Genomic DNA, 57,671 nt, shown 5'->3' with positions numbered 1-57,671 from the left:
TGATCGCCAGTTCCGACTGGCGGCGACGGATCGGGACCGCGCGCTCCAGTCCATCCTCTATCAACCGGCCAGCAACACGGTCACGACGCCCGACCTGTCGACCAACAGCGCCGGGGGCCGCTTCATCAGCGGTCGCTGGTTTTACGACGACAGCGGTCTGAAGCCCAATTTCGTGACGGCGGTGGACGGCTATGAAAGCCGCCTGAGCGGCACCCTCATCACGCCCCGCGACAATCTGAACGGCGCCGCCAAGTTCGATTTCGCCGTGACCGACAACCTCAAGATCTGGGGACAGGCCCTCTATTCCAACGTCGTGACGGATTCGACGCGCGAACCCACGACGATCAGCAACACCACCACCTTCGGGGTCAATGACGAGTTCACCGTCGGGCGGTTGTCGCGCACCCTGAATCCCTTCGCTCCGACCCAGATCAAGTCGGCGGCCTCGAGTTCCGGCATCGACTTCCGCCGTCGCGTGGTCGAGGTGGGTCCCAACCTGATCCACAACGAACGCGAGACCATTCGCGGCTGGCTGGGCGTCGAGGGGTCCCTGCCCGGCGACTGGGACTGGAAGCTGACCTACGGCTACGGCAAGTTCGAAGGGGAACAGATCCGCGGCAACACCCTCAACCTGCAACGCGTTCAATGGGCCCTGGATTCCGAACGGGTCAACGGCGTGGTTCAGTGCCGAAGCGCGGCGGCGCGAGCCGACGGCTGCGTGCCCCTGAACATCTTCGGCGTGGGTTCGATCACGCCCGAAATGGCCGACTACATCCGCGCCAACACCTTCTATCGCCCGACCAATCGGCTGGACACGGTCGAAGGCTATGTCTCCGGCACCCTGTTCGAACTGCCCGCCGGTCCGATCGCGACCGCCTTCGGCTTCGAGGTTCGCCGTGAACATACCCAGACCCGCACCGACCCCCTGATCCAGAGCGGCGTGGCCAGTTCCTCCTTCCTTCCCGAATACGAGGGGACCATCAAGGCCAAGGAGGTCTTCGCCGAGGCGTCCATTCCCCTGCTGGCCGACCTGCCGTTCGCCCACCGCCTGGTGATCAACGGCGCGGTTCGCGTGGCCGACTATAATCTGGAATCCGTGGGCACGACCGTCAGCTATCGCGCTGGCGTGCAATGGTCGCCGATCCCGGACCTGCGTCTGCGCACGGAGTACGCCCGGGCCCAACGCGCGCCCGACACCAGCGAATTGTTCTCTCCGCCTCGCGACGACGCCGACACTGTCGTCGACGTCTGCAGCGGCGTGAAGGCGAACACGGCTGGAACCGTCGCCGCCAACTGCCGCGCCGACAGCCGCATCGCCGCCGCCATCGCCGCATCGCCCGACGGAACCTTCCGCCAGCTCAGCACCCAGATCAAGGCGCCCAACGCCGGCAACGCCGACCTGTTCGAGGAGACCGCCGACACCTGGACCGTCGGCCTGGTCTATCGCCCGTCCTATCTTCCCGGCTTCGAGGCCAGCGTCGACTACTACGACATCAAGATCAGCGACGTGATCTCCTCCCTCAGCAACTCCGCCCTGCTGCTGGGCTGCTATTCGGACCCGGCCGGCGCCGACAACGTCTTCTGCGACACCATCACACGTGACGAGAACGGTCAGTTGGTCCGCATCCTGAACCAGGAGCAGAACCTAAACGAGACCCGCGCTCGCGGCGTGGACGTGGCCGCCTCCTACCGCTTCGATCTGGAGCGCTGGAACGTGCCAGGAAAATTCCGCGCCAGCATGAACTACAGCCGCCGTCTGGAGCTGAGCACGGAATACGACAGCATCGACAAGATCGAACTGGTCGAGTCGGTCGGCGAAGTGGGGTCCGCCAAGGACGAGGCTCGCTTCGGACTGGCCTGGTATGACGACGTCTGGAGCGTGCGCTGGTCCTCGCGCTACATCGGCGATGTCGTCGACAGCCTAGAGCGCCAGCAACAGGCCGCCGCCGCAGGTTGGACCGATCCGCTGTTCCTCTACATCAACGACTACTGGCGCCATGACCTGAGCGTCAGCTTCAAGCCGGATCGCAGCAATCCGCAGTTGAAGGTCTTCGGGACCGTGAAGAACATCTTCAACGACTACGGCCCCTTCCTGCCGGACGGCACTGACAGCGGCAACCTGTACAACTACAGCTCGGCCTACGGCGTCACCGGACGCGCCTTCACCCTGGGCGTCCAGGTCGAGTTCTAATCCGACATGGATCCGGCGGCGCCATCCCAGGCGGCGCCGGACCTTTCGCGCGGGGCGTGGCCGTCGCGCCTTCCAACAAGGGAACGCCCCATGCGTCTAGGTTTCGTCGCCGCCTTCGCGGCGTTGGTCTGTGCTGTCGCCGATCCGGTCCAGGCCCAGGATACGGCGGACAGGGCTCCGCCCAGGCTGATCGTGACCATCGTGGTCGATCAGTTCAGCGCCAATCTGTTCAACCAGTATCGCAGTCGCTGGACCGGCGGCCTTCGTCGCCTCGCCGACGAAGGTCTGGTCTCGACCAACGGCTATCAGACCCACGGCCTGACCGAGACCTGCCCCGGGCATTCGACGGTGCTGACCGGGATGCACCCGGCGCAGACCGGGATTCCGTCCAACGACTGGATTGATCCCGCGACGGGCGAAGAAGTCTATTGTCTCGCCGCCCCGGCCAACACCCTGGCCCACGGGCGCAACAGCGACAACGGACCCGTCGGACCGGACAATGTCCGCGCGACAAGCCTGGGCGACTGGGTGAAGGATCAGAAACCGGGCGCTCGCGTCTTCGCCGTTTCAGGCAAGGACCGCGGCGCCATCAACCTGGCTGGACATCGACCGGACGGCGCCTACTGGTTCACGGACGGCTTCGGCCTGACCACCTATGTCGAACCGGGACAGAACGCGCAGCAACGACTGGCCGCCGTCGAGGCTTTCAACATCGACTTCCGACGTCGCCAGACCGCGACGCCGCATGCCTGGACCTACAGCCAGCCGCAATGCCGGACCCTGGAGGCCGACTGGGCGATCGGCGACGACGTGCTGCATTCGACCGTGCCTCCGGCCCAAGACGATTTCGACTCCTCTCCCTCGCTCGACGAGGAAACCCTGAAGGCGGCAGCCTATCTCCTCGACAGCCAGCGCCTGGGCCAGGGGCCGAACGTCGATCTGCTCGGCGTCAGCCTGTCGGCGACCGACCGCATCGGCCACGCCTATGGAACCCAGGGGCCTGAAATGTGCGAGCAGATGCACCGCCTGGATCAGGCGCTGGGCGCTTTTCTCGCGCGACTGGAGACGGTTCCCGGCGGCGTCATCGTCGTCCTGACGGCGGATCACGGCGGATCGGACTTTGTCGAACGACTGGCTCGGCACGGCGCGCCGCACGCCCATCGGATCGATTCCTCACCCTTGTCCGCCCTCAACACGACGCTGAAGGAACGCTTCAACCTGGACGCCTCGCCCCTGCAATCGGAATCCGGCGGCTGGGCTGTCGCCGACAAGTCCCACAAGGCCTTGCCGGAGCCCCTGCGGAGCCAGATCATCGAGGCCGCCCTGCCGCTCCTCCGCGAAATGCCGGACATCGTCTTCGTCGAAGCGCGCGACCGGCTCCTGGTCGAGCCCCTGCCTGTCGCCGATCAGCCGGAACTCTTGACCCTGCGAGAGCGGATGCGCCTGTCGGTCGTCGCCGACCGTTCGCCGGACATCATCATGGTCCGCGCGCCCAATGCGACGGGCAAGGGACGCGTCGGCGGCAATATCGCCGGCCACGGCACGCCTTGGGACTATGACCGCCGGGTTCCCATCATCTTCTGGCGACCGGGCGCGACGACCCAGGAACGTTTCCTGCCGATCCGCACCATCGACATCGCCCCGACCTTGGCGGCCGCCATCGGCGTCGAAACACCGGCCGTGTCAGGACATGCCCTCCCCCTCTGGGAGCCGTGATCATCCCAAAAACGGTGCGGAGCTTTTCACGTCTCGCAAAGTGATAATCATTCTCATATAAGGCGCAAACCTATCTTCATCGCCCGGTCCGCGTGCCTCCCCCTTCCTCTCGCTCACTGGAACTCTATCAAGCGCACAGACAGGCGTTGATCGACTACGCCTGCGGCATCGTCGGCGACCGTTCCAGCGCCGAGGATATTGTTCAAGAGGCCTGGATCCGCGTCGAAGCCGTGGAGCGTCTTCGCCCGCCGACGGAGCCGCTGGGATACCTGTATCGGACCGTCCGCAACCTGGCGCTGGACGTCTATCGCGCACGCAGGCGTACGGGGCGCAGATCCGCGGAAGAACTGATTGATCAGGGGCTTCAACCGGCCGACGACGCCCCCTCGCCCGAGGCCGCCGCCCTGGCTCGTTCGGATCTGGCGCGGCTGCTTGAAAGTCTGGACGAACTGCCTGACCGAACGCGGCAGGCGGTCATTCTCTACAAGGTCGAAGGCCTGAAGCTGCGGGAAGTGGCCGCGCGATTGAAGGTGTCGGTCGCCTTGGCCCAGACCCTAGTCGTCGACGGCGTCGAACACTGCGCCCTGCGGTTGTCCAGGGAGGGACGAACATGACCATCCCTGCCATTTCTGGAAAACGCGGTCGCCGGAACGTCGTGTTCGATAGGGCCGCATTCTTCAGCCCTGCTCGGGAAGGGAGACGGGCATGACGTCGCCATTCAAACCCGCCGCCGATCAGACCCAGGATACGCCTCTGCGTCAGGCCGCCCGTTGGTCGATCCTTCTGAACGAGGCGCCGGGCGACGACGAGACGCGCCTGGCCTTCGAGCAATGGCTGGATCAGTCGCCCGCGCACGCCGTCGCCTGGGCTGATGTCGGCCACGTCTCTCAATTGTTGCAACGGGCACCAGTCGCATCTCTGCCCGCCCGGCGCCGGCCACGACGCTGGATCGCGGCGGCGAGCGGAATGGCGGCGGCCCTCGTTCTGGTCGTCGCCATGGGGCCTTCAATGGCGACGCGTCTGAGCGCCGACCACGTGGCCGCTGTCGGACAGGAAGACGTCATCGCCCTCGCCGACGGCAGCATCGTCAGGCTGGCTCCCGGTAGCGCGATCAAGGTGGATCTGACGTCGCATCGCCGCGATGTCCGATTGCTGGCGGGCGAGGCCTATTTCGAAGCCGCCCCCGACCGGGCTCGTCCGTTTCATGTCCAGACCGGGGACGCCCGCGTCACGGTGTTGGGCACGGGCTTCAATGTCCGCCTCGGCGAAGTCGGAACTGACATCGCCGTGCGACACGGCCGGGTTCGCGTCGACAGAACCGATGACGCCTCCGTCCTGTTGACTGACGGGGAGTGGTCCCGCGCCGGATCCGGCACTGCAAAGCTCGGCCTGGGCTCGCCCCAAGTCGTCGGCGCTTGGAGCGGCGATCGCATGGTCGCGGTGGATCAGACCGTGGCGGACATGCTCGGCGACGCCCGCCGTCGTCACCATGGAGCCATCATCCTGACGAACGGTCGCCTGGCCCCCCGCACCGTCACCGGCGCCTACGACATGCGTGATCCCGCCGCCGGATTGGCCGTGATGATGCAGCCTCTGGGCGGAAAGGTGCGCCGCATCACGCCGTGGCTCATTATCGTATCCTAGATACAATTCATTGAAATATAATAGATAACTATATTTTTCGTCGATACGGCTCTCTTTTTCTGGAAAACGTCCCGCCCCGCTCGTTGAAATGGGAATAGGCATTGCGAATGATTTGCATATGCCGCTTATGATCTCGAGTGGAGTTTTCAGTGGGTATGGGGCGAAATGCGCGCAGTCAGGCGCGTCGGTCGGTGATGACCTCCATCTTGATGGCGACGGCGGCCCTTGCGCCCCTGGCGCTGGCCGCGCCGGCGCTCGCCCGACCTGCGGCGCAACAGGCGACGCGCTCCTATGACATCCCCGGCCAACCCCTGTCAGACGCCCTGGTGATCTTCTCCGCCCAGTCGGGCCTGCAGGTCGCCGCCGACGGCGCGACCGTTCGCGGCGTCGCCTCACCCGGCGTGCGCGGCCTTCTGACCACGCGCCAGGCTCTGGATCGACTGCTTCTCGGAACAGGCTTCACCTATCGGCTGAACGGCGCCGTCGTCACCCTGGAGCGCGGGCCGCAAGCCCAACCGGGCGTGGTGCAACTCGGCGCCGTAAGGGTCGAGGGCGCGGGCGACGCCCGTACAGGCGCGGTCGGCTCCAGCGCGACGGCCGGATGGGATGGGACGGCGGGTACCGTCTACGTCACGCCCGGCTCAGTCAGCGTGATCACGCGTGAAACCCTGGACGCCTATCCGGGAACCTCTCCCGCCGACATGCTCAAGAGCGAAAGCGGCGTCCTGTCGGGCGAATCCCGCAACAGCGGCGGCCTGGACGTCAATATTCGCGGCCTTCAGGGCCAGGGCCGCGTGGCCGTCACTGTCGATGGCGCGATCAACGGAACCACCGTCTATCGCGGCTATCAGGGAACCAGCAACCGCAGCTTCATCGACCCCGACTTCGTCGGCTCCGTCGCCATCCAGAAGGGACCGTCCAACGGCAACGCCATCGCGGGCGGCATCGGCGGTTCGGTCAGCATGACCACCCTGACCGTCGACGACGTCGTGCCCGAAGGCGAAACGAGCGGCCTGCGCTTCAAGCTGGGTCTGGGGACCAACACCACCGAACCAGGCTCCTCCATGCGCCGCTCGCTGATCGAGCCCGCGCTCTGGGGCGGATACGAACCCCTCCTGGCGACGCGCGGAACCCATCGTCCGGGCGCGCTGGAGCCGACCAACGGATCAGGCAGCCTGGTCTACGGTCGAAAAGGCGACCGTTTCGACCTGGTGGCCGGCTACGCCTTCCGGCGCAGCGGGAACTATCACGCGGGAACCCACGGCGACGGCGCCCCGCAGCGCACCGACACCCCTTCCGAATACTGCGTGTCCGCGCCCAAGGATCAGCAGATGACCGCCCTCTGCCGGCGCGCCATGGCTTTCTACGACGGCTACGGGACGACGCCCTTCGCGGCTGGGGAAGAGGTGCTGAACACCTCGACCGACACGGAATCCGTGCTGCTGAAAGCGACCATCCGCCCGGCGGAAGGCCATGCGGTCGAACTTGGCTACGGCGGCTATTGGAGCAGCTTCGGCGAAAACTACCCCGGCGCCATGACCAATCCGACCGCTTCGGTAAACCAGCGCCGCCCATTGTCGGAAACCAGCCTGGAACGGTTCACCAGCCGCTATCGCTGGAACCCGGAAAGCGACCTGATCGACCTGAAGATCAACGCCTGGCTGTCCCAGCTTGAGGAAAGCGCCCCCTCTCTGGGCCAGTCGGACCTGTCGCGCCGCTATATCGACACCTGGGGCGCGGATCTGAGCAACAGTTCGCGCGTCGCGACGCCTCTGGGCCTGTTCTCCGCCGACTACGGCGTCTCCTATCTGCGGGAAGAGGCCGGGCCGATCGGCAAGTGGGCCGGCGTCGGCAATCCCCCCGCCCGCGAAGGCGTGCGCGAGGAGACTAGTCTCTTCACCCAGATGCAGTTGGAGCCCACGGCCTGGCTCCAGCTGAACGGCGGCCTGCGCTATCAGGACTACAGCCTCGAAGACCGCCAGTCCGGCGTGACCTACGGCTCGAAAATCAACGACCGCAGCGAGGACGCCTTCGGTTTCTCGCTCGGCGCCACGGTCGTGCCGACGGACGGCCTGCAACTGTTCGCCAACTACAAGCAGGCGGCCCGCCTGCCGTCCTTGATGGAAGCCACATCCGGCTTCTTCATGTTGGCCAACCCCGACCTTCACAAGGAAGAAGCCCGGAACTGGGAGGTCGGGGTCAACTACGTCCGCTCGAACCTGTTCGCCGCTGATGACGATCTGGGTCTGAAGCTGGTCTGGTTCGACAACGACATCCACGACTATATCGCGCGCCGATACGTCCGCTCCCTGTTCCAGATGCAGATGTACAACATCGACCGCGCCCAGTTCCGCGGTCTGGAGGCCAGCGCCGACTACCGCATCAAGGGGTGGAGCGTCGCCGTCGGCGCCACCTGGTACGACAAGATCCTCTTCTGCCGACCGGGCGAAGCCTGCGTCGCCAGTTCCCTAGCTTCGGATTACGCCACCAACTACATCCCGCCCGAGTTCTCGGCCAACCTGTCGGTCAGCAAGACCTTCCTCAACGATCGGGCCATGATCGGCGGCCGCATCGCCTATCGCGGCGAACGCGCGGTCGATTTCGAACCGACCGACAGCGGCTTCGCCCCCCTGCTGAAGGCCGTTCCCTGGGACGCCTACGCCACGGTGGACCTGACCGGCCGATATCGCGTCAGCGACGCCGTCTCCCTGGACTGGAGCGTCGAGAACCTGACCGACGAATATTATCTGGAAGCGCTCAGCCTGGGCGTCGTCCCCGCGCCCGGCCGCACCTTCCGCATCGGCCTGACCGGCCAACTGGGCGCCGGATCGGGCGCCTGGCTGCCGAACTGGTTCCGCCGTTCGAACGACGACGCGACCGACTGGACCGGCCCCTATGTCGGCGCAAACTTCGGCTACGGCTTCGGCCGTTCGGACGGCGACGTCTCGGACGCCTCGGGCGCGCCGGCCGACGCCGAGAACGGCAGCCGTGTCGAACTGCGCCTGGACAACGTCGTCGGCGGCGTCCACGCGGGCTATAATCAGCAGTTCGCGAACAACCTGGTGCTGGGCCTGGAGGGCGACCTGCAGGCGGGCGCCCTCGCAACCTGGACCGGCGTTCTGGTGCGGGATCCCAGCAGCTATACGGCCTCCCTGCGCGCTGCGGGGATGCTGGAATCCGACACCGACTACAGTTGGGACCGCATAGCCGGCCTGCGCGCCCGGGTCGGCTACGCCATGGGCCGCACCCTGGTCTATGGCGCCGCCGGCCCCGCCTGGCTGCGCGAGACCGCATCCCGCCACCAGTACCGCTCCATCGGTTCGGGCGATCAGGGCATGTCCAACGCCCTGGAGCATCTCTTCACTGAAACCAGCCGCAAGACGCGTTCGGGCTGGAGCCTCGGCGCGGGCCTGGAGCGCGACCTGGGCGGGCGCTGGTCGGTCCGGACCGAGTATCTCTATTCCCGTTTCGGCGAGGCGACCCACAGCTTCGACGAGGCCCGCGCCGGCGCCGCCCTGGCCTGGTCGGTGACGCGGATCATGCGTGATCCCGTCACCAACGCCATCCTGCGCCACCCGGTGACGGGCGCGATCATGCGCGAGACCATTTCCAGTCCCGGCACGTCCAACATCACGAACGGCCGCAAGGTGCGCGCCGACGCCGACCTGCACGCCCTGCGGATCGGCTTCAGCTACCGCTTCTGAGGAGACAGAACATGACCGAGCAAAGCCGCGCCAAGCGCCTCAAGGCCGCCAGCCATGACGTCCACGACGGCCTCGACCGGGCCATCATGGCCGCCGAGCCCTTCGCCGACCGGGAACGCTACATCCGCTTGCTGCGGGTACAGCACCTGTTTCATCGCGATCTCGCGGCCCTGTACGATGCGCCCGAGCTGGCCGCCCTGATCCCGGATCTGGCTCGCCGTCGCCGCGAGGCCGATGTCCTGGCCGACCTGACAGACCTGAACGCAGAACCGGCGCCGGCTGACGGCCCGCCTCGTTTCACGACAGGAGAAGCCGTCGATGTTCCGACGACCTTGGGTTGGCTCTATGTCGCCGAGGGGTCGAACCTGGGCGCCGCCTTCCTGCTGAAGGCGGCGGCGGCGCTGGACTTGTCCGAGACCTTCGGCGCCCGCCACCTCGCGGCCGCGCCGGAAGGCCGCGCCAACGCCTGGCGCGCCTTCACCGCCGCCCTCGACGCCCCCTCCTTCACGCACGAGGAAGAAGAAAGGGTGAACCAGGGCGCCAAGGACGCCTTCCGCCGCGTGCGCAGCCTTGTCGACGCCGCCTTCTATCCGAACGACGCCGCGGCATGACCATGGCGTTCGCGCGATCGTCGGGAATGTCGCCTGTCCTGCGTCCGCGGGAACGGGCGGCGGCGCGCCGTCGCCGACGCAACATCCTGGCGACGGCGGCGGCCCTGGCTCTGCATGCGGCGCCGACGCTCCTGCTGCTGCGATCAGTCCCGACGGTTCCTTCGGTGATCGAGCCCCGGGCGATAACGGTTGAGTTGATCCGCCTCGACGCCGCGCCGCCCCGGCCGCCGTCGGACCGCGCGCCGGGCGAGGAAAAGGTCCGCAGCGCCCAGACCCGCCCCGCCGCGCAGACGCCTCCTCGGCGCGTGGTGGTCGCAGCCGCGCCCGAAGCCCTGCCGGTTCAGCCCGTCCAGCCCCGCGCGGCGGAAGCGCCGTCGCCGCAACCGCCCGCCCCCGCCACGACCGCGCCGCCCGCACGACCCGCGCCCCCGGCCGCACAGGCATCGAACGCGCCGCAGGAATGGCGCGCGCGGCTTCTGGCGCATCTGGACCGGCACAAGCGCTATCCCGCCGTCGCCGAACGCCAGCGACAGGAAGGCGTGGTCCATATCCGCTTCACCATGAACCGCGAGGGCCGCGTCTTGGCGTCGTCCGTCACGCGCGGGTCCGGCCGTCCGATGCTGGATCGCGAGGCCCTGGCCATGCTTCAGCGCGCGCAACCCCTGCCGACGCCGCCGGCGGACGAACCGGGAGACGTCATCGAGATCGCGACCCACGTGGACTTCTTCACGCGGCGCTGACCCGCCGACGCCCTACTCCGTCCGCTCGAACTGCATGATCCAGTTGACTTCCCAGGTCAGGCCCCCGTCCGCGGAGAAGGCCTGCTCCCATCGGGCGCTGTCATGGGTGATCTCCGACCAGATGAAGCGAACCCGGATCGGGCGCCCCTCCAGTTCGTCGTCGCACAAGAAGACGCCGACCCCGTTCTCGAAGCGACCGAGAACCGGCGGCTCCAAGCCTGATGACCGGCCGTCGAACCACCAGATCGACCAGACTCCGCTGACCGGGTCCCGGCGCCGAAAGGCGGCCGCCCGATAGGGACCGTCCGGATCGTCCAGGAACTGATCCTCGACCGAACCTTCGCCGCCCATCAGCGTCCAGGCCGTGCATCTTCCCTCGAAGACGGCCCAGTCGGTCGATCCCGACAACCGCCCCCTCAGCTTGCGGTGCTTCACCCGCCACACGCCGACCTGAAAATCAAAGTCCGCCATCATCGCCTCCCGTTCTGGTTCGACGAGGTCTAACCCGGTAAATGTGACATCTATTGTCATCTTTGAAACGAGCGACAGGATTTGCGCGCCTCCCGCCTTCTCACCATCCTGATGACCCTGCAGTTGCAGGGGCGAACGACGGCGCAGGCCCTCGCCGATCGGCTCGAAGTGTCCCGCCGCACCATCTATCGCGACCTCGACGAACTGAGCGCCGCAGGCGTGCCCATCTACGCCGACCGGGGCCGCGCCGGCGGCGTCGCCCTGCTGGACGGTTTCCGGACGGAGTTGACGGGACTGACGATAGGCGAGACCGAAGCCCTGTTGCTCGCAGGCGTGCCGGCCGCCGCCGCAGACCTGGGTTTCGCGGGCGAGGCGTCGGCGGCGCGGATCAAGCTATTGGCCGCCCTGCCCCGCGATACGGCGACCGCCGCGCGGCGCGTGGCGGACCGATTCCATCTCGATCCCCTAGACTGGTATCGCCGTCCGGTCACGCCGGATCATCTGCAGACGGTCTCCAAATGCGTCTGGCAGGATCGCCGTCTGGAAATCCATTATCAAAGCTGGCGACGCCGCGGCTGGACCCGCATCGATCCGCTCGGCCTCGTGCTCAAGGCCGGACGCTGGTATCTGATGGCGCGCGCCGGACTGAAAATTCGCGCCTATCGACTTGAAAACCTTATTGAAGCTCGACCGTTGGACGAGACCTTCGAACGTCCCGAGCCGTTCGACCTGGCTTCGGCCTGGCGCATCTCCGTTCAAACCTTCGAAGCCGAGCGTCTGCGCCTCCCCGCCGTTCTGCGCGCGGCCCCCTCAGCGTTCGACCGACTCAGTCACATTGATCAAGCCATGGCCGAGGCCCTGCTGACCGCTCCTGTCGAAGCGGACGGCCGACGGCGCGCGCAAGTGATGATCGAAAGCATCGAGCGCGCCGCCGACCTGTTGATCGGCTTCGCCGACGAGATCGAGGTGGTCGCGCCCGAGGATTTGCGCGAGGCCCTCAGGCGACGCGCCCGTACGATCCTTCAGATGTACGGCTGACTGCAGCAGGCCGTCAGCCCGCCGCATCCTTCCAGTAGACGTCGATGGTTTCGCCCCGATCCACCACCTGCACCGGATAGAGGGCGCTCATCGCCTCCATGAAGCCTTCCGGTCGACCCGCCTTGAAGACGCCGCTGACGCTGAGCGTTCTCAAGCGTTCGTCGCGCAGTCGGATCGGGTGGCGATTGTAGCGGTTCAGTTCGGCCACGGCGGCCGCCAGGCTCTCATCGTTGAACTCGATCAATCCCTCGCGCCAGGCCGGAGCCGCGGACGTCGCCCGCGTCGCCACCACGGCCTTGCGTCCCGGCCGCGCCGTCAGGGTTTCCCCCGGCTCCAGCACCATGCGTTTTGGAGCGGCGTCGGCCGCCGTCTTCAACGGATCGACCACGATCGATCCTTCCAGCAGGGTCGTGCTGAAGGCGTGCGGGTCCACCCGGACCTCGAACCGGGTTCCCAGGGCCGTCACCCGGCGTCCGCCGCCTTCGACGGAGAAGGGCCGCGACGGGTCATGCGCCACGTCGAAATAGGCCTGGCCCCTATCCATCCGCACCTCGCGTCGGTCGCCGCGATAGCGGACGGCCAGGCGGCTGTCGGTGTTCAGCGTCAGCGAGGTCCCATCGGCCAGGACGATGTCCAGCCTTTCCCCGATATCCGTGGCGTAGCGGGTTTCTCCCGCCATCCAGGCGGCGACGCCCGGCCCGTCGACGGCGACGACGCCCAGGCCGATCGACAGGACAAGGGCGGCCGCGATCGCGGCGACCTGGGCCATGGGCGGACGCCGTTTGGGGCGACGGCCCGCCAGAACGGATATGCGCAGGGCCTGCACCGTCGGGTCCAGAGCGACCTGATCGACCGCCTCCCAGGCCTCGCAGACGCGGGCGTAGGCGGCGCGGTTGGCTTCGGAGTTCGACAACCAGGCGTCGAAGGCCGCCTCCTCCGCCACAGTGACGTCGTCACCGTCCAGGCGCACCAGCCAGTGCGCCGCCGCCTCGGCGGGCGTCATGCCTTCCAGCGTCCGATCATTCCTACATCGCATCATTCGCGGCCCATCCGTTCCGCCAGGTGCAGCACCGCGCGCCGCATGTCCTTCTCCACCGAGCTCAGCGACAGGCCCAGGCGTCGTGCGATGTCCTGATACTTCATCCCTTCGACCCGCCGCAGGATGAAGACCGCGCGCGGCCGCTCCGGCAACTCCAGCAGGGCCGCCATGACCCGCTGCAGGCGCTCGCGCCCCAGCAGGATGCGGTCCGCCGTGAAATCCCCTGTGGCGGGCTGATCGGCCGACAGGACGCCGTGATCGTCCGCCTGACGGCTGCGACGGCGACGAACCCAGTCGGTCAGGACGCTGCTGGCCGTTTCGAAGACATAGGCGCGGACCGCCTCCATCTCCACGACCTCGCACCGGCGCACCAGCCGCGCCAGCACCTCCTGCACTAGGTCCTCCACCTCCTCCGACTGGCGCACGCGCCGCGAGAAGTAGCGCAACAAAGCTGGACGGAACTCCTCGGCCAGGGCGGTCAGGGTGTAGCCGGCGCGCGCGGAATCGAGGGTCGCCATGCACGCCTCCTCGCTCCGTTCGCATTCCGCCATGATCCTGTCCTTAGCCACAGGCTTCAGGGTCGCATCAACCGGGATATGAGGAATTCCATCCTCAGAGCCATCAGATCGGGTCGCGCCAGAGGATCGCTGACGCCGTGACCGCCCTGCTCGTCCTCGATCAGGAAGACCTGACCGCCCGCCTGCGACAGCCGCCAGGCCAGCTTGCGCGCATGGGCCGGCCCCACCCGATTGTCGGTCGTCGAGACCGAGATCAGGACCGGCGGATAGCGACCGTCCGCCCGCACGTTGTGCACTGGGGAATAGGCCGACAGGGCCGCATGGATCGTCGAATCGGCGGGGTCGCCGTACTCATCCTTCCACGCCGCGCCCATGGCGATGCGGTCATAGCGCAGCATGTCCGCCAGGGGCGCGTCGCTGACCGCCGCCCCATACAGGTCCGGCCTCTGCACGGCGACCACGGCCGACAGCAGGCCCCCGTTGGAGGTCCCGAACACCCCCAGGCGGTCCGGACGGGTGAACCCGCTGCTCACCAGGTCCTCGGACACCGCGATGAAGTCGTCATAGGAGGTCTGGCGACGTTCGCGCAGGGCGGCGCGATGCCAGTCCTGTCCCTTTTCGCCGCCGCCCCGGACGGCGGCTACGGCCAAAGCCCCACCGCGGTCGAACCACAGCTTCAGCGCCTCGCCGCCGAAAGACCGCCCTAGGTAGGCCGGCGGCAAGGTCAGCCCGAAGGCGCCGTAGCCGGTGATCAGCGTCGGCGTATTCGCCGAAGCCGCGCGCGGACGCACCAGATAGTAGTCGACCATGGTCCCGTCGCGCGAACGCGCCGTACGGATGTCCACCTGGAAGGCCGAGGCGTTGAAGACTTCTCGCGCCGCTTCCAGCCGCACCCGACGATCGCCGGACGCCAGATCCAGAGCCGTCGGCTGCAGGAAGCCCGCGCGTCGCAGGACGACGTCCTCGCCGGCCGCGTCTGCGGACGTCACCGACAGATCGACGCCCGCGTCGGCAGACTCGAAGGGCGCGACGTTCCAGCCCGCCGGGCCGTGCCGCGCCGCCATGACGGTGACGGCCAGGTTCGACTGCACCGGGAAGAAGACGCGCGACCGCGTCGCCCGGAACCCGCCGTAGGAGGAGACCACCTGCCCCGCCGCCGGTTCATAGACCAGTTGCAACCGCGCCGCCTCAGGCGTGGCCGGATCGAAATCATAGGCGACCAGACTTTCAGCGGCGACGCGGCGGCCGCCGATCTCGGCCGGTTCGGACAGTTGGAAGACCATGTGCCGGTCCGTGCCGCCCAAGGGCCCGAAGGGCTTGAGGCTGCGCGGCAGGGGCAGCTTGGTCACGGTCCCGGCACCGTCGACGGCGAAGACCTCGAAGGTCGAATAGTCGATGACCCGCGTCATCAGGACGCGCGGCGCCGATCCGACCCGGGTGAACTGGAAAGTGGCGTCGCCGGACGGAGCGGTGAAGATCACTGGCGCCTCGGCCAGGGCCTGCCCGCGCCGCCACAGACGGGCCGTCGCCGCCCAACCCGCCGCCGTGCGCGGATCGTCGCCGCTCGCATGGGCGATCAGGACAGTGTCGGCGTCGATCCAGGCCGACTGCACCCGCCCGGCCGGCGCCGCGAAGCCGTCCTGAACGAAGCGCCCTGTCTCCAGATCGAACTCGCGCAGCATCAGTTCGTCGCCGCCGCCGTCGGAGAAACCCAGCAGGCAGAATCGGTTCTCGGGCGGCAGGCAGGTCGAACCATAGCCCCAGTTCAACGTATAGGGTCGGCCTTCCTGGGCGGCGAAGGCCGCCACGTCCAGCACCGTCTTCCATTCGCCCAGGGCGCCGTCCGGGCGTCGTTCCGCCACCTGAAGACGACCCTTGGGAAAGTCGGGGTCGCGCTTCAACCGAACCGCGCGCGGCCCCAGCAGGGCGATGTCCGTCACCGGCGACGACGCCGTCAGGGCGGACTTCAGTTCCTCCAGCACGCCGCCATAGCCAGGCTCGGCCGACAGGGTCGCGCGAGCAGCGGCGGTCTGTTCTCGGGCCCAGGCCAGGGCGCGCTCGCCCTCGGCCGGTTCCAGCCATTCCAGGTCGTCGCCCGCGGGCCCGCCTTCGACAGCCAGTGCGGGCGCCGCGGAGATCAGGGCGAGCGCCGACGCCGCGGCCGCCGCCAGGAAGCGACGGCGGATCATTTCGGCGCCTCGGCCGGCGGGGTGACGGACAGCAGACGGATGCGGAAGATCAGCACCGCGTCCGGCGGGATCGGCCCCACGCCCCGCGCGCCATAGGCCAGCTCGGGCGGCAGGGTCAGCAGCCACTCGTCGCCCGGCCGCATCAGACGCAGCGCCGATACCCAGCCGGGGATCAGACCGCGCAGCGGGAAGGTCACGGGCTCCTTTTCGAACGAGCTGTCGAACACCTCGCCGCTGACCAGACGCCCCTCGTAGTGGACCGTGATCTGGTCCGACATCTTCGGATGCGGCCCATCGACCGGACCCGAGGCCAGGATTTCGTAGTGAAGCCCCGGCATGACCACCACGCCCGCCTTGGCCGCATGGGTCGTCAGATAATCCGGCTCGGCCTGGGCGCCGGCGGCGCCCGCCGACAAGGCCAGGCCCAGGAGCGCCGCCCCGGCGATCGTCTGCATTCGCGAAAACATCGGCTCTCTCCGCTCAGAAATCATAGGTGACGCGAACGCCGATGGTGCGCGGCCGCACATAGTGGTGACGCAGGACGCCGCCGCTCATCTGGGACACGGTCACGCCGCGCGCGTCCGTCAGGTTCTCGACATAGGCTTCCAGTCGCGCGTCGTTCAGCGTCACGCTGCCGCGCAGATCGAACAGGTTGTAGTCCCCTTGACGCAGCGTCCCTTGGAGGTTGCTCGGCGCGTCGGAGATATAGCGATGCGAGGCGATCAGCATCGGTTCGACCGCCGCATCCCCTCGCCAGGTCAGGGTGTTCGACAACCGCCAACGCGAGGCGCCGGGCAGCATGGCGCCCTTGACCACGCCCTGCGCGGGCAGGGCCTCGCTCAGTTCCGCGTCCAGATAGCCGACGGTGGAACTGACGGCGAAGCTGGGCGTCGGTCGCCAGGTCACGGCCAGATCCACGCCCAGATTGCGCGCCGATCCCACGTTGTCGGCGTAGGCCAGGTTGTCCCCACGCACGATCAGCAACTGGATGTCGCTCCAGTCGATGTAATAGAGGGTGGCGTCGACCAGCCAGCGCCGGTCCGGGGTCGAGGCGCGAACCCCGACCTCGTAGTTGATCAGGGAATCGGAGTCGAAGGACGACGGCGACGGATAGGCCGGATTGGGCGCGATGGCGTTGGGGCCGCCGAACCGGAAGCCCTTCGACACCAGACCATAGACCATCAGGTCGTCGCTCGGCTCATAGCGCAGCGAGATCTTGGGGTTGAAGCCCTGCTCGGAGGCGTCGGCCGCGGCCGGACGAGCGTTCGGCGATCCCGTGGACAGCAGGGTCGCCAGACCGGATTGACGGCTGCGGTGATCGATCGCGGTGTCGAAGAAGCGGCCGCCCGCCGTCAGGGTCCAACTGGGCGCGAAACGCCAGCTGGCCTCGCCGAACACCGCCTTCTCCTGGCCGTTCACCCGCAGGAAGTAGTCGTTGAACCGATCGTTCGGCGCCGCCTTCTGGCCCACGCCCGCGCCATGACTGCCGGCGTACAGGCTTTCGATCAGGGCCGCCGCGCCGGCGAACTCGGCATAGCTGGGCATGTCGATCCGGCTGTCGAAATAGCTGGCGCCGACCAGCCATTCAAAGTCGCCGTCGCCGCTGGACGTCAATCGCGCCTCGATCAGATCGCCCTTGGATGCTCGCTCGGCGATCAGGGGAATCTGTGTCGGAATGCGGTTGAACAGGCCGCCGAAGGTGTTGGTGAAGTCGGTGACGTTATGCGTGGACTTCTCGCTATGGGCGCCCTGAACCGTCAGCGACGCCCAGCCTAGGTCGATGTCCCCGCGCAGGCTGTGGATCTCGGTCGTCGACCGGAAAGGCTCCAGCAAGCGGGTCGAGCGCTGCAGGTCCGGCAAGGTCGAGAAGGCCGTGAAGGCGTCGTCGTTCTCGCTCTCGAAATAGAGGCTCAAGGCGGAGATCGAGACGGCGTCGGTCGGCTTCCATTCGACCGACAGACGCCCGCCGAAAGTCTCCATGCTGTTGGAATCGCGCGTGTTGACGCCGATGTTGTCGATATAGCCGGCCCGTTCGCGATAGGTCGCGACGGCGCGCACCGCCAGCCGGTCCTGGATCAACGGCAGGTTGATCATGCCCTTGACCTGATAGCCGGGGTCGGCCGCGCCCGCCGTGCCCGCGACGCCGGCCTCAATCCGCCCCGCCCTGTCGCCGGTGTCCGCGCGGGCAGCGATATAGTTGATCGCGCCGCCCAGGGCCGCCGATCCGAACAGGGTCCCCTGCGGTCCGCGCAGCACCTCGACCCGCTGCACGTCGAAGGTGTCGACGTCGGGGATGCCCGCGCTGTTGAACGGATCAGCCAGGGGAATGTCGTTGATGTAGACGCCGGTCGAAGCCTGCCCCACGTCGATCGAGGTGGTGGTCGAGACCCCGCGCACGGAGATGGACGAATAGCCCGGCATGGCGTCATTGAACTGAATGCCCGGAACCCGCGTCAGATAGTCGGCGAAGCTCTGAGCGCCCAGTTCATCCAGCTGCCGCCCGGACATGGCGCTGACGGAGCCGGCGACGGAGCGCAGATCTTCCTCGCGCTTGCGCGCCGTGACGACGATGGTGTCGACCTCATAGGCGCTGCGTTGCACCTCGGGATCAACTGGCGCGGCCTCGATGATGACGGTGCCGCGAGGCGTGCGGCGCACCACGACGCCCGGCGTCTCTCGCAGCAGGGCCTGAAGGGCCGCCTGGGCGTCATGCGCGCCCTTGATCGCCGGCGCGCGCCGCCCGCGCGTCACCTCAGGCGTGACGGCGATCTCCACCCCGGCCTGGCGCGCATAGTCCAGCAAGGCCGTCGCCAACGGCTGCGCCTCGATATTGAACTCGATCTTGCGTCCGTCCTGAGCCACGGCCGCGCCGTGCAGAGCCAGGGCCGCGACCGAAGCCGCCAGCACGCCACGAACAGAACGGCGCGCCGCCGGAACACTGAAACCCATCATGACCGCCCCTTGGATCTTCGAGGCGTCCCCCGCCCCTACGCTCCCCAGAACGCAGCCATGTTCAGAACCCGTAATAAAAAATCGACGCGAGAAATCGCCGCGCCCGAATTACGGATCGCCTGACCCCGCGAGTTCGCTGACGACGTCTGTCAGATCGCCAGCATGCTCCGGTCCAGTTCGGCGATGGACTTGCCGCCCGTCAGGGTCATCGCGACGCGCATTTCCTGCTCGAACAGGTCCAGAAGGCGAGCGACGCCCGCCTCTCCTTCCGCCGCCAGGGCGTAGACGAAGGCGCGCCCCAACATGACCGCGTCGGCGCCCGATGCGATGGCCCGAACCACGTCGAGACCGTTGCGGACGCCGGAATCGACCAGGATGCGGATGTCGCCCTTCACCGCGTCGGCGATGGCGGGCAAGGCCCGGGCCGAGGACAGGACGCCGTCCAGTTGGCGCCCTCCGTGGTTGGACACCACGATGCCGTCAGCGCCGAAGCTGACCGCATCGCGCGCGTCCTGCGGATCGAGAACGCCCTTGATCACCATGGGACCGTCCCAGAAGTCGCGGATCCATTGCAGGTCCTTCCACGAGATCGAAGGATCGAAATTGGCGCCCAGCCAGCCGATATAGTCAGCCAGCCCCGTCGGCTTGCCCAGATAGGCCGAGACATTGCCCAGGTCGTGCGGCCGCCCTCGCAGCCCCACGTCCCAGGCCCAGGCCGGACGGGTCACGGCCTGCAGCATCCGGCGGATCGCTGCGTTCGGTCCGCTCATCCCTGAGTGAGCGTCGCGGTAGCGGGCGCCGGGCGTCGGCATGTCGACCGTGAACACCAACGTCTTCACGCCCGCAGCCTTGGCCCGCTCCAGCGCGTTCCTCATGAAGCCCCGGTCGCGCAGGACGTAGAGCTGGAACCACATGGGCCTGTCGATAGCGGGCGCGACCTCCTCGATCGGGCAGACCGAGACCGTGGACAGGGTGAAGGGCACGCCGCGCGACGCGGCGGCCTTCGCCGCCTGCACCTCGCCCCTGCGCGCATACATGCCGGTCAGGCCGACCGGCGCCAGGACGATGGGCAGACGCAGGGTCTCGTCGAACAAGCGCGTCTCGAGGCTGAGACGGCTCATGTCCTGCAAGACGCGCTGTCTCAGCGCGACCGCCTGCCAGTCCTCGACGTTCCGACGCAGCGTCTGCTCCGCATAGGCGCCGCCGTCGATATAGTGGAACAGAAAGGGCGGCAGCCTGCGCCGCGCCGCCTCGCGATAGTCGCCGGGCGAGGAAATGATCATGGCCGCGCCTATTGGAAGTTGGCGAAGGCGCCGCCGTCGACCAGCAGGGCCGCGCCGGACATGTAGCCCGCCATGTCCGAGGCCAGGAAGGCGACGACCGAGGCGATGTCCTCCGGCCGACCCAGGCGACCCAAGGGTATGCGGCCCTCCATGTATTCGCGCTTCTTCGGATCGGCGAGGTCGTCCTTGTTGATGTCGGTGGCGATCGTGCCGGGGAGGACCGAGTTGCAACGGATTCCATGCCGGCCCAGGGCCACGGCGCAGGACTGCATCAGACTGTGCACCCCCGCCTTGGTCGGGGTGTAGTGGGTCTGCATCTCGCCGCCGACCAGGGCCGAGATGGAACTGATGGCGACGATGGCCCCGCCCTCGCCCTGCTTCACCATCTGATTGGCGGCCGCCTGCACCATGAAATAGGCCCCGTGGAGATTGATCTCCATCGTGCGGCGCAGGGTCTCGACCGGCATGTCGAGGAAGGCGTGGAAAGGACAAACGCCTGCATTGGAGACGAAGACGTCCACGCGCCCGAACGCCTGCGTCGCCGCCTGGACGAAGCCCGTCGCGCTTTCGGGCAGAGCGACGTCGGCGTCGAACACGACGGCTCGTCGCCCCAGGGCCTCGATTTCTGCGACCACCTCGGCGGCGGCGGCTTCGTCCCGGAAGGTGTTGACGGCGACGTCCGCGCCCTGGCGCGCCGCCTCGACGGCCGTCGCCCTTCCTATGCCCCTCGACGCGCCCGTGACCAGGACGACCTTGTTCTCAAGCAGCATGGGGGCTCCGGCGTTTCCGTTGGGGATCAGGACTTGGGCGACCAGCCGAGGTCCGCGCTGATGGCGTCGGCGGCGGCGGCGACGGTCTTGGTCAGTTCCGACATGCGGGCGTCGGACATGTACTGGGCGGCGGAGGACACGCTGATCGCCGCGATGATGCGCCCGTCCACCCCGCGGATCGGGGCGGCGACGCAACGAATCTGATCCTCGTTCTCTTCCAGGTCGAAAGCGTAGCCGTTCCGCGCATAGCCGCGCATCCGCTCCAGCCAGACCGTGCGCGCTGCGGAATCATAAGCCGCGCCTTCAGGGGCGTAGAAGTCGATCCACTCCGGCTCCGTCTTGTCGAGGATCAGGGCCTTGCCCAGTCCCGTGGAGGCGATCGGGTGCCGCTCGCCCAGGCGCGAGCCGATGTTGATGCGACGACGGCCCGGCACCTTGTCCAGATAAAGGGCGTAGCGACCGTCCAGCACGCCCAGATGAACCGTGTCGTCCGTCTGGACCGAGAGCTGCTCCAGCCAGGGACGCGCAATGCGCGGCAGATGCATCTGCTGACTGGCGGCATGACCCAGTTCCAGCAGCTTGGGCCCCAGGCTGTAACCCTCGCGCGGACGGAAGGACAGCAGGCGCCGCTCGACCAGGGCCGAGGCCAGGCGGTGGGTGGTGCTGCGCGTCAGGTCCAGGCGTTCCGACAGTTCAGCCAGAGGCAAGGAGCCGTCGATCAGGGCGTCGATGACGTCCAGGCCGCGCAACAGGGTCTGGCTGCCGGACGCCTTGGCGCCGCCCTCCTCATCCCTGTCGACCTGCGCGGTCTTGATTGACGCCGTTCGTCCCATTTCGTAATCCTTATTCTCAGAATGTAGCAAAACGTGCAAGACGTTCGGCTAAACATGATTGAGCTTGGCGTGTTACGGGGAGGAAAGCCAGTGAAATCCCGCATGATGGGAATTGCTTGCCAAATGGCGGTGATATCTCGATGAGCCGTCTTCCCAGGATCAAGCATGTCCGCGCCTTCGTCGTTAAGAACGACGGGACTGGAGGCGGCGCCGACTATCACGACCAAGGCGACGGCCACTGGATCGACGACCACATCGCCACGCCGATGGCGAAGTATCCGGAATACCGCCAGAGCCGCCGCAGCTTCGGCATCAACGTGCTGGGCACCTTGGTCGTCGAGATCGAGGCCGAGAACGGCGCGGTCGGCTTCGCCGTGACCACCGGCGGCGAGCCCGCCGCCTATATCGTCGAGAAGCACCTGGCCCGCTTCCTGGAAGGCCGCGATCCGTCCGAGGTCGAGAAGATCTGGGATCAGATGTACTTCTCGACCCAGTATTACGGCCGCAAGGGTCTGGTGGTGAACGCCATCTCCGGCGTCGACCTGGCGCTATGGGACCTGCTGGGCCGCCTGCGTCAGGAGCCGGTCTTCGCCATGCTAGGCGGCCCGGTGCGCGACGAACTGACCTTCTACGCCACCGGCGCGCGCCCGGATAAGGCGAAGGAACTGGGCTTCATCGGCGGCAAGGCGCCCCTGCATCACGGCCCGGCCGAGGGTGAGGAAGGCCTGCGCAAGAATCTGGCCGAGCTTGAGGCCATGCGCAACGCCTGCGGCGACGACTTCTGGCTGATGTTCGACTGCTGGATGGCGCTCGACCTCAACTACGCTGTCCGCCTGGCCCATGAAGCCCACAAGCTGGGCCTGAAGTGGATCGAGGAAGCCCTCAGCCCCGACGACTACTGGGGCTATCAAGCGCTGAAGAAGAACGCGCCCAAGGGCATGCTGGTCACCACCGGCGAGCATGAGGCCACCCGCTGGGGCTTCCGCATGCTGCTGGAAATGGAATGCTGCGACATCATCCAGCCCGACGTGGGCTGGTGCGGCGGCGTCACCGAGTTGATCAAGATCTCCGCCATGGCCGACGCCAAGGGGGTGCTGATGATCCCGCACGGGTCGAGCGTCTATTCCTACCACTTCGTCGTGACCCGCCATAACAGCCCGTTCGCGGAGTTCCTGATGATGGCCCCCGGCGCCGACGAGGTCGTGCCCATGTTCCATCCGCAACTGATCGGCGAACCCGTTCCCGTGAACGGCAAGCTGAAGGTTCCCGACACCCCCGGCTTCGGCGTCGAGCTGAACCGCGACATCGCCCTGCACCGCCCTTACGCGCGTTAAGAGACGAGTTCCCTCCCCATGAAACTCCTGCGTTACGGCCCCAAAGGCCAGGAAAAGCCCGGCACGCTCGATGTCGAAGGCCGCATCCGCGACTTGTCGGGCGTCGTCGCCGACATCACGCCCGACCAACTGTGGGGCGAAGGCCTCGCCGCGCTGAAGGCCGTCGATCCCGCGACCCTGCCCCTGGTCGAGGGCCAGCCCCGCTACGGCGTGCCGGTCAAGGGCGTGCGCAAGTTCATCGCCATCGGCCTGAACTTCGCCGACCACGCGGCCGAGTCCAACCTGCCGATCCCGGCCGAGCCCGTGGTCTTCACCAAGGCCGTCTCCTGCCTGACGGGCCCGAACGACGACGTGGTCATCCCTCGCGGGTCGGAAAAGACCGACTGGGAAGTCGAACTCGGCATCGTCATCGGCCGGCGCGCCTCCTACGTCGAACAGGCCGACGCCCTGGATCACGTCGCCGGCTATGTCCTGATCAACGACGTGTCCGAGCGCGCCTTCCAGACCGAGCGCGGCGGCACCTGGGACAAAGGCAAAGGCTGCGACACCTTCGGTCCGGTCGGCCCCTGGATCGTCACCACGGATGAAGTCGGCGACGTCCAGACCCTGGACATGTGGCTGGACCTCAACGGCAAGCGCATGCAGATCGGCAACACCCGGACCATGATCTTCGGCGTGGCCGAGATCGTCGCCTACGTCAGCCAGTTCATGACCTTAGAGCCCGGCGACCTGATCACCACCGGCACTCCGCCCGGCGTCGGCCTGGGCCAGAAGCCAGAGCCCTTCTACCTCAAGGCCGGCGACGTCATGGAGCTGGGCATTGAGAAGCTGGGCAGCCAGCGCCAGTCGGTCGTCGCCTGGTCGAAGGATCTGGTCGCATGAGCGCCTGGCAGGGCCGTTTCACCGGCCGCACCGCCATCGTCACCGGCGGCGCCTCGGGCCTGGGCAAGGCTTCGGCGGCCCGCATCGTCGCCGAGGGCGGAAAGGTCGTTCTGTGGGACCTGAACGCTGATGCGTTGAAGGCCGCAGCCGAGGAAGTCGGGGCCGTCGCCACGGTGGCGCTGGACGTCGCCGACCCGGACGCGGTCGCCGCGGCCGCCGCCGAGTCGCACCAGGCCCTGGGCGGCCGCATCGACATCCTGGTCGCCTCGGCCGGCATCACCGGCGCCACCGTGCCGGTGCACGAGTTCCCGCTCGACAGCTGGAAACGGGTCGTCGACATCAATCTGAACGGCGTCTTCTACTGCTGCCGTGCGGTCACGCCATATATGCTAGACAAGGGCTACGGCCGCATCGTCAACGTGGCCTCGGTCGCGGGCAAGGAGGGCAACCCCAACGCCTCCGCCTATTCGGCGTCCAAGGCCGGCGTGATCGGTTTCACCAAGTCCCTGGGCAAGGAACTGGCGGGCAAGGGCGTCATCGCCAACAGTCTGACCCCCGCCACCTTCGAAAGCCCGATCCTGGAACAGCTGCCCCAGAGCCAGGTCGACTACATGCGCTCCAAGATCCCCATGGGCCGGCTGGGCGAGGTCGAGGAAAGCGCCGCCATGGTCTGCTTCATGGCGTCCGAGGAGTGCAGCTTCACCACCGCATCGACGTTCGACACGTCGGGCGGCCGCACCACCTACTAGGGGACGCTGCAGGTGGGCCGCGACCTTCGCATCGTCGATCCGCATGTCCACCTGTGGGACCTGTCGCGCGCCCGCTACGGCTGGCTGCAGGACAATCCCCTGCCGAACAATCCGGCGGGGGACATGTCCCCCATCGCGCACCAAGACTATCTGCTGAAAGACTATCTGGCCGACACGGCGAACTGGCGCGTGGACAAGATCGTCCACGTCGAGGCCGGTCAGCCGCGCGGCGCGCAGCTGGCCGAGACCGACTGGCTTCAGGCCATGGCTGACGGCCACAGCTATCCGCACGGCGTCGTCGCCGGCGCCGACCTGACCGATCCTGACCTGGACGCCCTGCTGGAGGCCCACGCCGCTCGCCCCAATGTGCGGGGCGTGCGCCAGATCGTCTGCTGGCACGCCGATCCGTTGAAGACCTACAACCCCGCCGACCCTCTGCTGGACCCCGTATGGCGCGCAGGCTTCGCCAGCCTGGCCCGCCACGGCCTGTCGTTCGATCTTCAACTCTATCCGTCGCAGATGGCGAGCGCGGTCGAGCTGGCTGACGCCCATCCCGACATTCCCCTGATCATCAACCACGCCGGCCTGCCGACCGACCGCGATGCACAGGGCATGGCGGTCTGGCGCGCCGGGCTGAAGGCTCTGGCCGAACGGCCGCAGGTATCGATCAAGGTTTCCGGCCTCGGCATCACGGACCGCGCCTGGACCCTGCACTCCATCCAGCCGATCGTGCTGCAATGCATCGAGGCCTTCGGCACGCAGCGCGCCATGTTCGCCAGCGACTTCCCGGTCGAGCGGGTCCACGGGACCTTCGACGCCTTCTATTCCGCCTTCGACGCCATCACGCGCCATTTCAGCGCCGAAGAACGCGACCGCCTGTTCGCCGCCAATGCAGAGGCGATCTACCGAATCTGACCCATCCCGCCGAGCTCGCATCAAGACGGAGCCGGTCCCGAGGAAGCCCGAAAGGACGACATGAGCATCGAAACCGACGCCGCCCCCACGCCCGGGAGTCTCGCCTTCCCCGCCACCGGCAACCTGCGCGGCCCGCTGGCCTTCGCCATCGGCTGCTTCCTGATCTGGGGGTTGGCCTATGGCCTGCTGGACGTGCTGAACAAGCATTTCCAGGAGACGCTGAGCATCAGCCAGGCGGATAGTTCCTGGCTGCAGATCGCCTATTTCGGCGCCTATCTGCTGCTCAGCCTGCCGGCCGGCGCCCTGCTGCATGCGCGGGGATACAAGTTCGGCATCGTCTCGGGCCTGTCCCTGACGGCGGTCGGCGCCCTGCTCTTCATCCCCGCCGCCGCCGCAGGAAGCTTCCTGCCCTTCGTCGGCTCCATGTTCGTCCTGGCGGCGGGTCTCTGCGTGCTGGAAACCTCGGCCGACACCTATGTCAACGTCCTGGGCGACCCGGCCAAGGCGGCGCAGCGCCTGAACCTGGCCCAGTCGTTCAACGCCCTGGGCGTCTTCATCGGCCCGATGATCGGCGGCGCCGTCTTCTTCAGTCCGGCCACGACCGAGGCCCTGGGCGGCGCCACCCGCTCGATCCAGATCGTCTACGGCCTGATCGCGGTCGCGGTTCTGATCTTCGCCGCCGTCGTCTGGCGCGCCCGCCTGCCCGAAACCGGCCTGTCGGATCACGGCGAATCCGTCTGGGACGACAGCCAGGCCCGCCCCCTGTCTCGGCAACCCCACTTCATCGCCGGCGTCGTGACCCAGGCCCTCTATATCGGCGCACAGGTCGGCATAGGCGCCTACTTCATCAACCTCGTGACCCACAACTGGCAGGGCCTGACCTCGCAGCAGGGCGCCTTCATGCTGTCCCTGGCGGCTGTCGGCTATCTGGTCGGGCGCTTCGCCGCCACGGCCCTCCTGCTGCGCGTCGCGCCCCGCAAGCTGCTGACGGTCTACGGCCTGATCAACGTCGCCCTGACGCTGGTTGTGGTCGCCGGCGTCGATAAGCTGTCCCCCATCGCCCTGATCGCCGTCTTCTTCTTCATGTCGACCATGTTCGCCACCATCTTCGCCCTGGGCACCACGGGCCTGGGCGCGAACGCCAAGAAAGCCTCCTCCCTCATGGTCATGGCCATCGGCGGCGGCGTCCTGCTGCCCTGGCCCATGGGCAGGATCGCGGACCTCTACGGCGCCAACTACGCCTTCATTCTGCCCGCCCTCTGCTTCGCCGTGGTCGCCTGGTACGGCTGGAAGGGTTCAACCCTGGGACAGGCGAAAACAGCCGCCTAGACGCCCCGCCTTCATCGGCACGTCAAAAAGCCCGGGCGTCCGCGACGCCCGGGCTTTCTCATGCTCCCCGCCCTGTTCAATCAGCGCAGTTCGAAGGTCGTGTGCAGTTCCGCGCGGGAATCCCCACCGATCCAGACATCGAACGCGCCCGGATCGACCACCCAGGCGCGCTCCGCGCCGCTCCAGTATTTCAGCTCCGCCTCGCCCAGGGTGAAGGTCAGGGTGCGGCGCTCGCCAGGGGCCAGGGCGACACGCTGAAAACCCTTCAGTTCGCGGACCGGGCGGGTCGCCCGCCCCGCTCGCTGGTGGATATAGAGCTGAACCGTCTCATCGCCCGCCCGTGCACCCGTATTGGCGACCACGACGGACACCGCGACCCTGCCGTCGACGCCGACGACAGCGCGATCCACCGCAATGTCCGAAAACTGGAAGTCGGTGTAGCTGAGCCCGTATCCGAACGGATAAAGCGGCGTCGACGCCTCGTCCCAATAGCGCGTACCCATTGTCGCCGGGTCCTTGGTCCTGTTGTGGGCGTAGTAGAGCGGGATCTGACCCGCGTCGCGCGGCCAGGTGATCGGCAGCTTGCCGCCGGGATTCACGTCGCCGTACAGCACATTGGCGACCGCCGCCCCGCCTTCGGAGCCTGGATGCCAAGCCTCCAGTATCGCCGGGACCTGGGTCGAGGCCTTGCGGATATCCAGAGGACGGCCGTTGACCATCACCATGACCACCGGCTTGCCCAGGGCGGTCACGGCGTCGATGAGCCTCTGCTGTTCGCCCGGCAGGGACAGGGAGACGCGCGAGGCCTGTTCGCCGCTCATGTAGAAGTCTTCGCCGATCGTCAGGATGATGAGGTCCGACCGCCGGGCCAGTTCCAGAGCGCGGGCGTACTCGGCCTCCGCCCTGGCGGCGTCCCAACGCGGCGGCATGGGCCGCATGATCGCGAACATGGAGGTCGTGCCCCGCCGCAGTTGCAGACCCGGCGCGGTCTCGACCTGAGCCGCCCCCTCCAGCTTGGCCTTCACGCCCTTGAAGATGGTGACTGTGTCTTCGGGCTTATCGGCGAAGGACCATGGCCCGACGGTGTCGAGGGGCGAGTCCGCCATGGGGCCGATCACCGCGACCCGCTGATGCGCGCCGCGCCGCAACGGCAAAACGCCGTCCCTGTTCTGCAGCAGCACCATGGCCTGTTCCGCCGCCTGACGCGCCAGGACCCGATGATCGGGTGTTTGAAGAACGGCTTCCGTCTGTGACGCGTCGACATAGGGGTTTTCGAACAACCCCATCCTGAACTTGGCGATCAGGATGCGGCGCACGGCGCGATCCAGGACCGCCTCCTCCAGCTTCCCGTCGCGAACGGCGGCGACCAGGTTGTCATAGGCCCCCGTCCCCATCGCCATCTCCATGTCGTTGCCGGCGCGGATCGAGCGCACGGCGGCGTCAGTGGCGTCCGTCGTGAAATGCTGCGGGATCAGGCTGCGCACCGCATTGGCGTCCGAGACGACGAAGCCGTCGAAGCCGAGCTCCTCGCGCAGCAGGCCGTTCAGCAGACGGTCGTTGGCCACGGCCGGCACGTCGTTCAGCTCCATGTAGGCGCTCATGACATTGGCCGCGCCGGCGTCAATGGCCGCGATGAAGGGCGGCAGATAGAGGTTGTAGAGCTGGGTGTCGGACAGGTTGACGCTGTCGTAGTCGCGCCCGCCCTCCGACGCGCCATACCCCAGGAAATGTTTGGGTCCGGCCAGGACGCGGCCCGGTTCGCCGATCCGCTCGCCCTGGAAACCGCGCACCTGGGCGCGCGCCAGGATCGAGGCCAGGTAGGGATCCTCGCCCGGACCTTCGACGATCCGGCCCCATCGCGGATCACGCGTCAGGTCCAGCATGGGGGCGAAAGTCCAGTGGATTCCAGCCGCCCGCGCCTCTCGCGCCGCCACGCCCTGGGACTGCTCCACCAGGTCCGGATTCCAGGTCGCGGCCATGGCCAGGGGAACCGGGAAGACGGTGCGGAAGCCGTGGATCACGTCGTACCCGAACAGCAGGGGGATCCCCAGCCGGGTCTCCTCCACCGCCATCCTCTGCAGGCGATTGACCACCGCCGGGTCGCGCACGAACAGCAGGGCCCCCAGTTGGCCCGCCTTCACCCGCGCCTCGACCGGCGCCGCGCTGCCCAGGACGAACTGCTGACTGACCTGGCCCGCCTTCTCCTCCAGCGTCATGCGCGCGATCAGGGCGTCGGCGCGCGCTTCAGGCGATGCGTTCGCCGCGGCGACGGGAACCGCCGCCGACGTCGAGCCGGCGGCGACCGGGGTTCCAGCCAGGGCGGCGACGGCCGCGCCGACCAGGAGACGTTTCAGAAGTTGCGGTCGCATCATGCGCGCCCCTTAAAAAAACGGCCGGTGCGGACGCTGATCCGCACCGGCCAGTCAGCAAGCGGGCGGCCCGAAAGAGCCGCACAGCTCAGGAGGTCAGAAGGTCTTGCGAACGCCGATCGAGATCATGCGTCCCAGGGTGGAGCCGTTCGCCGTGCCGCCGGCCGCATTGTAGAAGGGCGGCTCCTCGTCGAAGAGGTTGTCGACGTTCAGGGTCACGGACATGTCGCTGAAGGCGCCGCCCAGCCCCAGGTCGTAGGCGCCGAACAGGTTGACGGTGGTGAAGCTGCCGATCTTGGTCTGGCCGACCACATTGGTCACGTCGGCGGACGAACTGTGGTTGATCGTCAACTCGCCCAGGACAGGACCGAAGACCACACCCGCCGATCCGACCAGGGAATAGCGGCTGGCGCCGTTGTCGAACTCGTCCGTCTTGGGCGCTCCGGCGATGGCGCGGCTTTCACGGTTCAGGTTGTAGGTCCCTGCCAGACCGACGCGCCACAGACCGAACGAAGCCGGGCGCATGTACTCCAGATTGAAGTCCAGACCGTCGACATCCAGCGTGCCCAGGTTGTTGCGGCGCGCGTCGATAAGGACGGCCGGCGTCAGGAAGCCCGAATAGAGCGAGGCGATGCTTGGCGCGCCGTCCACGGCCATGCCCGTCGTCAGAGCCGTCGCCTGGGCCAGGGTCGGGTTCAGCACATAGAAGGGCTTGTAGGCGGGATCGGCGTAGAAGGGCGCGCCGCGCAGGAAGGGCGCCAGGCCGATGGCGTCCTCGAAGGCCACGTTGAAATAGGTCAGGCTGGCGCTGAAGCCTTCCAGCGCGCCTTCCGGCCGCCAGTCGACGCCCAGGGACCAGGTGTCCGCCGTCTCCGGCTTCAGCTTGGCGTTGCCGCCGGCCAGGATCATGGTCGGGCGGAACAGGTCGGTGACGGGCGCACCGGCCGGCAGCCACGGGCTGGCGTTGATCACCTGAACCCGCGTGTCCACGCCGTCGCCCATGTCCGACAGGCTGGGCGCATGGAAGGAGGTGCCCCAGTTGCCGCGCAGGGTCAGGCTGGAGGTCGGCCGGTAGTTGAAGCCGATCTTCGGATTGGTGGTGTCGCCCACGTCGCTGTAGTTGTCGTAGCGAACCGAGGCCGACAGGTCGAACGAGCCATAGGCCGGGCTGTCGAACACGGGCGCCAGGACCTCGGCGAAGACCGAGGTCACGTCGCGCTTGGCGGAGGCGCGGGTCAGGTTCAGTGCGGACGGAGCCCCGGTCCCCTGCTGAGCCTTGATGGTTTCCTCGTGATACTCGGCGCCGACGGCCAGTTTCACATTCCCGGCCGGCAGGGCGAACAGGCTGCCGTCGGCGACGGCGCGCGCTTCGCGGATCTCCTGCGTCGAATGACCATAGCTCTGGAAGTCTATGATTTTCCGAAGAACATCCGCATTGGTCGCGCCGACGTTATAGGGGTTGAGCGCAGTCGCGGCGGACGTCCCGGCCAGGGCCGCAGCCTCGGCCGCCGTATTGATCTGCCAGGTGCGGACCAGATTGGTGCTGCGTCCCCAGTTGAGCGAACCCTTCAGGCGCCAGTCGTCGTTGATCTGATAGGTCAGCGACGGCGTCACCCCGGCCGAGGTGAAGCGGCTGGTGTTCTTCGGCGCCGATCCGCCCCAGGCGTCGGCGTAGTTGAAGGTGACGTTGTGGCCCATTTCCGTCCCGATCGGACGGAAATAGGGGTTCATGATGGTGATCAGTCCGCCGCCGCGAATGCCCGTCCCTTCCGCCGACGACATGCCGCGACGACCGGTCTCCCGCTGCGAGTAGTAGGCCGTGGCGTCGAAGGCCAGACGATCGCTCAGATCATGAGAGACCGTGGCGAACAGGCTGTGGCGCTTCTCTTCCGGATAGAAGTCGATGGCCTTGGATTCGTCGCACAGATTGGTCCCCGGCGTGCGTCCCGGCAGCACGTAGTCGACGCCCGGCAGCAGGGGCGAAAGCGGGTTCGGCGTGGTGATGGTCCCAGGCGAGCAGGCCTTGGAGCGGAAGTCGCTCCCTCCCCGCGCGCGCAGGTCCTGGGTGAAGTAGTCGCGATCCGTCCCGGCGATATTGCTGTGCTCGGCATAGGCGTAGGAGATGACGGCCGATCCCCCGTTCCAGGTCCTGCCCGCCGTCAGGTTCAGGTCGAACTGGTCATAGCCGTCGGCGAAGCCGTACCGTCCGGTCGCCTCGATTCCATTGAACGACTTGCGCGTGATGAAGTTGACCACGCCGCCGATGGCGTCCGAGCCATAGATGGACGAACCGCCGTCGGGGATGACCTCGACGCGTTCCAGAACGCCGGGCGGGATGACGGAAGGGTCGGGCGAAGTCTGCAGGATGCCCGCCCCGACCATGCGGTTGCCGTTCAGCAGCACCAGGGTGGTCGAACCGCCCGAAGCGCCCAGGTTGCGGATGTTCGGGCGGTTGATCGGCAGGGCGATCGTGCCGCCGGGCTGGGGCGCGCTGTTGAAGGCGTTGGAGATCTGGGGAATGCGCGCCAGCAGGTCGTTGGACGAGGCCGCGCCGGTGGCGACCACGTCCTCGCGCCCCATGCTGACGACATTGGTGCCCGTCGGCGCCACGCCGCGCAGCAGGGTGCCGGTCACGACCACGTCGTCGACCTGGGTCGTCGACTCAGGTTCCGCGCCCGCGCTCGCCGGACGGGTCTGGGCAGCCGCCCCGTGGGCCGCCGCCATGCTGAGCACGACCAGAGCGGTGGTCGCCGACAGCTTTGCATTCAAGGATGCGTTTCGCATTTGATTTCCCCCAGGCCGGATCGGCCTGCCCGCCTCAAGCGGATGTTCCTGGACAGTCGACCGGCTTGATTTCCGGCCGCCTCGCACTCCCGGCGACGGTTGATCCATCGTCCCAGATTATGAACCGAGGTTCCGCTACTTCAAAAATGTCGTCAAGATTTATTTGAGCGTTTGCATAACGAAAAATCGTCAGGCTAGGCTGGAAATCCGAAAACACGCCCGTTTCCTTCGCGAGGTCCGCCCAAGATGCCCTCCCTGCTCCCGCGTTTCGGCCTTGCGGTCGCGGCCGCTCTCGCCCTCGCCTTCCCTGCGGCGGCCCAGACCTTCGACGTCTGGTCCAGCGTCGCCCCGGGCGCCGAAGGCATGCGACAGGTCGAGGTCGTCAGCCCCTTCCCCGGCGGCGGCTTCGACGTTGTCCGGAACGTGACCCGCCCGACGCTGGAGGTCTTCCGACCCGAGCCGGGCGCCGCCACAGGCGCCGCCGTCGTCATCGCGCCCGGCGGGGGCTTCCGCTACCTGACCATGCAGGCCGAAGGCCGGGACGTCGCGCGGGTCCTGGCCGCACGCGGCGTGACCGCCTTCGTCCTCAAATATCGCACCATGGAGACGCCGAGCGATGATCGGGCGCATTGGCGCGACTTCTTCCTCTTCATGGCCGGGGCCGCGCGGTCCAACGGCGCCCTCAATCTGGACGAGGCCGCTGGCCCCGGCATCGCCGACGGCCTGCAGGCGCTGAAGGTCGTGCGCGAACGGGCGGCCGACTGGGGCGTCGATCCGGCCAAGGTCGGCATGATCGGTTTCTCCGCCGGAGCCCGGGTCACGGCCGGCGCGCTTCTGACGCCCGATCCGGCCGCGCGCCCCGCCTTCGCCGGCCTGATCTACGGCGCCAGCTTCAACGACGCCCCCCTTCCCGCCGGCCTGCCGCCGGTCTTCCTGGCCGTGGCCGGCGACGACAAGCTGGCCGAGCCCACCGTGCTGCGCTTCTATCAGGCCGCCGCCCAAACCGGAGCCAAGCCCGAACTGCACGTCTACGCCGACGGCGGGCACGGCTTCGGAATGAACCGCCAAGGCAAGAGCAGCGACTTCTGGATCAACGACCTGCTGAACTGGCTTGAAGTCCGCCAGTTTGCGCGGCCCCGGGATTGAACCTGGTCGGCGGCCGGCCTCAGGCCGCCGCCATCTCCGCCAGCGCGGTCTTCAGCACCTTGCCCAGGCCGTTGCGCGGCAGTTCGTCGACGAAAACGATCGCTGAAACCCGCTGCAGCGAGCTCAGCCTCTCATTGGCCCAGAGACGCAGGGCTTCGGCCTCCACCGTCGCGCCCGGCCGGCGCACGACGAAGGCCATCGGCGTCTCGCCCCACTTGGCGTCCGGCACGCCGACGACGGCCGCCTCGACCACCTCGGGGTGGGCGTCGATCTGGATCTCAAGATCGATCGGGTAGATGTTGAATCCGCCCGAGATGATCATGTCCTTCTTGCGCCCGACGATCTGCAGGAAACCCTCGGCGTCGAAGCGGCCCAGGTCGCCGGTGCGGATGAAGGCGCGTCCGTCCGGCGCCGTCCACCGGCCGGCCGCCGTGGCCTCGGGCCGGTTGTTGTAGCCGATCATCATCTGCTCCGAGTGGCTGACGATCTCGCCGGTTTCACCCGCCGGTTGTTCGACGCCGTCCTCGTTGATGATGCGGATGTCCGAACCCGGCGCCGGCATGCCGACCGTGTGCAGCTTCTCCGGAAACAGATGGGCCGGCAGGAAGCAGATGCCGCCGCCCTCGGTCATGCCGAAGATCTCCAGCAGGCCGCCGGGCCAACGACGCAGCACCTCGGACTTCAGTTCCGCCGAGAAGGGCGCGCTGGTGCAGAACTTCATCTGGAAGGCCGACAGGTCGGCTGCGTCGAAGGTCGGCTCGGCCATCAGGCGCTGATACTGGACAGGCACCAGCATGGTGTGGGTGACGGCGTGCGTCTGCGCCGCCTCCAGGAAGGCGCGCGTATCGAACTTGCGCATGATCACGACCGTGCCCCCCGCCCGCAGCGTCGGCAGCATCGTCACCAGCGTCGTGTTGGAATAGAGGGGCGTGGTCAGCAGCGTGACCGCCTCGGGCGAGAACAGGCCGGAAAGCGCCGCCATCTGGCCTTCGCGCATCCGGTGCGAATGGATGATGCCTTTCGGTACGCCGGTCGTGCCCGACGAATAGATGATGTTGAAGGCCGCCGCCGGGTCCAGCGGCTCGATTGCAAGCGTCGTACCCTCTTCCGCCAGCCAATCCTGCCAAGGTTGGCCGCCGTCCGATCCGTTCAGGGCGACGACGGCGGGCGCGCCGTCCGTACGGTCCAGCCGCGCCGACTGGCTGGCGTCGGAGAACACCAGGCGCGGCCCGGCGTCGTTCAGCATGGCCTTCAGCGTCTCGTCCGTGACGCCCGGCGCCAGCGGAACCGGCGTCATTCCCGCCCGAACGGCGGCCAGGAAGGCGATGGCGTACTCGACGCTCGGCTCGCCCAGCAGGGCGGCGCGATCACCGGCCGACAGGCCGTCTCGCCGAAGCGCCGCCGCCGCGCGGTTCAGCAGGACGTCGAGCATGGCGTAGGTCACGACCGTCTCGCCCTGGATCAAGGCGGGGCGATCCCCGACCTCGCGCGCATGCCCGGCGATCGCTTCGGACAGAGAGGAAACAGTCATGGCGGCCACCTTCACTCATTTTTGCGCGAAAATGAATGTAGCCTCGCCCGGGGCCGCCGTATAGACCGCGTGACCCTGTTCGAAACGCAGGTAGCGCGCGCCGCGCGGCGTGCGCTTCAGTCGCTCTCCCCCATTGGGCAGCCAGACCTCCGCGCGGGTCGCGCCGGGGATCGTCACGTCCAGAACGACAGTCTCCCCTTCCCTGCGCCAGGCGGAACGCACCTCGCCTCGCGGCGTCACGATCCGCCCCGAGGCATGGCCCAGATCGGTCGGCATGGCGGGTCGGATGATCACGTCGGCATAACCCGGCGATCCCGGCCGGATGCCCGCCAGACCCTTGTAGAACCAGTCGCTGACCAGGGCGAAGTAGTGATGGTTCCACGAGCGGGAGTTCAGCCCCCAGCCTTCCAGCATCGTGTGGATGTCGTTGGCCAGCCAGAAGCCCCAGCTCGGCTGGTCCGTACGGGTCACGGCGCGATAGACGGCGTCGGCATGGCCGTAGTCCGTCAGCAGGTTCAGGCCGTACCGCATCGGATAGACGCCCATGGTCAGGACATGGTCGTTGGCCTCCAGATCGGCCGCCACGGCGTCCGCGACCTTCTGCGCCTCGCCGTCCGGCACGATGCCGAAGGCCAGGGGCAGGATGTTCTGGGTCTGGCTGAAGGGCGGCGTCGGCCCGCCTTCGACGGCGCGCGTGACATAGCGATGCGTCTCCGCATCCCAGTACTTGCGGTTATAGGCCTCTCGCACCTCGGCCGCGAGCGCCTGATAGCGCGCCGCATCGACCGTTCTGCCCAGAATCCCCGCGTTCCGCGCCAGGGTGGAGACCATGTAGTAGTAATAGGCGCTGGTCGTGGCGTCCACCGGGCCAAACGGCCCCTTGCCGGCATAGTCGCCCAGCCCCCTGGCGTAGGTGAAGTCCGGCGCCTTGATGAAGGTCGAGGTGTAGTCGACCAGCCGCTTCTGCGCCTCATACATGTCGGCGACGATCCGTTCGTCGCCATAGTGACGCAACAGGTCGTCGGGAATGACAAAGGCGGCCGCATCCCACGCTGGAGTCGGCCCCCAGATGTAGGACCAGCCCGGCGTCTGATCGAACCCATAATAGGGCGTCGACGGCACGATCTCCGGCAACTCCCCGCTGGCCGCCTGGGCGTCGCGGAAGTCCGCCAGCCACTTGGTCCAGACCCGCGCCATGTCGAAGTTGACGCCCGCCGCCGCCGCCGAGGCCTGACCGTCCCCCGTCCAGCCGTTCTTCTCAAGGCTGGGCGTATCGCTCATCAAGCCGTGCATGTTGTTCAGCAGGGCGTTCTGCGACGCCTGCTGGATGCGGTTCAGCAGGGGCTCTCCGCTTTCGAAGGCGCCGATGAAGGGCACGTCGGAATGGATGATCTCCGCCGTGACGAAGTTCTCGTCCGGTGCGCGGTCCAGACCCTCGACCTGGACATAGCGGAAGCCCGCGTAGCTGAAGCGCGGCGCCCAGATCTCCACCCCCTTGCCCGCGAAGGTGTAACGATAGGTCTGCAACTGGGCGTCGATCAGGCCGCTGGCGACCTGGGCCGATCCGTCCTCGTTCTTCTTCTCGGTCAGGACCAGGGTGACGGTCCGCCCCGCCGGCCCCATCCCCCGCAGTTGCGGACGCCCGGTCAGGATGCGGCCGAAGTCGAAGACCCATACGCCGGGCCGCACCTCGACGCGGGCGATAGGCCAGACCTGATCAATGGGCCGGATCGGTTCGGCCGAGGCGGCGACCAGCGCGCCCGTCGGCCCGGATGCTTCCAGCGCGGGCGTCCATCCTTCCGCTGTGAAGCGGGCGGCCCGCCAGCCGACCGGCGCGCGACGGGCGTCATAGCGCTCGCCCGCATAGATGGAGTCATGCAGCGTCGGCCCATCGGCCGTGCTCCAGTCGCGACCGGTCGTCACCACCTCCCGGCGACCATCGGCGAAGACGACCTCGAGTTGGGCGCGCAGCGACGGCTCCGCATGCCACGGCGCCTTGTGGAAATACCATTCGTTGGGCTCGGTCACGCCGTACCAGCCGCGCCCCAGTTCGGCAGCCAGCACATTCTCGCCCGCCTGCAACAGACCTGTCACGTCATAGGTCTGATAAAGCACCCGCTTGCCGTAGTCGGTCCAGCCGGGCGCCATCGGCAGTTCCGACACCGCCTGGCCGTTCACCGTCAGATCGGCCCACCCGCCCGCCGCGACATAGAGGCGGGCCGAGGCGATCTCGTCGCCCGCGAGGGTGAAGGCCCGACGCATCAAGGGAGCCGGATGGGACAGGGGAACCACCAGATCCTTGGTCGGCACGCCGGACGCCAGGATCAGGCCGTCGGGCCCGAGGCTTCCCCCCGACAGAGGATTGTCGCCGTCGGCGAAAACGGTTTCCAGCGGCTCGCCTTCGACAGGAACCACCGCCAGGCGATGAATGACGGCCGCGTCGGGCGCGGCGGACAGCAGGCCGACCGTACCGCGCGTCTGCCCCCCGTCGCGCATCTCGTCGATGGTCCGTCCGTCCAGCCGCGTGACGATGCGATCGCCCACGGCCTCGATGCTCAGGCTATGGCGGCCCTGGCGCAGGGCGTCCGCCGTCATGCCCAGGTCGATCTTCTTGAGCGTCGTCTGGTTGACGGAGGCGCGCGTCCCGCCCGGATAGCGGCGGATCTGCGCGTTCAGCACGGCCCGTCCGCCATCCTCCTCCCCGATCCGCCAGACATAGGCCTCGCCATAGGTCTTGCCCTCGGGCGAGGCCCGGAACAGGACGTCGAACTGACGCCCCTTGAGGGTGAAGTCGACCGTCGTCGTCGCGTCGGACCCCCCCTTGGGCGCCTCGGCGTTTCGCTGGATCCAGGTCGCGGTCCAGTCCGACGGGCTCAGAAGCCCCATCTCCCACGACGAGGTGTTGCTCCAGGGCGTGGCGTGACCCCGCGCGTCCCAGGTCCGCACCTGCCAGACCCGACGTTCGCGCGACGACAGGACCGGCCCCTGATAGACGACGGCGACGGCGTCCGTGGAGGCCGTCCGGCCGGTGTCCCAGACGACCTGCCCCGCCAGGAGCGCCTGCTCGGAAACCCCGACGCGCAGTTGATAGGCGCTCTGTGTCCGCGCCGCAGGAGGGCGCCAGGACAGGCGCGGCCGAGGCGTATCGACGCCGATAGGGCCGGCCGCTCCGTTGACCGCCAGGGCCGAGGGGCGATCGACCGCCTCCATGTCCTCGGCCTGCGCCGCCCCCACGACGGACAGGCAGGCGACTCCCGCCACGACAAGCTTGAGCATCGACATGGCGGTTTCCCCTCCGCGGTCTGGACGGCCGATATCCTCGACCAGGCCGGGTATCGGTCCCGGCCTGAAACGAAGGCGCTAGTTGGCGGGCTGCGCCGGGATAGCGCGCAGCAGGGCGTCCAGTTCGGCCACGGCGGCGTCATCCAGGTTGGCCTGCGGGAACTCCGCCAGTTGCCGCGGCGACAGGCCGCCGATCATTTCGGCCAGACCTGCGGATTCCTCAGGCGTCATCGGCGGAGCGCCGGCGGCGATGCGGCGCTTTTCGAAGAAGGCCCCGACGACGACCTTGGCCTGCGGATCGGCGATCAGCTCGGCCATGGTGGTGTCGACCGTGAAGCGGGGCGCGGGCGCGGCCTCGGCGGCCGACTTGGCCGGCGCCTGAGCGGGCGTCTGGGCCAGGGCGGGGGCCGCGCCTGCGGTCAGGACCAGGGCGGCGGCGAGGGTGAGGCGGCGGATCATGGTCGTTTCCTTGGTTGGTTGTTCTTGAATGATGTCGACGGCCCGCCTCAGCGGACCAGCACCTGGATCAGGGCGTCGGCGTGAGCCTCGATGACGGCGGGGTCGGAAGGGTCGATGTTCCAGACGCGGCGAACCTCCGGCGCCAGGGCGTAGAAGGTCTGGGCCGCGCCGACGAAGATATAGACGAGCGCCGGCGTCGAGACGTCGGGCAGGATGCCCTCGCGCTTGCACATCTCGATGAAGCGGCCCGACACGCGACTGATGTCGGAAATGAAGGCGTCCACGGCCCAGTTCAGCCGCTCGTTCTCGCGCATGCTTTCCTGAACCATCAGGCGGGCGTGCTCAGGATGCTTGGCGTAGTAGAGGACCACGGCGCGGATCACCGCCCGGGCATAGGCCCTGAAGTCGGCGTAGGCCGGATCGTCGTGGCGCGGCATGGCCAATTCCTTGGCCTGGCGCTCGAACAGGAAGGCGACGGCGGCGCGCCAGAGCGCGTCCTTGCTGGAGAAGTGATACTTGATCAGGGCGTTGTGCGCCCCGGCCAGGGCCGCGATCTCGCGCGTCGAGGCGCCGTCGAATCCCTTTTCAGAGAAAACTTCCAGCGCGGCCTGCAGCAGGTTGGCCTGCGTCGCTTCCCGCTGCTGGACCCTCAGGTTCACCTTGGCCAAAACCGCCTGCCCGAACTCATCCATCCAGAGCGGCCCATTCAGAACGACATCCGTCGAAACTGTCAAAGCCCGCTCGACATTCATTATGCATCTGCATAGCGTAATGGCAAGCGACGAAGCCCGCACGTCGCATCGATCGGGAGGACGCCCAGAATGATCCAGACGCTTCGTCAGTTGAAAACCCGCACCGGCTGGACCGCCGCCTGCCTGGGCCTGACCTTCGCCGCCGTCGGCGCCTGCGCCCAGGGCCCCGTCGCCGCCGTATCGCCTGCTGGCCCCTCCGTCGAGATGCGCATCGCCCAGGGTCCGATCCGGGGCGTGGACGAAGGCGCGGTCCTGTCGTTCAAGAACATCCCCTACGCCGCGCCGCCGGTAGGCGACCTGCGCTGGCGCGCCCCCCGCCCCGCCCCGCGCTGGACCGAGGTCCGCGACGCCGGCGCCTATGGCGACGACTGCATCCAGGCCCGCCCCATGTGGGACGACACCCAGACCCGCCTGCCCGTCAGCGAGGACTGCCTGAGCCTGAACGTCTGGACGCCAAAGGATCATGCGGGCGGCCCCGCGCCAGTCATCGTCTGGATCCACGGCGGCGGCTTCGTCATGGGCTCGGGCAGCCAGCCGATCTTCGACGGCGCCCGCCTGGCCGCGCGCGGCGCCGTGGTCGTGACCTTCAACTACCGCCTGGGCCGCTTCGGCTTCTTCGCCCACCCGGCCCTGACCGCCGAGGCCGGCGACGAGCCGACCGGCAACTACGGCCTGATGGACCAGGTCGCAGCCCTGAAATGGGTCCACGACAATATCGCGGCCCTAGGCGGGGATCCGACGCGTGTGACCGTCATGGGTCAGTCGGCGGGCGGCGGATCCGTGCTGCAACTGATGAACATCCCCCAGGCGCGCGGCCTGTTCCATCGCGCCGTCGTCCAGTCGGGCGGCGGCCGCGACCATTGGCCCGCGCTGCGTGAGGCGGGCGGCGCGCGTTCGGCCGAAAGCGTGGGCGTCGCCTTCGCGACGGCGCAGAGCCTGCGCGACGCCACGACCGCCGACCTGCGCTCCATCCCCGCGGACAAGGTCAAGGGGCGCCTGGACCTGCTGACGCCCGAGAAGGACACCTACTCGGGGCCGCTCGTGGACGGTCGTTTCGTCGTCGCCCAGGTGATGGACGCCTTCGCGCGCGGCGCCCAGGCCGACGTCCCCATGATCATCGGCGCCACCGACATGGAGTTGGGCGTCGTCCCCGCCCTGTTCCGAGGCATGCTGGCCGACCGAACGCTGGAAGACGCCGGACTGAGCCGCGAATCCCTGATGGCGATCTACGGCGACCGGGACAGGCTGAACACCTACATGCCGTCCGAACTGACCTTCATCGAACCGGCGCGCCGCCTGGCCGCGCTGGACGCCGGCAAGGGACGCCCGGTCTGGCTCTACAGCTTCGGCTATGTGCCCGAAGGCAAGCGTCGCGACACGGCCGGCGCGGGTCACGCCACCGACGTCCCCTTCAGCTTCGACACCCTGGATCGGATGAAAGGCGCCTTCACCGAGGCGGACCAGAAGATCGCCGCCGCCATGGCCGACTACTGGGTCGCCTTTGCTCGCGACGGCCGTCCCGACGCTGCGCATCAGCCTGCCTGGCCGCGCTACGACGCCCGATCGGATCGCGCCCTGCTGATCGGCGCCGACGGCGTCACGACCGGCCCTGCGCCCCAGGCCGCGCGTCTGGACGCCCTGGGACGGTTGCGCGACAGCCGCGCCTCCGGCGCGCGCTGAACGAAGCTGAAAAGAAGGAACGGAAGGGGGCGCAGGCCCCCTTCTTTTTGCTTCAGGCCGGGGTCAGGACGATCTTCAGCTCGCCCGCGCCGCGCGCCGATATGGCCACGACCTGGGCCTGGACGTCGTGTCTCCATTCGGCCTCCACGCCCGAGATCGCGACGGCGACGCCGTTCGGATAGCGCCAGTTCGGCACGAAGATCTCGGTCGCGCCCTCGATGGCGGGATCCGTCTCGATCGTCGCCGTCAGAACGTTGGCCGTCCCGTCGAACGTCATGCCGGCGATCACTCCCTGCCCGCACTGGACGTAAGGCCGCGAGAAACCCTCCAGCGCCCGCGCGCCCGAGGCGGGATCATCGGCCGTGGTCGTCTGGTCACGGGAAAAGATCGACAGATCCTCCTGGTTCCAGCTGTCGCCGACGCGCAGGTCGTTCGCATTGGTCGCGGAATAGTTCCACTGGGTCGAGGACAGCAGCAGTCCGTCCATCGCGTCGTACATGGCGCCCAGGGCCTGGGAATGGGCGCGCCAGACCCCCGGCCCGCGTTCGCCCTCGGCCCAGCGCTCGAACGCCTCGCCGTGGTTCAGGTCATAGGGAATGCCGAACTCGCCGATCAGGGTCGGCGCGCCGCCGTCGCGCATCGACAGGCCCATGGCGCGGATGAAGCCCAGTTGGAACCCGTACCTCTGGCGATCCTCGTCATGCGCCCGATCGGGATCGAACAGCTTGGTCCCCAGAATCTCGATGTCGTACCAGTGGCTGGCGTTGACCGTCCGCTCCGGCATCGGCTGGGGGAAGGTCTTGCCCTGCAGCATCAGGTAGGGACACATCTCCCCGAACAGCAGCCAGTCCGCACGAAGGCTGCGGATCGCCGCCGCCACCCGGGCGAAGAAGGGCGCCATGAAGTCCTGCTCGTGATCCAGGGCGCGACCGTCATGAACGCGGAAGAAGTCCTCGTCGCGAACCGCCGCCTCGCCTTCAGTCAGGGACCAGGCGCCCGCGACCTCGAACGGATCCGGCCCGTCCTCCAGCCAGATCGAGACGCCGCCGGGGTTGAGGACGGTCTCACCCGAGACCTGCATCCCGCGCCCTTCGCCGCGAGCCATCACCGGCACGGTCGAAGACAGGCCCCGCGCGACCTTCAAGCCGTCCAGCGGCGTCCATGACGGCCCCGGCCAGACGGGCATGGCGCTGGCGGCGTCCGGCCCGGTCCGGCGCTGCGACAGGGGCTGCCCGACCCAACCCAGGCTCGGCTCGTTCAGGCTGTCGAAACCCAAAACATTGGGCAGATGGCGCAGGCGCTCGGCCACGGCCCGCATGGCGCCCAGATAGGTCTCCTGCAGGAAGTCCTGCACATTGCGCCCGCCGACTCGCCATTCCGGCGTCAGGGTCGCCCCGGCGAAGAAGGCGGTCCACATGATCCCGTTCACCGGCATCTGATAGTTCCGCGGCCAGCTCATCATCGGATAGCGATCTTCCTGACGACGCTCGGGCGAGGCGTAGTCGTACCTCTGCTGCATCACATGGACGGCGTCGGCCGCATCGAACGCAGCCAGGTTCAGACCGACCGCCTCGAACACCCAACCGGGGGCGCCGTCGCCGCCGCTCATCCGGCTCCAGACGTCCTGATGGAAGTCGATGAAGACCGCCAGTCCATGCTCGTTCGCCTTGGCGCAGACGGCGGTCAGATAGTCCAGATAGGCCTCGTCATACTGGCCAGGCCCCGCATGCTCGACCGCCTCCCAGGTGGTCAGCAGGCGCAGGACGTTGAACCCCCACCCGCGAATGCGCCCCAGATGCTCGTCCGCCTCCTCCAGCGGGAAGGGACGGCCGATGAAGCTCACGTCGCGATGATCGGAGAAGTCGCGCGGCGGATTCGGCCCCGCGTGGCTGAGCGGGATCTTCGTATCTCCGCCCAGATTGACGCCGCGAAGAATGGCGTGCCGCCCCTGGGCGTCGACGAACCGGGGTCCGTCGATGTCGAACATCAGTTGCTGCATTCGCCTATCGACCTCACGAAAAACTCGTTATACAGTTGGACAATAAGAAATGCGCTGGATGCAAGTCCAGCCTAAAAAATCGTGGGCTTGGAAGGGGTTGGGAATATGGGGCACATCCCGGCGACGGCGCCCGTGCGCATATCCGCGGGTCGCAAGCTGGCGATCGGCGTGGGGGATTTCGGCTGCAATCTGTACTGGCAGATGACGCAGCTCTACCTGCTGTTCTTCTATACCGACGTCATCGGCCTGCCGGCCCAGACGGCGGGTCTCATCTATATGATCGCCCTGATCTGGGACGCGGCGATGGACCCCGTCGTCGGCCTTGTCGCCGACCGCACGCGCAGCCGCTGGGGCCGTTACCGGCCCTATCTGGTGCTGGGCGGGCCGCTCCTGGCCCCGGCCTTCGTCGTCCTCTTCGTCGGCCCCAGCGCCCAGACGGTCGGCGCCGTCGCCTTCGCCCTGATCAGCCAGCTGGTGTTCCGCACCCTCTACGCCGTGGTGGCCATTCCCTATGCTTCGCTGTTCGCGCGCGTCACGACGGACAGCGCCCAGCGCGGCGACCTGACGGGCTTCCGCATGGTCTGCGGCGCCCTGGCCGCCATCATCGTCGCCACCCTGACCCTGCCCCTGGCCACGGCCCTGGGCGGAGGGACCGGAGGTCGCCAGGGATGGTTCATCCTCAGCGCCGTCTACGGCGTGGTCGCCACCGGCTGCCTCCTGCTGACGGCCTGGGGCAGCCGGGGGCTGGACGTCGCCGACCAGGCCTCCCCGCCCCGTCGTCCCTTCGGCGAGGCCTGGCGCAGCCTGGCCTCCAACCGGGCGCTTCACCTGCTGCTGGCGGCCATCGTGATCAGTTCCTTCTCCACCACGATGTTCTCCAAGAACCTGCTGTATTATTTCAAATATATCGTCGGAGACGCCGGCCTGGGCAGCATAGCCCTGGGCGTCATGGCCCTGACGATCGTCCTGACCACGCCGCTGTGGGCGGTGGCCCTGCGCCTGATCGGAAAGCGCAACAGCTGGCTGGCCGGCGCCGTGCCGACCGTCGCAGGCCTCATCCTGTGGCACGTGGCCGACGACCAGTCCCTGACGCTGCTGTTCAGCGCCCTGGGGCTGCAGGCGATCGGCGCGGCCGCCTATGTGGTCTGCTTCTGGTCCATGCTGCCGGACACCGTGGAGTACGGCGAATGGCGCAGCGGCGTTCGGACCGAGTCTCTGGTCTTCGGCCTGACCGTCCTGGGCCAGAAGGTGGCCCTGGGTCTGGGCGCAGGCGTCCTCGGCATGGCACTGACCCGCTTCGGCTACACGCCCAACGTCGCCCAGAGCCCGGAAACCCTGGCCGACATCAAGAACCTGATGTTCTGGGCGCCCCTGGCCGGAACCCTGATCTCCGCAGGGCTGATCTGGTTCTACCCCATCGACCGGCGCACCCACGCCCAGATGGTCGACGACATAACCGCCCGCGCCGCCGCGCCCTCTCACCCCGGTTGAAGGATCGGATGATGATGACCAGAACCAGCCTCGCCGGCGCCAGCGCCCTCGCGGTTCTCGCCTTCGCCTGCGCCGCCCAGGCCCAAGCCCAGGCCCCGGCGGTCGCCGCGCCTTCGGCCGCCGACCCGGCCTGCGCCGCCCTGCTGAACCTTCGCCTGTCCCATGCGCGGGTCGACGCCGCCACGGCCATGAAGACGGGCGACCGCCAGCCGATCGACGCCTTCGGCGTTCCCGCCCTGCCCGCCTCGGCGCCCTATTGCCGCGTCTCGCTCACCCTGACGCCGGTCCCGGGATCCGAGATTCATTCCGAGGTCTGGCTGCCGGTCGCCGACGGCTGGAACGGCAAGTTCGCCGCCATGGGCAACGCCGGCTTCGGCGGCTCGCTCGGCCCGCCGCGCCTGTCGATGCGCCCGGCCGTCGCGCGCGGATATGCCGTCGCGGCCACCGACATGGGCCATGTCGAACCCGGCGCGGACGGCAAGGACGCCTCCTGGGCGCTGAACCAGCCGGAACGGATCATCGACTTCGGCCATCGCGCCAACCATGTCACTGCCGTCGCCGCCAAGGCCGTGATCGCGGCCTATTACGGCCAGGCCCCTCGCCGATCCTATTTCCAGGGCTGCTCGGATGGCGGACGCGAAGCCTTGATGGCGGCCCAACGCTATCCCGACGACTTCGACGGCGTCGTAGCCGGCGCCCCGGGCGCTCCCTGGACCCATCTGATGACCAGCTTCGCCTGGTCCTGGAAAGTCGCGCACCAGAACCCGGCCAGCCGGTTGAAGGCCGCCAACCTGACCCGCATCCAGACCGCCGTGCTTGAGGCCTGCGACACTCTGGACGGCGTCAAGGACGGCGTGATCGAGGACCCGCGCATCTGCCGCTTCGATCCCGCCTCGCTCCTGTGCGACCGCAACGCCGCCGAAGGCTGCCTGAGCGCCGAACAGCTCGCCGCCGTGCAGGGCCTTTACGGCGGCCCGCGCCGGGGCGTGACCGGCGCCGCCCTCTATCCCGGCTTCGCGCCGGGCGGCGAGGCCCAGCGTTCGGGCTGGGACCTGTGGATCAGCGGCGACGCGGCCCAGCATCCCGACTTCGCCCGCTCCTTCTTCGCCAACTTCGTCTTCAATGACGCCGATTGGACGCTGGACCAGTTCGATTTCGACAAGAGCTTCGACACGGCGCGCGAGCGGATGGCCGGGATCACGGATTCCGACAACCCGGACATGTCCGCCTTCAAGGCCTCGGGCGGCAAGCTTTTGATGTACCACGGCTGGAACGACGCGGCCCTGCCCGCCGAAGGCACCATCCAGTATTTCGAGAACGTCCGCGAAACCATGGGCGTGGACGAAGTCGATCAGTTCGCCCGCCTCTTCATGGTGCCCGCCATGGGCCACTGCTTCGGCGGCCCGGGCCCCAACGCCTTCGACAGCTTGGCCGTCCTCGACGCCTGGGTCGAAAGCGGATCGGCGCCGGATCGGATCGTGGCCAGCAAATACGCCAACGACCTGGCGCCCCTGCTGAACATGCCGACGGGCCCCGCCCTCAGCACCCGGCCGCTGTGCGCCTACCCCGCTACGGCGCGCTGGAAGGGCGAGGGTTCGACCACGGATGAAGCCCAGTTCGTGTGCGTCGTCCCACCGCCGGCCAAGGCCTGAATCAGAAAGAGGGCGAGCCTCGCATGGAGCAGAACATGGAAAGTCACGTTCAGGGCTCCCGCCAGCCCGCCCTTCTGGACCACACCATCGGCGCCGCCCTGGCCCAGGCCGCGGATCGCTGGGGCGACCGCGAGGCCGTGGTCTGCACGGCACAGGACGTCCGCCTGACCTGGGCGGAGCTGAACCGCCGCGCCGGAGACTTCGCCTCCGGACTTCTGGCCTCGGGCCTGCGTCCCGGCGACCGCATCGGCATCTGGTCGATGAATCGCGTCGAATGGATCATCACCCAGTTCGCCGCCGCCCGGGCCGGACTGATCCTGACCACCATCAACCCCGCCTATCGTCTGGACGAGTTGGAGTATGCGCTGAAGAAGGTCGGGTGCCGCGCCCTGGTGCTGTCGCCGCCCTTCAAGACCAGCGACTATCCGACCCTGATCCGCACCCTGGCCCCGGAACTGGACCGGGCCTCGCCCGCAGGCCTGAATGCGCGACGCCTGCCCGATCTGAAGCTGGTCATCCAGATGGAGTCGCCGACCTTGGCGGGCGCACTCGGCTTCGACGCCGTCGAGGCCCTGGGCCGCGACGTCGGGCCGGACAGTCTCCGCGCGGTCGAGGCGGTCCTGACCTGCCACGACCCCATCAATATCCAGTTCACCAGCGGCACCACCGGACGCCCCAAGGGCGTGACGCTGAGCCACCACAACATCCTGAACAACGGCTACATGGCTGGGGCCGCGATGGCGATCACGCCGGACGACCGCATCTGCACGCCCGTGCCGCTCTATCACTGCTTCGGCATGGTGCTCAGCGTCATGGCGGCCCTGTCGCACGGCTCGGCCATGATCTTCCCCGGCGAGGGCTTTGATCCGCTCGCGACGCTTCAGGCCGCCGCCGCCGAGCGCTGCACGGCTCTGTACGGCGTCCCGACCATGTTCATCGCTGAACTGGAGCATCCGCGTTTCGCCGAGTTCGACCTGACCCGGCTGCGCACCGGCATCATGGCCGGCTCGCCCTGCCCGATCGAGGTCATGCGCAAGGTCATCGACCGCATGCACATGCGCGACATCACCATCGGCTACGGCATGACCGAGACCAGCCCGCTCAGCTTCCAGAGCGGCGGCGACGATCCGCTGGAGCGGCGCGTCTCGACCGTGGGGCGCATCCATCCGCATGTCGAATGCAAGATCGTCGACGCCGAAGGCGCCGTCCTGCCCTATGGCCGGCCGGGCGAGCTCTGCACGCGCGGCTATTCCGTCATGATCGGCTACTGGAACGATCCGGAACAGACCGCCGCCTCCATCGACGCCGACGGCTGGATGCACAGCGGCGACCTGGCGACCTTCGACGAGGAGGGCTACTGCCAGATCGTCGGGCGATTGAAGGACATGATCATCCGCGGCGGCGAGAATCTCTACCCGCGCGAGATCGAGGAATACCTCTATCGCCACCCCAAGATTCAGGACGTTCAGGTCTTCGGCGTGCCGGACGACCGTTACGGCGAACAGGTCTGCGCCTGGGTCATGCTGATCGAGGGCGAGACCATGGATCGCGAGGAGCTGCTGGAATTCTGCCGGGGCGAGATCTCCCACCAGAAACTGCCCCACTATGTCCGCTTCACGCGCGACTTCCCCCTGACCGTCACCGGTAAGATCCAGAAATTCGCCATGCGCGACGCCATGATCGCCGAACTGCAGGCCGAAGCCGCCGCGCAGCCGGCGGGTTGATCCGCCCGGCTCGCAACCTCTCCTTGCCCGCCGCTTCTCCCTGAAAGAGCGCGAATGAACACTCAGCCCGCAGAACATCGGCCCGCAGGCCTGGCCTTCGCCTATGTCACTAGCCTCTTCTTCGCATGGGGCTTCGTCACCGCCCTGATCGACCCGCTGATCCAGGCGGTGAAGCGGGTCTTCGACCTGACGACGGCCGAGGCCATGCTGACCGCCTCGGCCTGGTTCATCGCCTACGGCGTCGCCTCCCTGCCCGCCGGCTGGATCCTGTCCAGGCTGGGCTACAGCCGCGCCATCATCGCCGCCCTGGGCGCCATGGTGCTGGGTTGCGTCCTGGTTCCCTTGGCGACCCTGGTCGACGTCTATGCTCTGGTGCTGGCCTCGCTCTTCATCATCGCCAGCGGCGTCACCCTGCTCCAGGTCGCCGCCAACCCCCTGTCGGCGGCTCTGGGCGAGCCCCGGACCGCCCATCTGCGACTGACCTTCTCCCAGGCCTTCAACTCTCTCGGCGCCACGCTCGGCCCCGTGATCGGCTCGACGATCCTGCTGACGGGCGGCGTCTTCGCCGCGGACGCCGTGATCACCCCAGCCGCGCGTGGAGAATCCCTGCGCTCGATCGACTTCGCCTTCCTCGCCGTCGGCGCCTTCTTCGCCGTCGTCGCCTTCTTCCTGTGGACCGCGCGCCGGCGGATCGAAGCCGCCGTCGCCGACCGCCGCCCCGAACAGGCCGCCTCGCCGCTCGCCGCCTTCCGCTCGGGCTGGGCCGTGTTCGGCGGGGCCGCCATCTTCTTCTACGTGGGAGCCGAGGTGACGATCGGCGCCCTGCTGATCCCCTTCATCAGCTCCGCCGAGGGCCTGGGCCTGCCGCCGCATGAGGCGGGACACATGGTGGGCTGGTACTATTGGGGCGCCGCCATGGTCGGCCGGTTCGTCGGCAGCGCCCTGCTCACCCGCGTGCCGGCAGGCTATCTCCTGTCGATCTGCACGATCATCGCCGCCGCCCTGGCCCTCGTCGTCACCCAGTCCGAAGGCGCCACCGCCGCCTATGCCGCCCTGGGCGTCGGCTTCTTCAACTCCATCATGTTCCCGACCATCTTCAGCCTGACGCTGGAGCGTTCCAGCGCCTCCGCCTCCGCCACGTCCGGCCTGCTCGTCTTCGGCATCATCGGCGGCGCGATCCTGCCGCCGCTGGCCGGCGCCGTGGCCGATGCAGCCGGCGCGGTCGGCCCAGCCTTCTTCATTCCCTTCGCCGGATACCTCTTCCTGGTCGCCTTCGCCCTGGCCTGCGCGCGCACCACGCGGCTCGCGAGACGACAAGCCGCAGCGGCATCCGACTGAGCGACACTGCAGGCCACGCGAACAAACCGGCAATCCGCCCCCTGCAATTCATCGTTTCCTGATGCATTTCCCGGGGCTTGCCCCTATCAGCTTGGCTGACGGGTCGGCTGCAGGGAGTTGACCCACGATTGAACCTCTGGGGGAGGGTCGAAGTTGTTCATCGGCTTCATCTTGCTGCTTGTCGGCTATTTCGTACCGAGCATGATCGCCTTCGCGCAGAAGCGGCGCGGCCGCGGCGAGATTCTGCTGTTCAACTTCCTGCTGGGATGGACCATCGTCGGCTGGATCGCAGCCCTTGTGATGACCCTGATGCTTGAGCGTGAACCCAAGGTGCTGCCCCAGATGGGCGCATCGCTGATGCCGGACGGCCCCGGCGCGATCGCGAACAGCGCAGGCGGATCGATCCGGTTCGACGGTCGCGAGGTGACCATAGCCCGCAGCGGCGCTCTCAGCTTCATGATCCATGGCCTCGCCGGCCAGAAGCATATTGCACTGAAGGCCATCCAGGCCGTCCAATTTCGCCCCGCCGGGCACGGGGTCCGCGGCTATCTCCAACTGACTGTGCTCGGAGGGATGGAGGATCGCGCCGGCGCCCTGGGCGCGGCGGGCGATGAGAACAGCGTCCTGTTCGACATCCAGGATCAGCCGGCTTTCGAACGCATGGCCGGGCTGATCCGGCGCGCCATCTCTGGCGAGGTCTCGCCTCCCCCCTATGTCGCCCCGGCGGCGAGGGTCGCTGCGTCGCCTCCCCCCGTTCCGTCCGCCTCCATGCCCGGCGCCAAGCCGCCCAGAAGCCGCACGATAGGCTGGATCGCGGCGATTGGTCTGTCCTGCCTGGCGGGCGCGGCCATTATCGTCGCCGCCAGCAACGGGTCGGGCGCCAAGGCGCCCGCCTCAGCGACGAAGGAAGACGCCGTTCCACCCGCCCCCAAAAGCCCGTGGCATTATGAAGAGCAGCGGAACGCCATGACGGACGGGACCGACCATTGGGCCTGCACCACCTCGACCAACGGATTCCAGCGGTCTCAGAACGACGAGGCCGTCACCGCCGACCTCTGCATCCGCCAGTCGTCTGAACATGGCCTGGACGCCTACATCACGCTCAACGGCCGCGGTCAGATCGATTGCTGGATCAATCCCGACTGCAGGATCAAGGCGCGCTTCGACGATGACCCCGCTCAGTCCTTTTCCGGAAACAGCTCCGAACGCATGGAGCCGAACATCGCCTTCATCGCGAACGCCGAGCGCTTTGTTCGCCATGTGAAATCGGCCGACGTCACCCGCCTGCAGATGTCCATCTACGCCGCCGGCGAGCCGGTGCTGGAATTCAATACCGCCGGCCTGGAATGGCCGCGGCCCGCTCCGGCCGCTGAATGATGCGCAACCCCGGATAGGCCGCCGTCATGCTGCTCATGCTTCTCGCTGTGTTGGCGGCGCCGCAGGACGCCTCGCCCGCTCTTCGCGTGGGGACCTACAGCTATCCGCAGTATGATCGCGAAGCGGCCCTCGCGCCCCTCGCCAGGGCGGTCGAGCAGGTCGCCGGACGGCCCGCACACGTCGTCCTGCTCGATACGCCGGACGCCCTCGCCGACGCCATGTGCCGGGGCGAGGTCGATGTGGCCATGACCAACCTCGGCGCCTTCGTGAAGATGCGCGAATGCCCTCGGCTGCAGGCCGTCGCGGTGCTGGATACGCCGCCCGGCGTGCTCGACCGCTATCGCGGCGTTCTGCTGACGCGCCGCGACACGGCGATCGCCGACCTGACCGAGCTCGCGTCGCGCGCCCGCGACCTGCGCTACAGCGAAGTTCTGCCCGGCTCGACCTCCGGCGCCCTGGTCCAGGCGGAGGCGCTTGGTTCGGTCGGGATCGCACCGATGGACTTCTCCGGCCTGCGTCATGCACGCACCCACGAAGGCGCGCTTGCAGACCTTCAGGAAGGACGCGCCGACATCGCCGCCCTGGCCGAGGAGCCCTGGCGCAAGTTCGCCGCCGATCACCCGGATCGCGCCGCCGCCCTGACGCCCCTGTGGCGCTCGGAACCTCTGCCGCCGGGCCCGGTGACCTGCCGTGAAGCCGCCGTCGATTGCGCCGCCTTGGGCGCGGCCCTGCTGGGTCAGGCAGGCGACGCCGTTGCAGCCCCTTTGTCCGAAGGCTGGAGCGAAACCCTAGGCGCGAAAGGTTTCATCCCCTTCGACGCCTCGCGCTATGCCCCTTTCAAGCCCAGATGATCCGAAAGATGCTCGGACGACCCGGCGACCTGATCGAGGCTTGAAGGTTCAAATGACCTACGCAACCGCTCCCAGCTACACGACCTTTCCCACGGCGGCCGGCGAATGCGCGATCGCCTGGAACGACGCCGGGGTCGTCGGTTTTCTCCTTCCCGCCCAGGATTACGCCGACGTCCGGCGCTGGCGCACACGTCGGGCGCCGGACGCACGACACGGCACGCCCGATGCACGCATCGATGGGGTGATCGCCGCCGCAACCCGGTATTTTGAGGGCGAAGCCGTCGACTTTTCCGAAATCCCCGTCGATCTCGGCGGGCAGGACGTGTTTTTCACGCGGATCTACCAAGCCCTTCGCCAGGTCAAATATGGTGAAACCACAACCTACGGCGCCCTCGCTCGAGACCTGGGCGTGGGTCCTGAGAGGGCTCGCGACGTCGGCGTCGCCATGTCGACCAACCCTGTGCCGCTGATCATTCCCTGCCATCGCGTCCTGGCCGCCGGCGGCAAGATCGGCGGCTTCTCCGCCCCTGGCGGATCGGAATCCAAGGTCCGCATGCTGCGCCTTGAGGGTGTCGAGATCATCGAGCCGAAACCCGGCAAACCCGCCTCGCCGACGCAGGGCGCGTTCGAGTTCTGATAGGCGCGCCTTGCACGGATCGCCCGGTCGTTCGCCATGCCGGTAATCGGCTATTCAGGCGAGGCGTCGACGGCGACAAGATGAGCCTTGTCTATTTCGACGCCGCCTGCCCTGCCACGAGGCTGGCGTCAGGCGACATGGGGAAACCACGCCCTGACGTCGTCATGCCGAGGTGTCGACGGAGGTCGGGGCCGCATTCCAACCCTGCAGGATGTTCCGCATCAGTCGGGCGACAAGCGCATCGCTGATCGGCCCCGCCGTTATTTCGGCGGCCGCCCGCTCCTTCATCTCATCCCGTTCCCGCGTCGAATGGCGAAAGCCTCCGGCAGGCGTCGTATCGGCGGACGGAGTATCGGGCGGCGGCGTCTTGCTCTCGAACCGATCAAGCAATTTCTGCCGACGTTCGAACGGATCCGGTTCACCCGGCGCTATTTGCCCAGCGTCGCCGTGGATCGAAACGGGCCGGATCGCCGCTTGAGCCGGGTCGGCCCGGATCGGATCGCCGCCGAGCTTCAGCTTCACCCTATGACCCACCAGGACCTCGTCGGGACGCAGCAGGCCGTCGCCGTTCAGGTCCCTGGCCAGGAAGAGCTGGGTGGGGCTGTAGCCGGCGTCGACGCTGGCCGATCGGCGCACCGCACGCTCGGCGTCCATCTCCTCGGCGCTCAAGGCTCCGTCCCCGTCCAGGTCCGCCCTCGCGAACAGACTGGCGACGATCTTCCTGTCGTTTTCGGGCGTTACCGCTTCCTGCGCGACCAGCATGGCGTTGATCGTGTCGGCGGCGAAGCGATCGGACGGCGCCATCTCCGCGCGAACCACCCGGCCGTCGCCGTCGGCGTCCAGGGCCTTGAACGCCGCCTCGGCGTCCTTTGCAGAGACCCCGCTGGCCGCGCCGACCTCCGCGCGCGAAAGCGCATCGTCGCCATCCGTGTTCAGTCGCTCGAACAACTTGCCGTAAAGCTGCTGGGTCAGCCCGCCCCCGCCCGTGATCGCCGCCATCTCGCCGCTCCCCGCATGGTTCCATGTCAGACGCGAGCAAGGGCGGCGCCAAGCTGTCGCGGCCTTGCATGACCGTCAACCAGAGTTGACGCAATCGTTGCCGTCAACTAAGGTTGACGCATGACCGATCTGCGCGACATCGTCATTCCGACCGACCCCGCCGAAGGGCTCGCGGCGGTCGTCGCCCTTCGCAGACTGGCGGACAGCGTCGAACGCGAGGCCGTCCGCGCGGCCCTGCGCCAGGGCTGGTCATGGTCGCGGATCGCCCAGGCCCTGGGGATCACCAAGCAGGCGGCCCACAAACGACTGTCCGATGTCACGGCAGACGGCTCCAGATAAGGATTCTTCGATGTTCCAAGGCCTCAAATCCAAGCTCGACGACATGGGCGCCGTCAAACGTCTCTGCGAACGGGCCGAAGCCTACGCCCTTCAGGATCAGCAGCGGCAGCCCGGCGCCGAACACTTCCTGCTGGCGGCGCTCGACCTGCCCGACGGCACGGCGCGACACGCCTTCGAACAGGCCGGCGCCGAGCCCGACGCCCTGAGAGCCGCGATCGATCAGCAATACGCCGACGCCCTTCGCGGCATCGGCCTGATCGCAGAGACGCCGACCGCCGCGCCCTTGCCGACGCCTTCTGGCCCCTATCAGGCCGCCGCCTCGGGCCAGGCGGTCATGCAGGCCCTGGCGGCGCCCCGAAAGAGCCACAGCCCCCTGCTCGGCGCCCACGTCGTGGCGGTCGTCGCCGACATGTCGGAAGGCGTGGCCCCTCGCGCGCTGCGCGCTCTGGGCGTCGATCTCGCGCGTCTGAAATCGACGGCCGACGCGATCGCCCAGGCGGCCCACACCCGCTGACGAGCGCCGTCAGCCGCCGACTGCGGCGGCGTGCTGGGCCGCCATCTCGGCGTCGGCGGCGGTGATCCGCTGGAACGCGGGCCGCGACGTGATCCGCTCCGCATAGCGCACGAACGTCTCCTTCTTCGGCACGATGCCGAACATTATGGTCCAGCTGAGCGCGACGCCCCACAGGATGTCCGCGGCCGTCATGCGCTCGCCCAGCAGATAGGGCCCGCGCGCAAGCTGCGCCTCCAACGTCGCCAGCATGGTGTCATAGTCGGCATAGGGCGACTGATTGATCGGCGCCGGCTCGCGGTTCAGGGCCTTGTCCATCAGCGCCGGCTCGAACGACGATCCGTAATAGGCGATCCAGCGCAGATAGGGACCGCGCAGCGGGTCGTTCACCGCGGGCGTCAGTCCCGCCTGCGGAAAGAGGTCCGCGAGGAAGAGGGTGATGGCGACCTGTTCGGTGACCAAGGCGTCACCCTGGCGAACGGCAGGCACCTTGCCCAGCGGATTGATCGCGAGATAGGCGGGCTGCCGCTGCTCGCCCGTCTTGGCGTTCAGGGCATGGAGATCATAGGGCGCGCCCAGTTCCTCCAGCAGCACCCGCGTCCCGGTCGCACGGCTCTGGGGCGAGTAATAGAGGGTGATCGGTTGCATTTCGGTCATGGCCGTTTCCATCAGGCGTGTTGTCGATGACCTGTCGTAAGCCCCCATACCTGACACCTTCTGTCATGTATGGTTCAAGGGTTCATGCGCGCGAGCCGAATGTTGTCGATTCTCACCACCCTTCAGGCCAGGGGGCGGGTCACAGCGCCCGAACTCGCGGAAGCCTGCGAGATCTCGGTGCGGACCATCTATCGCGACATCGACGCCCTGGCGGCCTCAGGCGTCCCCGTCTACGCCGACAGAGGCGCGGACGGCGGCTATCGACTGCTCGACGGCTACCGGGTGCGATTGAACGGCTTGTCGCAGAGCGAAGCCGGCGCACTGTTCCTGGCGGGACTGCCGGGCCCGGCCGCCGCGCTCGGCCTCGATGCGGCGATGATCGCCGCCCAGAACAAGCTGATGGCCGCCCTGCCGGCGCACCTGCGCCAGGACGCTGGTCGAACCCAGGAGCGGTTCCACCTGGATGCGCCAAACTGGTTCGGCGAGGCCGAAGAGCCGCAACACCTGCGCGCCATCGCCGACGCGGTCCTGCGCGGGACCCTGATCACGATCCGCTACCAGAGCTGGCGTTCGGAAAGGCGCCGACGCCTGGCCCCGCTCGGCCTCGTGCTCAAGGCCGGCGCTTGGTATCTGGCCGGACTGATCGACGGCGACGTCCGGACCTATCGGGTCGCTCGCGTTCTCGACTGCACGACCCACGACGACGCCTTCGACCGCCCCGCCGCCTTCGATCTGGCCGCCTACTGGCGAGACTCGACCCTGCGCCTCGAAGCCGAGATGCACCCCCATGTCGCCGTCGTCCGCCTCTCGCAGGACGGCGTGAGCCTGCTCGACGCCTTGAGCCGGCCCTATATCAAAGCGCGCTTGCAACTCGATCAGACCGCAGACGCCGACGGCTGGCGCATCGCCCGCTTCCCGATCGGCAAGACCCTATGGCACGCTGCGGCCGAGTTGCTGCGCCTCGGCCCCGAGGCTGAAGTGCTGGAACCCGTCGACCTCCGCGAGAAAATGGCCGAACTCGCCCAGGCCACGGCGAAGCTCTACCATCCGGCGCGGACCGCCTGAGGGCGAGGCGCTGCATCCTTTCAGGCGCTGACCCATTCATTGGGCATCGGAGGACGCCTCATGATTCCTGGTTCAACCTTTGGCGCCGTCGGCGGCCTGGCCTTGGCGGCGCTTATGCTCTCTGGCTGTGAAAGCGCAGCCCCGCCTGCGGATGAAAACCTGGCGGCGATTTGCAGACCCGACGCCGCTGAGGCGCTGGCGGGTCGGGATCGCATCACCGACGAGCAGGCCCGGCGGCTCACCGGCGCCTCCAGCGTGCGCCAGATCCAACCGGGACAGCCCGTCACCCAGGACTATCGCCAGGAGCGCGTGACCATCGAAACCCATCCCTCGACAGGCAAGATCGTCAGGGCCTTCTGCGGCTAACCCCCTTCTTTCCCCTCGGGCGAGACGGCCTAGGGCCATGGCGGCAGTTTGAAAGATTGTAAAACGGCCACGCTTGGCCATCGGCCTCGGCAACCAATGGGGTTAACTGTCGTTCGAATCTCATACCCGTAGACGGCTGGAGCCCATCCCATGAAAAAGACCACAAGGCTTGCGCCGATCGCCACGAGCGCATTGCTGATCCTCAGCACCGGCGCCGCCCAGGCCCAATCGACGAACAACCAGACCAACCAGGATCGTCTCGGCGCCATCGTCGGCACGCTGTTCGGCGATCGCCTGGGCCTGTCGGCCATGGATCAGGCCTGGCTGCGCGCGGAACGCCCGTTGCGGACAGGCCAGACGCAGTTCAACTCGCGCGTGGATCAGGGCGTTCGCTCCGGCTCCATTTCGAGTTCGGCCTCGACCAGGCTTCGCGCTGACTACGACGGCCTTGTTCGCCTGGAGACCCAATATGCCGCCGACGGCCGGTTCTCGGCGAATGAACGGGCGGACCTGAACGCCCGATACTCCGCCTTGATCCAGACGCTCGACGCAGGCGCGCCCGGATACGCCGATACGGACGCCGTCGCCCAGGGACGGGCGGACTTCGAAAGCCGCATCAACGCCGCCGTAAACGCGCGACGCATCACGCGCACCCAGGCCACCCAGTTGAGAACGGATTATCAGGCGTTGATCCAGCTTGAAGCCCGCTATCTCGCGGACGGGTCGATCAGCGCCAATGAACGCGCCGATCTCGATACGCGCCTCGACGCCCTGGACGCCCGCCTTGGCGACGGGCCCGCGACGACGCCCCCCGCGACGCCGCGCGCCCGCCTGACCGAGCTGGAAACCTCCCTGGCCGCCGCCGAGCGTTTGGGATCGGTCACCCGCGCCGACGCCGCGGACATTCGCGTGGAAATGGGCGACCTGGTCCGCCTTGAGGCCGCCTTCGGCAAGTATACGGCCTCTGCGGACGAGCGGTCCTATCTCGATCGTCGGATCCAGGACCTGCAGGCGCGGGTTCGTCGGTAAGACTTCGCCCTGGTTCGTCTCGTCGACGGCGGCTCCATCCGGAGCCGCCGTTTCCAATTGCGCAACCCATGTTAGGGTCGCGCCATGGATCGCCCCCGCCAAACGGAAATGCATGCTCGACGCCTCAAGGTCCTCGCGGCCTCGCTTTGCAGCCTGTTGGTTTCGGGATGCTATTCCTGCTCGCTGAACGGCGGCTGGGAGGGACAGGTAAACCCCTTCTGCGCCAAGGATGACTCACTGGTCGGCGCCCAGTTCTCCCTGGAAAAGCCGAATGACATCCAGGCGCATCCCCTCCATCGAGCGCGCCCCGTCACCGACGTCGGCGGAATGGTCCTGGACGATCGCGTCCCGCCCGCCTGATCCAACGCTTCACCGACTTCGCATGAAGAACTCGACCGGCACGGACAGGCTGACCGGATCGCCGGGAACTTCCGGCGGCGGCTTGGGCAGAGGTTGGGCCCGGCGAAGCAGGGCCACGGCCTCGCGGTCCAGCGCCGGATAGCCTGAGCTGCGTTCCAGCTCCGCGGAAAGAACCCGTCCGTCCCGGGTCATGGCGAAGCGGACATAGGCCACGCCCTGGCGCCGCTGGGCGCGAGCTTCCGCCGGGTATCGCTTGCGTCGTTCCAGGTGGGCCAGCAGCATCCCCTCCCACGTCTGCGCCGATGCGGCGACGGACGCCGGAGGCGCAGGGCGAGCAGGCGGCGCCGTCGTCGCAGGTGCGGGCG

47 protein-coding genes (2 of these 47 running past the window's edge) are annotated in these 57,671 nt (G+C 67.8%); 28 read left to right on the top strand and 19 right to left on the bottom strand.

Annotated elements, in window-relative coordinates; translation table 11 throughout:
- From ABIE19_RS16015 to ABIE19_RS15985, 7 genes are all read left to right on the top strand, one after another.
- Positions 1 to 2,191: the 3' portion of a TonB-dependent receptor gene (locus tag ABIE19_RS16015; protein WP_354090230.1), read on the top strand. It extends 887 nt beyond the left edge of the window; 2,191 of the gene's 3,078 nt are visible here — the last part of the coding sequence; its start codon lies off the left edge, out of view; the stop codon is at positions 2,189 to 2,191.
- 90 nt (positions 2,192 to 2,281) lie between these two features.
- Complete coding sequence (locus ABIE19_RS16010; RefSeq protein ID WP_354090229.1) at positions 2,282 to 3,907, top strand: alkaline phosphatase family protein; 1,626 nt, start codon at positions 2,282 to 2,284, stop codon at positions 3,905 to 3,907.
- A gap of 92 nt (positions 3,908 to 3,999) precedes the next feature.
- Positions 4,000 to 4,521: a sigma-70 family RNA polymerase sigma factor gene (locus tag ABIE19_RS16005; protein WP_354090228.1), complete on the top strand. Its 522-nt coding sequence runs from the start codon at positions 4,000 to 4,002 to the stop codon at positions 4,519 to 4,521.
- Between the two features lie 91 nt (positions 4,522 to 4,612).
- Complete coding sequence (locus ABIE19_RS16000) at positions 4,613 to 5,551, top strand: FecR family protein (protein ID WP_354090227.1); 939 nt, start codon at positions 4,613 to 4,615, stop codon at positions 5,549 to 5,551.
- A gap of 194 nt (positions 5,552 to 5,745) precedes the next feature.
- Entirely contained in the window at positions 5,746 to 9,255 is a 3,510-nt protein-coding gene (locus ABIE19_RS15995) for a TonB-dependent receptor domain-containing protein (protein ID WP_354090226.1), read from the top strand.
- A gap of 11 nt (positions 9,256 to 9,266) precedes the next feature.
- Positions 9,267 to 9,866 carry a biliverdin-producing heme oxygenase gene (locus tag ABIE19_RS15990; RefSeq protein ID WP_354090225.1) on the top strand — a complete coding sequence of 200 codons (600 nt, stop codon included), beginning with the start codon at positions 9,267 to 9,269 and terminating at the stop codon, positions 9,864 to 9,866.
- Between the two features lie 26 nt (positions 9,867 to 9,892).
- Complete coding sequence (locus tag ABIE19_RS15985) at positions 9,893 to 10,606, top strand: energy transducer TonB (protein WP_354090224.1); 714 nt, start codon at positions 9,893 to 9,895, stop codon at positions 10,604 to 10,606.
- 12 nt (positions 10,607 to 10,618) lie between these two features.
- Here the strand turns inward: ABIE19_RS15985 and ABIE19_RS15980 are convergent, their stop codons facing one another.
- Positions 10,619 to 11,077 carry a DUF1579 domain-containing protein gene (locus tag ABIE19_RS15980; RefSeq protein WP_354090223.1) on the bottom strand — a complete coding sequence of 153 codons (459 nt, stop codon included), beginning with the start codon at positions 11,075 to 11,077 and terminating at the stop codon, positions 10,619 to 10,621.
- A gap of 81 nt (positions 11,078 to 11,158) precedes the next feature.
- Here ABIE19_RS15980 and ABIE19_RS15975 point away from each other — a divergent pair, with 81 nt between their 5' ends.
- The gene (locus tag ABIE19_RS15975; protein WP_354090222.1) at positions 11,159 to 12,115 is read left to right on the top strand and encodes a helix-turn-helix transcriptional regulator; all 957 of its coding nucleotides are present in this window, start codon (positions 11,159 to 11,161) and stop codon (positions 12,113 to 12,115) included.
- 13 nt (positions 12,116 to 12,128) lie between these two features.
- On the opposite strand, the gene ABIE19_RS15970 is transcribed toward ABIE19_RS15975, so the two are convergent.
- The 8 genes from ABIE19_RS15970 to ABIE19_RS15935 all read right to left on the bottom strand — a co-directional run bounded on the left by ABIE19_RS15970 (position 12,129) and on the right by ABIE19_RS15935 (position 21,699).
- A complete protein-coding gene (locus ABIE19_RS15970) occupies positions 12,129 to 13,154 on the bottom strand; it encodes a FecR family protein (RefSeq protein ID WP_354090221.1) in 1,026 nt (341 codons plus the stop codon).
- The gene (locus ABIE19_RS15965; RefSeq protein ID WP_354090220.1) at positions 13,151 to 13,672 is read right to left on the bottom strand and encodes an RNA polymerase sigma factor; all 522 of its coding nucleotides are present in this window, start codon (positions 13,670 to 13,672) and stop codon (positions 13,151 to 13,153) included. Before ABIE19_RS15965 ends, ABIE19_RS15970 begins: the two co-directional genes overlap by 4 nt.
- Before the next feature lie 56 nt (positions 13,673 to 13,728).
- Positions 13,729 to 15,861, bottom strand: a complete 2,133-nt coding sequence (locus ABIE19_RS15960; protein WP_354090219.1) for a prolyl oligopeptidase family serine peptidase — start codon at positions 15,859 to 15,861, stop codon at positions 13,729 to 13,731.
- A complete protein-coding gene (locus ABIE19_RS15955; protein WP_354090218.1) occupies positions 15,858 to 16,316 on the bottom strand; it encodes an FKBP-type peptidyl-prolyl cis-trans isomerase in 459 nt (152 codons plus the stop codon). Before ABIE19_RS15955 ends, ABIE19_RS15960 begins: the two co-directional genes overlap by 4 nt.
- A gap of 25 nt (positions 16,317 to 16,341) precedes the next feature.
- Positions 16,342 to 18,813 carry a TonB-dependent receptor gene (locus tag ABIE19_RS15950; RefSeq protein ID WP_354090217.1) on the bottom strand — a complete coding sequence of 824 codons (2,472 nt, stop codon included), beginning with the start codon at positions 18,811 to 18,813 and terminating at the stop codon, positions 16,342 to 16,344.
- Positions 18,814 to 18,962: 149 nt separating this feature from the next.
- Positions 18,963 to 20,096 (bottom strand): FMN-dependent L-lactate dehydrogenase LldD, encoded by a 1,134-nt coding sequence (gene lldD / locus ABIE19_RS15945; RefSeq protein WP_354090216.1) that lies wholly within the window; start codon positions 20,094 to 20,096, stop codon positions 18,963 to 18,965.
- A gap of 8 nt (positions 20,097 to 20,104) precedes the next feature.
- The gene (lra1, locus tag ABIE19_RS15940) at positions 20,105 to 20,866 is read right to left on the bottom strand and encodes an L-rhamnose 1-dehydrogenase Lra1 (RefSeq protein WP_354090215.1); all 762 of its coding nucleotides are present in this window, start codon (positions 20,864 to 20,866) and stop codon (positions 20,105 to 20,107) included.
- 26 nt (positions 20,867 to 20,892) lie between these two features.
- Entirely contained in the window at positions 20,893 to 21,699 is an 807-nt protein-coding gene (locus ABIE19_RS15935; protein ID WP_354090214.1) for an IclR family transcriptional regulator, read from the bottom strand.
- Between the two features lie 140 nt (positions 21,700 to 21,839).
- Between ABIE19_RS15935 and rhmD the strand changes: the two genes are divergently transcribed.
- The 5 genes from rhmD to ABIE19_RS15910 are packed head-to-tail and all read left to right on the top strand — an operon-like array spanning position 21,840 to position 26,908.
- A complete protein-coding gene (rhmD, locus tag ABIE19_RS15930) occupies positions 21,840 to 23,033 on the top strand; it encodes an L-rhamnonate dehydratase (RefSeq protein ID WP_354090213.1) in 1,194 nt (397 codons plus the stop codon).
- 18 nt (positions 23,034 to 23,051) lie between these two features.
- Positions 23,052 to 23,915: a 2,4-didehydro-3-deoxy-L-rhamnonate hydrolase gene (locus ABIE19_RS15925; RefSeq protein WP_354090212.1), complete on the top strand. Its 864-nt coding sequence runs from the start codon at positions 23,052 to 23,054 to the stop codon at positions 23,913 to 23,915.
- On the top strand, positions 23,912 to 24,664 hold the full coding sequence (locus ABIE19_RS15920; RefSeq protein ID WP_354090211.1) for an SDR family NAD(P)-dependent oxidoreductase: 753 nt from the start codon (positions 23,912 to 23,914) through the stop codon (positions 24,662 to 24,664). The genes ABIE19_RS15925 and ABIE19_RS15920 overlap by 4 nt, the downstream gene beginning before the upstream one ends.
- A 12-nt stretch (positions 24,665 to 24,676) precedes the next feature.
- Complete coding sequence (locus ABIE19_RS15915; RefSeq protein ID WP_354090210.1) at positions 24,677 to 25,579, top strand: amidohydrolase family protein; 903 nt, start codon at positions 24,677 to 24,679, stop codon at positions 25,577 to 25,579.
- Between the two features lie 60 nt (positions 25,580 to 25,639).
- A complete protein-coding gene (locus ABIE19_RS15910; protein ID WP_354090209.1) occupies positions 25,640 to 26,908 on the top strand; it encodes a sugar MFS transporter in 1,269 nt (422 codons plus the stop codon).
- 80 nt (positions 26,909 to 26,988) lie between these two features.
- Here the strand turns inward: ABIE19_RS15910 and bglX are convergent, their stop codons facing one another.
- Both bglX and ABIE19_RS15900 read right to left on the bottom strand, forming a co-directional pair.
- Positions 26,989 to 29,280, bottom strand: a complete 2,292-nt coding sequence (gene bglX / locus ABIE19_RS15905; protein ID WP_354090208.1) for a beta-glucosidase BglX — start codon at positions 29,278 to 29,280, stop codon at positions 26,989 to 26,991.
- Between the two features lie 93 nt (positions 29,281 to 29,373).
- A complete protein-coding gene (locus ABIE19_RS15900; RefSeq protein ID WP_354090207.1) occupies positions 29,374 to 32,061 on the bottom strand; it encodes a TonB-dependent receptor domain-containing protein in 2,688 nt (895 codons plus the stop codon).
- A 246-nt stretch (positions 32,062 to 32,307) separates the two neighbouring features.
- On the opposite strand from ABIE19_RS15900, the gene ABIE19_RS15895 reads away from it, so the two are divergent.
- Complete coding sequence (locus ABIE19_RS15895) at positions 32,308 to 33,207, top strand: alpha/beta hydrolase (protein ID WP_354090206.1); 900 nt, start codon at positions 32,308 to 32,310, stop codon at positions 33,205 to 33,207.
- A 19-nt stretch (positions 33,208 to 33,226) separates the two neighbouring features.
- Here ABIE19_RS15895 and ABIE19_RS15890 read toward each other — a convergent pair whose 3' ends face one another.
- The 4 genes from ABIE19_RS15890 to ABIE19_RS15875 form a co-directional block, all read right to left on the bottom strand.
- A complete protein-coding gene (locus tag ABIE19_RS15890; RefSeq protein WP_354090205.1) occupies positions 33,227 to 34,738 on the bottom strand; it encodes a class I adenylate-forming enzyme family protein in 1,512 nt (503 codons plus the stop codon).
- Between the two features lie 15 nt (positions 34,739 to 34,753).
- Positions 34,754 to 38,020, bottom strand: a complete 3,267-nt coding sequence (locus ABIE19_RS15885) for a family 78 glycoside hydrolase catalytic domain (RefSeq protein WP_354090204.1) — start codon at positions 38,018 to 38,020, stop codon at positions 34,754 to 34,756.
- 78 nt (positions 38,021 to 38,098) lie between these two features.
- A complete protein-coding gene (locus tag ABIE19_RS15880) occupies positions 38,099 to 38,479 on the bottom strand; it encodes a hypothetical protein (protein WP_354090203.1) in 381 nt (126 codons plus the stop codon).
- 47 nt (positions 38,480 to 38,526) lie between these two features.
- A complete protein-coding gene (locus ABIE19_RS15875) occupies positions 38,527 to 39,171 on the bottom strand; it encodes a TetR/AcrR family transcriptional regulator (protein WP_354090202.1) in 645 nt (214 codons plus the stop codon).
- 129 nt (positions 39,172 to 39,300) lie between these two features.
- Here ABIE19_RS15875 and ABIE19_RS15870 point away from each other — a divergent pair, with 129 nt between their 5' ends.
- Positions 39,301 to 40,911, top strand: a complete 1,611-nt coding sequence (locus ABIE19_RS15870; RefSeq protein WP_354090201.1) for a carboxylesterase/lipase family protein — start codon at positions 39,301 to 39,303, stop codon at positions 40,909 to 40,911.
- 52 nt (positions 40,912 to 40,963) lie between these two features.
- On the opposite strand, the gene ABIE19_RS15865 is transcribed toward ABIE19_RS15870, so the two are convergent.
- Positions 40,964 to 42,910: a glycoside hydrolase family 5 protein gene (locus tag ABIE19_RS15865; RefSeq protein WP_354090200.1), complete on the bottom strand. Its 1,947-nt coding sequence runs from the start codon at positions 42,908 to 42,910 to the stop codon at positions 40,964 to 40,966.
- Between the two features lie 105 nt (positions 42,911 to 43,015).
- On the opposite strand from ABIE19_RS15865, the gene ABIE19_RS15860 reads away from it, so the two are divergent.
- The 7 genes from ABIE19_RS15860 to ABIE19_RS15830 all read left to right on the top strand — a co-directional run bounded on the left by ABIE19_RS15860 (position 43,016) and on the right by ABIE19_RS15830 (position 51,980).
- Entirely contained in the window at positions 43,016 to 44,401 is a 1,386-nt protein-coding gene (locus tag ABIE19_RS15860) for an MFS transporter (protein WP_354090199.1), read from the top strand.
- 8 nt (positions 44,402 to 44,409) lie between these two features.
- On the top strand, positions 44,410 to 46,053 hold the full coding sequence (locus ABIE19_RS15855; RefSeq protein WP_354090198.1) for a tannase/feruloyl esterase family alpha/beta hydrolase: 1,644 nt from the start codon (positions 44,410 to 44,412) through the stop codon (positions 46,051 to 46,053).
- Positions 46,054 to 46,088: 35 nt separating this feature from the next.
- Positions 46,089 to 47,777: an AMP-binding protein gene (locus tag ABIE19_RS15850; protein ID WP_354090197.1), complete on the top strand. Its 1,689-nt coding sequence runs from the start codon at positions 46,089 to 46,091 to the stop codon at positions 47,775 to 47,777.
- A 54-nt stretch (positions 47,778 to 47,831) separates the two neighbouring features.
- On the top strand, positions 47,832 to 49,115 hold the full coding sequence (gene gluP / locus ABIE19_RS15845) for a glucose/galactose MFS transporter (protein WP_354090196.1): 1,284 nt from the start codon (positions 47,832 to 47,834) through the stop codon (positions 49,113 to 49,115).
- Positions 49,116 to 49,268: 153 nt separating this feature from the next.
- Positions 49,269 to 50,492: a superinfection immunity protein gene (locus ABIE19_RS15840; protein ID WP_354090195.1), complete on the top strand. Its 1,224-nt coding sequence runs from the start codon at positions 49,269 to 49,271 to the stop codon at positions 50,490 to 50,492.
- A gap of 26 nt (positions 50,493 to 50,518) precedes the next feature.
- Positions 50,519 to 51,343, top strand: coding sequence for a phosphate/phosphite/phosphonate ABC transporter substrate-binding protein (locus ABIE19_RS15835; RefSeq protein ID WP_354090194.1), 825 nt, complete (start codon positions 50,519 to 50,521; stop codon positions 51,341 to 51,343).
- Positions 51,344 to 51,395: 52 nt separating this feature from the next.
- Positions 51,396 to 51,980, top strand: coding sequence for a methylated-DNA--[protein]-cysteine S-methyltransferase (locus ABIE19_RS15830; RefSeq protein WP_354090193.1), 585 nt, complete (start codon positions 51,396 to 51,398; stop codon positions 51,978 to 51,980).
- Between the two features lie 162 nt (positions 51,981 to 52,142).
- Here ABIE19_RS15830 and ABIE19_RS15825 read toward each other — a convergent pair whose 3' ends face one another.
- Positions 52,143 to 52,979, bottom strand: a complete 837-nt coding sequence (locus tag ABIE19_RS15825; RefSeq protein ID WP_354090192.1) for a hypothetical protein — start codon at positions 52,977 to 52,979, stop codon at positions 52,143 to 52,145.
- A 120-nt stretch (positions 52,980 to 53,099) separates the two neighbouring features.
- Between ABIE19_RS15825 and ABIE19_RS15820 the strand changes: the two genes are divergently transcribed.
- Together ABIE19_RS15820 and ABIE19_RS15815 are read left to right on the top strand one after the other, a co-directional pair.
- Positions 53,100 to 53,318 carry a helix-turn-helix domain-containing protein gene (locus tag ABIE19_RS15820; protein ID WP_354090191.1) on the top strand — a complete coding sequence of 73 codons (219 nt, stop codon included), beginning with the start codon at positions 53,100 to 53,102 and terminating at the stop codon, positions 53,316 to 53,318.
- A gap of 10 nt (positions 53,319 to 53,328) precedes the next feature.
- Positions 53,329 to 53,832 carry a Clp protease N-terminal domain-containing protein gene (locus ABIE19_RS15815; RefSeq protein ID WP_354090190.1) on the top strand — a complete coding sequence of 168 codons (504 nt, stop codon included), beginning with the start codon at positions 53,329 to 53,331 and terminating at the stop codon, positions 53,830 to 53,832.
- A gap of 9 nt (positions 53,833 to 53,841) precedes the next feature.
- On the opposite strand, the gene ABIE19_RS15810 is transcribed toward ABIE19_RS15815, so the two are convergent.
- Positions 53,842 to 54,486 carry a glutathione S-transferase family protein gene (locus ABIE19_RS15810; RefSeq protein ID WP_354090189.1) on the bottom strand — a complete coding sequence of 215 codons (645 nt, stop codon included), beginning with the start codon at positions 54,484 to 54,486 and terminating at the stop codon, positions 53,842 to 53,844.
- Between the two features lie 99 nt (positions 54,487 to 54,585).
- Here ABIE19_RS15810 and ABIE19_RS15805 point away from each other — a divergent pair, with 99 nt between their 5' ends.
- From ABIE19_RS15805 to ABIE19_RS15790, 4 genes are all read left to right on the top strand, one after another.
- Positions 54,586 to 55,551 (top strand): helix-turn-helix transcriptional regulator, encoded by a 966-nt coding sequence (locus ABIE19_RS15805; protein WP_354090188.1) that lies wholly within the window; start codon positions 54,586 to 54,588, stop codon positions 55,549 to 55,551.
- Between the two features lie 60 nt (positions 55,552 to 55,611).
- A complete protein-coding gene (locus ABIE19_RS15800) occupies positions 55,612 to 55,917 on the top strand; it encodes an I78 family peptidase inhibitor (protein WP_354090187.1) in 306 nt (101 codons plus the stop codon).
- Between the two features lie 150 nt (positions 55,918 to 56,067).
- The gene (locus ABIE19_RS15795; RefSeq protein ID WP_354090186.1) at positions 56,068 to 56,946 is read left to right on the top strand and encodes a hypothetical protein; all 879 of its coding nucleotides are present in this window, start codon (positions 56,068 to 56,070) and stop codon (positions 56,944 to 56,946) included.
- 84 nt (positions 56,947 to 57,030) lie between these two features.
- Positions 57,031 to 57,306 (top strand): hypothetical protein, encoded by a 276-nt coding sequence (locus ABIE19_RS15790; protein WP_354090185.1) that lies wholly within the window; start codon positions 57,031 to 57,033, stop codon positions 57,304 to 57,306.
- A 9-nt stretch (positions 57,307 to 57,315) separates the two neighbouring features.
- Here ABIE19_RS15790 and ABIE19_RS15785 read toward each other — a convergent pair whose 3' ends face one another.
- Positions 57,316 to 57,671, bottom strand: partial view of an energy transducer TonB gene (locus ABIE19_RS15785; protein WP_354090184.1) — the end only. It continues 382 nt past the right edge of the window; 356 of the gene's 738 nt are visible here — the last part of the coding sequence; the start codon falls outside the window, past its right edge; its stop codon occupies positions 57,316 to 57,318.

Source organism: Brevundimonas faecalis (assembly GCF_040549405.1).
Lineage (GTDB): Bacteria > Pseudomonadota > Alphaproteobacteria > Caulobacterales > Caulobacteraceae > Brevundimonas > Brevundimonas faecalis.
The sequence above is the reverse complement of the archived record's forward strand: the minus strand, read 5'-3'. Positions and strand labels throughout refer to the sequence as shown.

Coding starts and splice junctions, on each gene's coding strand:
- ABIE19_RS16010 (WP_354090229.1), top strand. CDS start 2,282: ATGCGTCTAGGTTTCGTCGCCGCCTTCGCGGCGTTGGTCTGTGCTGTC.
- ABIE19_RS16000 (WP_354090227.1), top strand. CDS start 4,613: ATGACGTCGCCATTCAAACCCGCCGCCGATCAGACCCAGGATACGCCT.
- ABIE19_RS15995 (WP_354090226.1), top strand. CDS start 5,746: ATGACCTCCATCTTGATGGCGACGGCGGCCCTTGCGCCCCTGGCGCTG.
- ABIE19_RS15990 (WP_354090225.1), top strand. CDS start 9,267: ATGACCGAGCAAAGCCGCGCCAAGCGCCTCAAGGCCGCCAGCCATGAC.
- ABIE19_RS15985 (WP_354090224.1), top strand. CDS start 9,893: ATGTCGCCTGTCCTGCGTCCGCGGGAACGGGCGGCGGCGCGCCGTCGC.
- ABIE19_RS15980 (WP_354090223.1), bottom strand. CDS start 11,077: ATGGCGGACTTTGATTTTCAGGTCGGCGTGTGGCGGGTGAAGCACCGC.
- ABIE19_RS15970 (WP_354090221.1), bottom strand. CDS start 13,154: ATGATGCGATGTAGGAATGATCGGACGCTGGAAGGCATGACGCCCGCC.
- ABIE19_RS15965 (WP_354090220.1), bottom strand. CDS start 13,672: ATGGCGACCCTCGATTCCGCGCGCGCCGGCTACACCCTGACCGCCCTG.
- ABIE19_RS15960 (WP_354090219.1), bottom strand. CDS start 15,861: ATGATCCGCCGTCGCTTCCTGGCGGCGGCCGCGGCGTCGGCGCTCGCC.
- ABIE19_RS15955 (WP_354090218.1), bottom strand. CDS start 16,316: ATGCAGACGATCGCCGGGGCGGCGCTCCTGGGCCTGGCCTTGTCGGCG.
- ABIE19_RS15950 (WP_354090217.1), bottom strand. CDS start 18,813: ATGATGGGTTTCAGTGTTCCGGCGGCGCGCCGTTCTGTTCGTGGCGTG.
- lldD (WP_354090216.1), bottom strand. CDS start 20,096: ATGATCATTTCCTCGCCCGGCGACTATCGCGAGGCGGCGCGGCGCAGG.
- lra1 (WP_354090215.1), bottom strand. CDS start 20,866: ATGCTGCTTGAGAACAAGGTCGTCCTGGTCACGGGCGCGTCGAGGGGC.
- ABIE19_RS15935 (WP_354090214.1), bottom strand. CDS start 21,699: ATGGGACGAACGGCGTCAATCAAGACCGCGCAGGTCGACAGGGATGAG.
- rhmD (WP_354090213.1), top strand. CDS start 21,840: ATGAGCCGTCTTCCCAGGATCAAGCATGTCCGCGCCTTCGTCGTTAAG.
- ABIE19_RS15925 (WP_354090212.1), top strand. CDS start 23,052: ATGAAACTCCTGCGTTACGGCCCCAAAGGCCAGGAAAAGCCCGGCACG.
- ABIE19_RS15920 (WP_354090211.1), top strand. CDS start 23,912: ATGAGCGCCTGGCAGGGCCGTTTCACCGGCCGCACCGCCATCGTCACC.
- ABIE19_RS15910 (WP_354090209.1), top strand. CDS start 25,640: ATGAGCATCGAAACCGACGCCGCCCCCACGCCCGGGAGTCTCGCCTTC.
- bglX (WP_354090208.1), bottom strand. CDS start 29,280: ATGATGCGACCGCAACTTCTGAAACGTCTCCTGGTCGGCGCGGCCGTC.
- ABIE19_RS15900 (WP_354090207.1), bottom strand. CDS start 32,061: ATGCGAAACGCATCCTTGAATGCAAAGCTGTCGGCGACCACCGCTCTG.
- ABIE19_RS15895 (WP_354090206.1), top strand. CDS start 32,308: ATGCCCTCCCTGCTCCCGCGTTTCGGCCTTGCGGTCGCGGCCGCTCTC.
- ABIE19_RS15890 (WP_354090205.1), bottom strand. CDS start 34,738: ATGACTGTTTCCTCTCTGTCCGAAGCGATCGCCGGGCATGCGCGCGAG.
- ABIE19_RS15885 (WP_354090204.1), bottom strand. CDS start 38,020: ATGTCGATGCTCAAGCTTGTCGTGGCGGGAGTCGCCTGCCTGTCCGTC.
- ABIE19_RS15880 (WP_354090203.1), bottom strand. CDS start 38,479: ATGATCCGCCGCCTCACCCTCGCCGCCGCCCTGGTCCTGACCGCAGGC.
- ABIE19_RS15875 (WP_354090202.1), bottom strand. CDS start 39,171: ATGGATGAGTTCGGGCAGGCGGTTTTGGCCAAGGTGAACCTGAGGGTC.
- ABIE19_RS15870 (WP_354090201.1), top strand. CDS start 39,301: ATGATCCAGACGCTTCGTCAGTTGAAAACCCGCACCGGCTGGACCGCC.
- ABIE19_RS15865 (WP_354090200.1), bottom strand. CDS start 42,910: ATGCAGCAACTGATGTTCGACATCGACGGACCCCGGTTCGTCGACGCC.
- ABIE19_RS15860 (WP_354090199.1), top strand. CDS start 43,016: ATGGGGCACATCCCGGCGACGGCGCCCGTGCGCATATCCGCGGGTCGC.
- ABIE19_RS15855 (WP_354090198.1), top strand. CDS start 44,410: ATGATGATGACCAGAACCAGCCTCGCCGGCGCCAGCGCCCTCGCGGTT.
- ABIE19_RS15850 (WP_354090197.1), top strand. CDS start 46,089: ATGGAAAGTCACGTTCAGGGCTCCCGCCAGCCCGCCCTTCTGGACCAC.
- gluP (WP_354090196.1), top strand. CDS start 47,832: ATGAACACTCAGCCCGCAGAACATCGGCCCGCAGGCCTGGCCTTCGCC.
- ABIE19_RS15835 (WP_354090194.1), top strand. CDS start 50,519: ATGCTGCTCATGCTTCTCGCTGTGTTGGCGGCGCCGCAGGACGCCTCG.
- ABIE19_RS15830 (WP_354090193.1), top strand. CDS start 51,396: ATGACCTACGCAACCGCTCCCAGCTACACGACCTTTCCCACGGCGGCC.
- ABIE19_RS15825 (WP_354090192.1), bottom strand. CDS start 52,979: ATGGCGGCGATCACGGGCGGGGGCGGGCTGACCCAGCAGCTTTACGGC.
- ABIE19_RS15820 (WP_354090191.1), top strand. CDS start 53,100: ATGACCGATCTGCGCGACATCGTCATTCCGACCGACCCCGCCGAAGGG.
- ABIE19_RS15815 (WP_354090190.1), top strand. CDS start 53,329: ATGTTCCAAGGCCTCAAATCCAAGCTCGACGACATGGGCGCCGTCAAA.
- ABIE19_RS15810 (WP_354090189.1), bottom strand. CDS start 54,486: ATGACCGAAATGCAACCGATCACCCTCTATTACTCGCCCCAGAGCCGT.
- ABIE19_RS15805 (WP_354090188.1), top strand. CDS start 54,586: ATGTTGTCGATTCTCACCACCCTTCAGGCCAGGGGGCGGGTCACAGCG.
- ABIE19_RS15800 (WP_354090187.1), top strand. CDS start 55,612: ATGATTCCTGGTTCAACCTTTGGCGCCGTCGGCGGCCTGGCCTTGGCG.
- ABIE19_RS15795 (WP_354090186.1), top strand. CDS start 56,068: ATGAAAAAGACCACAAGGCTTGCGCCGATCGCCACGAGCGCATTGCTG.
- ABIE19_RS15790 (WP_354090185.1), top strand. CDS start 57,031: ATGGATCGCCCCCGCCAAACGGAAATGCATGCTCGACGCCTCAAGGTC.